The 57,671-nt window shown below is 58.3% G+C and carries 28 protein-coding genes and 2 pseudogenes (2 of these 30 running past the window's edge); 6 read left to right on the top strand and 24 right to left on the bottom strand.

The features are described 5' to 3' along the window. A protein-coding gene (locus AB8B29_RS35415; protein ID WP_439007201.1) for a GNAT family N-acetyltransferase crosses the window boundary here: on the bottom strand, positions 1-548 show its 5' portion. Its footprint begins 382 nt before the window's first position; 548 of the gene's 930 nt are visible here — the first part of the coding sequence; it begins with the start codon at positions 546-548; its stop codon lies off the left edge, out of view. Further along, entirely contained in the window at positions 538-684 is a 147-nt protein-coding gene (locus AB8B29_RS35420; protein WP_439007202.1) for a hypothetical protein, read from the bottom strand. Before AB8B29_RS35420 ends, AB8B29_RS35415 begins: the two co-directional genes overlap by 11 nt. Between AB8B29_RS35420 and AB8B29_RS35425 the strand changes: the two genes are divergently transcribed. Both AB8B29_RS35425 and AB8B29_RS35430 read left to right on the top strand, forming a co-directional pair. Continuing rightward, positions 634-897, top strand: coding sequence for a hypothetical protein (locus AB8B29_RS35425; protein WP_439007323.1), 264 nt, complete (start codon positions 634-636; stop codon positions 895-897). The two genes, AB8B29_RS35420 and AB8B29_RS35425, sit on opposite strands and share 51 nt — an antisense overlap. After that, positions 801-1,236 (top strand): annotated as a pseudogene (locus AB8B29_RS35430) (IS6 family transposase); the annotation flags it as partial. The gene AB8B29_RS35425 and the pseudogene AB8B29_RS35430, both read left to right, overlap by 97 nt. 188 nt (positions 1,237-1,424) lie before the next feature. Here AB8B29_RS35430 and AB8B29_RS35435 read toward each other — a convergent pair. The 13 genes from AB8B29_RS35435 to AB8B29_RS35495 form a co-directional block, all read right to left on the bottom strand. Continuing rightward, positions 1,425-1,832, bottom strand: coding sequence for a hypothetical protein (locus AB8B29_RS35435; RefSeq protein WP_439007203.1), 408 nt, complete (start codon positions 1,830-1,832; stop codon positions 1,425-1,427). A gap of 8 nt (positions 1,833-1,840) precedes the next feature. After that, positions 1,841-18,472: a two-partner secretion domain-containing protein gene (locus AB8B29_RS35440; protein WP_439007204.1), complete on the bottom strand. Its 16,632-nt coding sequence runs from the start codon at positions 18,470-18,472 to the stop codon at positions 1,841-1,843. Positions 18,473-18,560: 88 nt separating this feature from the next. Then, positions 18,561-19,154, bottom strand: coding sequence for a hypothetical protein (locus AB8B29_RS35445; RefSeq protein WP_439007205.1), 594 nt, complete (start codon positions 19,152-19,154; stop codon positions 18,561-18,563). Between the two features lie 5 nt (positions 19,155-19,159). After that, on the bottom strand, positions 19,160-20,935 hold the full coding sequence (locus AB8B29_RS35450) for a ShlB/FhaC/HecB family hemolysin secretion/activation protein (RefSeq protein ID WP_439007207.1): 1,776 nt from the start codon (positions 20,933-20,935) through the stop codon (positions 19,160-19,162). A 16-nt stretch (positions 20,936-20,951) separates the two neighbouring features. Continuing rightward, a complete protein-coding gene (locus tag AB8B29_RS35455) occupies positions 20,952-21,551 on the bottom strand; it encodes an invasion associated locus B family protein (protein ID WP_439007208.1) in 600 nt (199 codons plus the stop codon). Positions 21,552-22,180: 629 nt separating this feature from the next. Beyond that, a complete protein-coding gene (locus AB8B29_RS35460) occupies positions 22,181-24,124 on the bottom strand; it encodes a DUF3857 domain-containing protein (RefSeq protein WP_439007210.1) in 1,944 nt (647 codons plus the stop codon). Positions 24,125-24,279: 155 nt separating this feature from the next. Next, positions 24,280-24,597 carry a hypothetical protein gene (locus AB8B29_RS35465; protein WP_439007211.1) on the bottom strand — a complete coding sequence of 106 codons (318 nt, stop codon included), beginning with the start codon at positions 24,595-24,597 and terminating at the stop codon, positions 24,280-24,282. 73 nt (positions 24,598-24,670) lie between these two features. Then, positions 24,671-26,404, bottom strand: a complete 1,734-nt coding sequence (locus AB8B29_RS35470; RefSeq protein WP_439007212.1) for a rhomboid family intramembrane serine protease — start codon at positions 26,402-26,404, stop codon at positions 24,671-24,673. Positions 26,405-26,471: 67 nt separating this feature from the next. Continuing rightward, the gene (locus AB8B29_RS35475; RefSeq protein WP_439007213.1) at positions 26,472-27,950 is read right to left on the bottom strand and encodes an HlyD family type I secretion periplasmic adaptor subunit; all 1,479 of its coding nucleotides are present in this window, start codon (positions 27,948-27,950) and stop codon (positions 26,472-26,474) included. Beyond that, positions 27,947-30,133 carry a type I secretion system permease/ATPase gene (locus AB8B29_RS35480; RefSeq protein WP_439007214.1) on the bottom strand — a complete coding sequence of 729 codons (2,187 nt, stop codon included), beginning with the start codon at positions 30,131-30,133 and terminating at the stop codon, positions 27,947-27,949. The genes AB8B29_RS35475 and AB8B29_RS35480 overlap by 4 nt, the downstream gene beginning before the upstream one ends. A gap of 72 nt (positions 30,134-30,205) precedes the next feature. Beyond that, positions 30,206-30,799, bottom strand: a complete 594-nt coding sequence (locus AB8B29_RS35485) for a hypothetical protein (protein WP_439007215.1) — start codon at positions 30,797-30,799, stop codon at positions 30,206-30,208. Positions 30,800-30,870: 71 nt separating this feature from the next. Then, positions 30,871-37,998, bottom strand: a complete 7,128-nt coding sequence (locus AB8B29_RS35490) for a DUF4214 domain-containing protein (RefSeq protein WP_439007216.1) — start codon at positions 37,996-37,998, stop codon at positions 30,871-30,873. A 1,736-nt stretch (positions 37,999-39,734) separates the two neighbouring features. After that, the gene (locus AB8B29_RS35495) at positions 39,735-40,139 is read right to left on the bottom strand and encodes a hypothetical protein (RefSeq protein WP_439007217.1); all 405 of its coding nucleotides are present in this window, start codon (positions 40,137-40,139) and stop codon (positions 39,735-39,737) included. 586 nt (positions 40,140-40,725) lie between these two features. On the opposite strand from AB8B29_RS35495, the gene AB8B29_RS35500 reads away from it, so the two are divergent. Continuing rightward, the gene (locus AB8B29_RS35500; RefSeq protein ID WP_439007218.1) at positions 40,726-41,595 is read left to right on the top strand and encodes a helix-turn-helix domain-containing protein; all 870 of its coding nucleotides are present in this window, start codon (positions 40,726-40,728) and stop codon (positions 41,593-41,595) included. Here the strand turns inward: AB8B29_RS35500 and AB8B29_RS35505 are convergent. Next, the gene (locus tag AB8B29_RS35505) at positions 41,582-43,282 is read right to left on the bottom strand and encodes a hybrid sensor histidine kinase/response regulator (RefSeq protein WP_439007219.1); all 1,701 of its coding nucleotides are present in this window, start codon (positions 43,280-43,282) and stop codon (positions 41,582-41,584) included. The genes AB8B29_RS35500 and AB8B29_RS35505 overlap by 14 nt on opposite strands. Further along, positions 43,279-43,842, bottom strand: a complete 564-nt coding sequence (locus AB8B29_RS35510) for a hypothetical protein (RefSeq protein WP_439007220.1) — start codon at positions 43,840-43,842, stop codon at positions 43,279-43,281. Before AB8B29_RS35510 ends, AB8B29_RS35505 begins: the two co-directional genes overlap by 4 nt. A 362-nt stretch (positions 43,843-44,204) precedes the next feature. Between AB8B29_RS35510 and AB8B29_RS35515 the strand changes: the two genes are divergently transcribed. Continuing rightward, a complete protein-coding gene (locus AB8B29_RS35515; RefSeq protein ID WP_439007222.1) occupies positions 44,205-44,750 on the top strand; it encodes a hypothetical protein in 546 nt (181 codons plus the stop codon). Positions 44,751-44,911: 161 nt separating this feature from the next. Here the strand turns inward: AB8B29_RS35515 and AB8B29_RS35520 are convergent. The 3 genes and pseudogenes from AB8B29_RS35520 to rtcR all read right to left on the bottom strand — a co-directional run bounded on the left by AB8B29_RS35520 (position 44,912) and on the right by rtcR (position 47,735). Beyond that, positions 44,912-45,693 (bottom strand): annotated as a pseudogene (locus AB8B29_RS35520) (IS5 family transposase). 53 nt (positions 45,694-45,746) lie between these two features. Next, the gene (locus AB8B29_RS35525) at positions 45,747-46,025 is read right to left on the bottom strand and encodes a CPCC family cysteine-rich protein (RefSeq protein WP_439007223.1); all 279 of its coding nucleotides are present in this window, start codon (positions 46,023-46,025) and stop codon (positions 45,747-45,749) included. A 105-nt stretch (positions 46,026-46,130) separates the two neighbouring features. Beyond that, complete coding sequence (gene rtcR, locus AB8B29_RS35530; RefSeq protein ID WP_439007224.1) at positions 46,131-47,735, bottom strand: RNA repair transcriptional activator RtcR; 1,605 nt, start codon at positions 47,733-47,735, stop codon at positions 46,131-46,133. 305 nt (positions 47,736-48,040) lie between these two features. Here rtcR and AB8B29_RS35535 point away from each other — a divergent pair, with 305 nt between their 5' ends. After that, positions 48,041-49,447 carry an RtcB family protein gene (locus AB8B29_RS35535; RefSeq protein WP_439007225.1) on the top strand — a complete coding sequence of 469 codons (1,407 nt, stop codon included), beginning with the start codon at positions 48,041-48,043 and terminating at the stop codon, positions 49,445-49,447. 724 nt (positions 49,448-50,171) lie between these two features. Here AB8B29_RS35535 and AB8B29_RS35540 read toward each other — a convergent pair. Genes AB8B29_RS35540 through AB8B29_RS35555 form a run of 4 tightly spaced genes read right to left on the bottom strand, consistent with a single transcriptional unit; the run spans position 50,172 to position 56,865 of the window. After that, entirely contained in the window at positions 50,172-51,401 is a 1,230-nt protein-coding gene (locus AB8B29_RS35540; RefSeq protein ID WP_439007226.1) for a hypothetical protein, read from the bottom strand. A 1-nt stretch (position 51,402) separates the two neighbouring features. Next, complete coding sequence (locus tag AB8B29_RS35545) at positions 51,403-54,669, bottom strand: error-prone DNA polymerase (protein ID WP_439007227.1); 3,267 nt, start codon at positions 54,667-54,669, stop codon at positions 51,403-51,405. Further along, positions 54,666-56,189: a Y-family DNA polymerase gene (locus tag AB8B29_RS35550; RefSeq protein ID WP_439007228.1), complete on the bottom strand. Its 1,524-nt coding sequence runs from the start codon at positions 56,187-56,189 to the stop codon at positions 54,666-54,668. Before AB8B29_RS35550 ends, AB8B29_RS35545 begins: the two co-directional genes overlap by 4 nt. After that, positions 56,104-56,865, bottom strand: a complete 762-nt coding sequence (locus tag AB8B29_RS35555) for an ImuA family protein (RefSeq protein WP_439007230.1) — start codon at positions 56,863-56,865, stop codon at positions 56,104-56,106. The genes AB8B29_RS35550 and AB8B29_RS35555 overlap by 86 nt, the downstream gene beginning before the upstream one ends. A gap of 244 nt (positions 56,866-57,109) precedes the next feature. On the opposite strand from AB8B29_RS35555, the gene istA reads away from it, so the two are divergent. After that, a protein-coding gene (gene istA, locus AB8B29_RS35560) for an IS21 family transposase (protein ID WP_439006679.1) crosses the window boundary here: on the top strand, positions 57,110-57,671 show its start. The gene runs 959 nt beyond the window's last position; the window shows 562 of its 1,521 coding nt (coding positions 1-562); it begins with the start codon at positions 57,110-57,112; the stop codon falls past the right edge of the window.

Below are 57,671 nucleotides of genomic sequence, written 5' to 3' on the forward strand. Positions count from 1 at the left end.
CAATCCCCTGAAGAGGTGACCGGGATCACTCGCAAGGTCAGCTCCGAAGTATCAGCCCACGTGTAGGCGATTTGTTCGGCGACGACTGGGCCAAGTTTGATTGTCCCGCCGTCCGTTTCGATACCGCCGAGCCGAGCGTAGAAATGTCGATACGGATTGAGAGCCAGCGCCATCGTGACCAGGCCTCGGCGGTCTGACTTCTGCAAATCCGTGACGATGCGCCGAAACAGGATTGAACCAATATTCCGCCGTTGCGCGGTCGGCAGCACATAAATTGCGTAAACCTCATTGGCATCCGGACAGCGATCATGCCGGGATGGCCCGCCACTCGCAAACCCTACCATCACTTCGTCATCGACGGCGACATGATAGATCGCATCGGGTTGCCCAAACATTCGCCGATGTCGCTTTTCCTGGTGAGCATAGGAAAGACCGTCGAGATATTCGGAAGGAAGACGGTCAGCAAAGGTCGCTCGCCAGGTATCGACGAGGACCTTCGCGATACCCGAAATATCTTCTTCTCTGCCACACCGGATTTCAAGAACCATCGCTATCCCTGCGTGATACAGTTTCCATCACCAACGACACCGCCTCCCACAATTTATCAGCCTGCTCCGGCGATCTCTCGATGGAATGGGCGAGATTGGCGATCACCACCTGCTTGGCGGGCATGACCGCAATCATCTGGCCAAAGGCTCCATGCGCAAAAAAGCGAAATGGTGGCAGATGGGCGCGATACTTCGCTACTCTCTCATTTTGGGCCTCTCCACGGTGCCCGGGGGTCACTTCTCAGTGGAAATCAACAACACTGGCTCTGGCGCGCCGTGGATCAGGATGGCTTCGTCCTCGATGTTCTGGTCCAAAGTCGCCGCGATGCCAGGGCTGCAAAGCGGTTGATGCGCAAGCTTCTGAAAGGGCAAGGATCTGCCCCGCGCGTCATGATCACCGACAAGCTTCGATCCTATGGTGCGGCGAAGCGGGAGATCCTACCCGGCGTCGAGCACCGTTCTCACAAGGGCTTGAACAATCGGGCGGAGAATTCTCATCAACCTATCCGGCGGCGTGAGCGGATCATGAAACGCTTCAAATCATCACGACAGCTTCAACGCTTCGTTTCCATCCACGACCCGATCGCCAACCTGTTTCATGGTCCGCGTCACGACATTCCATCTCACCATTATCGCGAGCTGCGAGCGGCTCGCTATGCAGATGTGGAGCGAGATCGCCCATCTGTAGGTCGCTTGATCATAGACCTCATGCCGAACTTTAACCCGAGGCCGATAACTTTACAGTGCCCCAGCGGATGATGCCAATCAAATTGGCCAATCTCCACACAAAGTGAGGCAGATCCCCTTTAAGAGCAAAGCGACATCAAGCTTCCGGCATCAAGAGGTGATGGCGAAAATACCGCTCGTCACAGCCCCCTATTTGGACAAAACTACAGACATAGTCAGATCATTTTCGGTGTATTCACCCGGATTTCGAGATACGGCACCTGCAAAGCTGATAACTCTTTTCTTTTTTTCTCGATCAAGTTCCGAAAATTCTACCGTGACCCTAATTGCCTCCAAGCATTCCTCAATTGTGTCTCCGTTATTGCGATAAAGGATATAGAATAAAAAATCCAATGCAGGTGCGGTTCCGAAGGCGCTCAGCGCCTCAATACATAAGGCTCTCCATTTTCTCCCGGCAAGAGGAGCATATGATCTCAACTTGTCCCAATCCGACGCCTCGAATTGTTCCAGAACTTGTGCTGCGGAGAAGATTCCTACTTCGCTCCAATTCACATCTGGTGCGCTATTTCCCAATATTTTGTCGAATTCTGTAAACATATGATGCCCTAAAATCCGCCTGGAGGAGTCGTGTTGCCACCAGTAGGATACCCTGCCGTGACCGCATTGCCATTTTTGATAACCGTAATCGCTACTCCATCTACCGATCCTTGATGCAATGTAGCTCCATCGGTCTGTCTTGTTGAAATTGTTGGTCCATCGCCCACTTGCTTGATCGCCGTGAGAATTTGATCATAATCCCATGCGGGTGGAAATAGCGTGCTGTTCTTGGCGGCGGATAAAGTACCGGACGCGTCATACATTTGCACTGCGGCGTTTATTGTTCCGTCCGCGTTGGTGGAACCTACTTTCACAACGTAATTGCCATCCGATACTACATCGCCAGAGTGTGCACCTATTAGGCGGCCTCGTTGGTTTATCTCACCAAATAAGATCTTCTCCTCCATAGTATTTGGAATGACAGTGCATGTAACATTGTGCACCCAAACGGGCTTGGCGTCATAGTTCGCGGCTTGCTTTACGAAGTAGGTGTGGAAGTCCGCGACCGTAAGATTATAGGCATCGAGCGGCTTTGCTTCGACCCGCACCGAGACAACCTTGGACCATGAGCCATCGTCATCCAGCATCTTGTCGCCAGGTTTGAGATCTTTAACCGCAATCCAGACACCATTGTGAATTGGACCGGAATAGAACTTTCCGTCGACCGCAATTTGGGCAGCCTTCGACGCGCCATTCGGCAGGACGGCGAAAACACGGTGCAGCAGTGTCGTTGTAATCGTCTGGGTAACCTGCCCATTAGCGGATTCCAGCGCCAAATAGACTGTCTCCGGATGCCGATCGAGGAATTGCCTTAGAACGAGCTTGTAGCCTTGACGCCCCTGCTCGTCGCGCGACCAAACCAACGTCTTGCCAGGCCGGATTTCGCTGATGGCGGTAAAACCGTCGACGGTTCTTACAAGCGTGGAACCATCGAATGAGCATCCGCCAGCGACAGCTTCGTCAGTTGCGGTTCCGCCCGTGGCAACAGTCCTGTTCTGCCCGAACCCTTCGGTTGCGGCATAGGTTAGGACTGCAGCAACAGCATTGATGATCGATTGGTTGACATGACCGTTAAGCGCCGCCTGAACTGAATCCTGATATTGGCTGAGCAAAGCGATGGTCTGCAGTCGCTCAGCATAGACTGCTGTGGCGAGGTCCTGATCTGGCAGCCCCCCGAAACGGCCATTCACCAGCCGCATTTCCATGTCGGCATAGCCGCCAGGCGCCATCGAGGATGGATTTTCCGGACTCGCCGGATCGCGAAGATATTCAACCGCCTTCAGAGCGTCGGTGACGGCTGCAACGCACGCGGGACTTGTCCGGTTCGCGGTGCAAGCATCTTTCAACGCCGTATCGCGTTGCGTGTCGAGGTTATCCCAATAGGCAACCTGGTTTTTCAGGGATGCGACTTTATCGGCTGCGCAATCGCCACTCGCCTCACATTTAGCGATTTGCTTCTTTGCATTCTCCCGTAGCAGCGCCTCTTGATGATAGAGATAGTTGTAGTTGAAGTTGTCGAGGGTCGCGGCGGCGCCTCCGGTGCCTCCTATCGCGGCACCGACGAAGGCGGCCGCCCATTCGCCGATGGCGGTCTTCTGCATATCGGTGAGATTGGGATTGGCGGCGAGTACTTGCTGCAGTATGCCGTTGGCCAGTTCCTCTGCACCTGCAGCGGCAGCGGCCTGACCGGCGTTGCCACCGGCGAGCTGTGCGATGACGCCTGCCGCTGCGGCATGCAGGGCAATTTTCTCAGGGCTGCCTTCGTCCCATTGCATTCTGTTGGCAAGGGAGCCGATCGCCATATTGGCAAGTTGCGAAAGTGCCGTGGCACTCTGTTGTTGGGCTTTCAGCTTGTCGATATCAAACATATCGACGGTGCTGTTGGCCTTGGAGGCATCGGTATTGAGGCCGGAGAGGTCCTGGGTTTGACTCGTCAGGTTCCAGTTGCCCGGCGTAACGGTCGCCAACGTCTGGCCATGATCGTCCTGCTTGGCCGGTTGGCCGACAACCGGGATCGGGATGCCTGCGCCGATCAAGCTGAAGCCGGAACTCTTCGACGAAGCCGACATCGAATTTTCGATGTTGGAATAGAGGATTTGATTGGCGATAAAATCGTTGTTGGTGGGATCAGCGCTCGAGCCGATGAAGCCGCCCTTAAGATCGATGGTGCCATCCGTGTTGACATGATAACCGCCGGAACCAGCGAAGATGCCGCTCTGCTGGGAAACGTTGGCATAGTCGCCGGTGATCGTGCCCTGATTGTAGCCGCCGCTAATTCCGCCGAAGCTGATGCCCAGCGTAGCGCTCTTCGACTTCTCGTCATAGAATGCCGTGTCTTGGCGACTCTCGATGGTGATGCCATTGGCGGCAACTGCGTTGACCGTCTTGCCGGAAAGAACGCCGCCAGCCAGTGTCAGCGCATCGCCCGCGACGACGGTAACAGTATTGGTGCCGCTGACATTCGAATTGACCTGCGTAACCGAGCTTGCCGCCTGCTTGCCAGAACCGTAGGCGGCGTTCGCGGTCGGACCGGCGTTGAAGATGTTGCCGCTGGCATCGATGCTTGCGGCAACGCCGATGCTGGCGCTGCCCGACTTGCTGCTGCTCTTGCTGTCGCTGGTCGCCTGGACGCTTTCGAGATCGACATTGCCCGCCGCCGAAATCAGCACATTGCCGCTATTTGGATCATCGGAGGTCGTCGATGCCTTGCCATCTTTGCCCATACCCGCGCTGATCTGAACGCCGCGGCCCACAACGTCACCGGATTGGGCGATGATGGTCACCGAGCTCCCGCGAATCTCGGGCGGAACCGGGATCGAGGTCGTCGACTGCTGCGTGCTTTCGCTGAAGCTATAGCCAGCCGTCAGGGAAATTCCTGCGACGGCGGGCTTGAGGCCGGTTTTTGGATCCGGCTCGGCCTTGATGGCCGCCTTGGTTGACGTGATCGCGTTATAGCCGTTGACCCCTGCCAGGACCGCAGGTGCGATTCCATAGATGCTGTTATCCCCGGATAGCAGGCTACCCGCCTGCATCGCCTGCTGGCCCGCTGAGATCAGCGACGACTGGACCGTCAGGCTGACACCGGCAAAGCTCTTCTTCTGCATTTCGGAGGCATTGGTAACGTCATTGCTCGAAAGCATGTTGACGTTGTCGCCTGCAATCAGGCCGATCGCGCCGGAGGCCAGGATTTTTCCAGACTGATCGTTGATGTTGCGATTAGCGGCAATAGTGATGCTGCCATCACTGTCGAGTGTGCTGACGGCATTAATGTTGGCGTCTTTGGAACGCTGCTCTTCGGATTTGGCGACGCCAATGCCGACCGAGAGACTACCGTTGCCAGAGGAAAAGTTGATGCCGAAGCCGGAGCGCTTGGTCTGACTGGAGGAAGACTGCTCTTCCGCGCCTGGCGCGATGTTGACGTCGCGCGCGGACGAGATGACCGTGCCGTCGCCCGAATGCGACGACGAGCCGAAGATGTTGACGTCGCCTTGCGTGGACGTCATCGTGGTCGTGCCGCCGGAGGCGAGTGTCGAGCCGATATTGTCAGTCTGGCTGTTGCTGCTCTTCGTGTCCTTCGATCCGAAGATCGAGATAAACCCGCCGCCGGAACCGACGCCGATGCCGGACTTCTTGGTCTGCTTGTCGCTCTCGTGGTCTTCCTCGGCACCCATGATGGTGACGGTCGAGCCCGAGAGCGCGAGATTACCGCCTGCATCCACGTTGGATCCGGAGACGACGACCTCTCCACCGGCACTGGCGTTGACATTGCCGGAGGCGGAGATGGAGGAGCCGACGGTATCCTCATCATAGGCATGGGTATGGGTCTTCGACGACGACAGGAAGCCGCTCTTCTTGCTGTCGGAAGTGGTCTCGTCCGTGTTCTTGCCGGAGGCGATGACGATGTTGCCGGCGGCCTGAATGTTGGCGTTGGCTGTATGCGTGGCATCTCCGGCCGTGACGTCGGATGCCGAGATCGTGACGCTGCCGCCGGTGGAGGCAATATTGACGCCCGTCTGACCCGCAATCGACGAACCTTCTGCCGTCGTCGTCGCCTCAGTCGCCTTCTTCGAACCGGACTTGCTTGATGACGATGAGCTGTCTGTCGCCTCACCGATGGTGACGTCGCCCTTGGCAACGAGGTTGGCAGCGCCACCGTTTGCAGCGATATCGGAGCCGATGACGCTGATATTGCCAGTATCGGCCTGGACTGTCACATTGCCGTTTTGCGAGGTAATCGAGGTGCCATTGCTGGTTACGGCGGTCGAGGACGACTGGCCGCCCTTGTAACCATTGTATGAGCCTGCCATCGTCTTCGACTGGCTCGTCGTCTGATCCTGAGAAGCTGCGATTGCAATATTGCCGTTGGTCGAGACCATGCCGAGATTGCCGCCGGCCACAAGCGATGAGCCGCCGATCAACACGCCCTGATTACCCGACACCAGCATGGCGCCACCGGCTGTCAGCGATGAGCCTTGCTGCGTCAGGCTGGTGGTCGTCAGAGTCGTGCCGCGGCTAACGTCGACCGTCGTATTCTGAACGCCGGCAGAGATAATGTTGACAGTGCCGCTGGACGAGGCGATGGACAGGTCACCGCCGACTTTGGCGGAACTGGCGATGACGTTGACGCCGTTGGTGCCGGCAATGCTCAGATTGCCGCCTGTCGTCACCGTGGTGCCGGCAAGGGTCTGAACGCCGCCATTGTCCTGTTTGACTGCGCCCAATGTTACTGTCTGACCGGAGAGCTGCGCGCTGCCGCCAGCGGCGACCTTCGTGCCGCTGAGCGTCAGACTGCCTGCGCCCGCATCCATTTTCAGGTTGCCGCCGGCCGTGACCCCGCCATTGGCGGTCACCATGGTCTGCCCGCCGATGTTCATCGTCTGGGCTGCAAGCGTGATGCCGTTTTCGGCATTGAGGTTCATATTGCCGCCGGCAAGGAAGGCTCCGCCGTTGGCCTTGATGCTGCTGGCGTTGACGGTCATGCCGTCGGCCGCAGCAATAGCGCCGGAGTTGTCGACGCTTGCCGCATCGATGCTGACCGTGTTGCCTGACATGGTCGCCGCGGACGTGGTTTTGGCGCGATCGGCGGCCGAGAGATAAACGACCGGCACGAGCACTTGCGCGCCGTCGACGATCTCGGTCTGGTAGATAATCATTGACTGGGTCAGCGATGCAGCCTGTTGCGGGCTGAGCGCCTGCCCCAGAGCAAGACCATTCGCCGCGGCATAATCAACGCCATTGTCAAGCAGGGTCTTCATCTGGTCGGTGGCGTTATCGCCGGGAACGAAGGAGCCGGCGCCAAGACCGTTGCCGACCAGCTGCCGCATCTGCTCGTCGATCAGCTGGTTGTCGAAATAGGCATCGCCCAGAAAGGGAACCTTGGTCTCCGGCGTATAGCCGACCCGGTCGATGAAATAAGCCGAGCCGTAAAACTTCGAGACATCGAGGAAGGCGGCGCGTGTCTCGAACAGGAACACCTGGCCCGGAACCGTGCCACCGACGCCGCCTGATTGCGGCTTGGCTACCGCTGCGAGCTCGGCACCGCTCGTCTGCAGGATCTGGGTAAGATTGCCACTGTTGCCGATCGCGGCAGTAAGCTTGCCCATGAGGCTGTTCGGACTAACCAAAGCACCACCGGCTGTCAGCGTATTGCCGTTGATCGCTGGACCGGCTGCTGCTGTAACGCCGCTGTTGCTGATCGAACTACCAGCCGCAGCGGTCACACCGCCACCGTTGATCACAGAACCTGCAGCTGCCGTTGGGCCGCTAGCGCTAACCCAGGCGCCGCCGACGGCCGTCAGGCCGTTACCGCTGACATTGGCATTGCCAGCGGCCGTCAGGCTGTTGCTGTTGATCAAGGGACCGGCCGCAGCGGTTACGCCATTGTGGCTCAGCGTGGCGCCATTACTTGCCGTCAAACTGCCGCTACTGACCGAAGCGCCGCCGCTGGCTTGCAGATTGCCGCTGCTGATCGCCGGTCCCGAACTGATCGTCGGACCGCTCCCTGCAAGCGACGGGCCGCTGCTCGCGCTGGCTCCACCATTAGCCGCAACACCTGAAAGCGCCGCGCTGACATTGAACAGGGCGCCGCCAGCCGTCATGCTGTTGAGGGCGCCGAGCGGATTGTTGGCGGTCGCGGCAGCGTCAATTGCGACCTGACCTGCGATGGAACCGTTGGAGGCGACATTGTTGACCGCGCCGCCGCCATTGATGGTAAGGCCTCCGCGTGCCTGGATAACGCCGGAGATCGCACCAATCGCTGCAACGCCGGTAACGGTCGTGCCAGGGTTCAAGTCCCTCGAGGGATCGCGCGTGCCGTTGGGGTTGGGCACATAGGTTGTCGTGGTGTTTTCGATGCAGGGACGGTTGGGTCCGCTGCAGTTCAGCGTCGTCGTCTCAACCGCTTTGTCGGGATAATATTGGCACGGAGTCGAGCTGCTACAGGTTACCTGCGTGATGCGATTGAGCGTGGCTCCGTCATTGGTCAGCGTGCCGGCGACGGTGAGCAGCATGTTGCTGTCGGACTTGATCGAGCTGTAGGCATTCGTCAAGTTGGTGGCATTGATAGTTAGCGCTCCGCCGGCGCGAATCTGCGCGGAGGCTCCGGCACCGCTAATCAACTGATCCTGCGAGATGAGTTGGTGGACAAGACTGGTGGCGCTGCCGGACTGAGCGATGAGATCATAAGCGTGCAGGATGTCGTCCGAGATCTGCACATTGCGCTGGATTGACGGGCCAGACGTCGTGGTGTTGGTCAGACCATTGGTCAGGATCGACATGTTGCCGCTGGACTGAATGAGGCCCGCGATATTGACAACCGCGCCATTGCGCTGACCGCCGCCAGGTCCTGCAACCGTAAGACCGTTGCGGGCAAGGATGGCGCCCTGGTTGTTGGTCAGCGTACCGCCGACGAAGAGATTGGCATTGTTGCCGGCAAAGACGAGGCCGCTCGGCGTGTTGGCAAAATCGTCTGCAATGTTGAAGGTAAGATTATTGCCCGCCGCCAGCTGGCCGGTATTGCCAAGCGACGGCAAGTTCAGCGTCAGGTCGTGTGCGGCTAGCAGCGCGGTATTGGCGTTTGTCGTGAGACCTGCAGCGGAGACAGTGATGTCACCAGAGCCGCCGGCATTGGTAACGGTGCTGACCTGTGCATTCGAAAGATCAGCATTCCCCGACAGATTGAGGGTCAGGCCACCGAAGACAAGATTGCTGCCCGAGAGATTGGCGGAGGAGGCGTTGACGATCAACGTGCCGCCGCCGGCAATCCGGCTGCCCCTGCTGCCGGACAGATCCAGCGTTCCGGTGTTGAGCGTCAGATTACCGCCGACGCGCGTGGTGCTGGTATAGGCAATGGCGCCAGGGCTCGTGAGCGCGACATTCCCCAGGCTCTGCAGGCTGTTATAGCCGATATTTTGGGTGGCGGTGGCGGAAAGATTACCGCCCGAGAGCAATGAGTTCGCGCTGACGCTGCCATTGGAAGCGGCAAGCGTCATCGTGCCGGCGCGCCGCAGCATCAGGCTGCCATTGGATGATGCATTGGTGGCGGCAAAGTCGACGCCGGAGACCAGCGTGTCGATCGTGATAGACCGGGCGTTGAGGTTGACGTTGCCGGTGCCCAGCGATTGGCCACTCAACGTGATCGCGTTACCAGCGCCAATGGTCAGGTCGCCATGGGCAACGGCAGTGGCGCTGACATTGTTTGATGCGTTGGCGGTAATGGTCCCCGCAGCAAGCAGGCTGTTGAAAGAGATGTCGCCGGCCGTGGCGGTGAGCGAGAGGTCGCCAGCCTGGCCAAGGATGACATTACCGGCTCCCGATTGGTCCGTCGCCGCGAAATCGACGCCGGCCGCGATGACATTGCCGCTGATAGCAGAGCCGGTAATCAAGACACCGCTTGCGCCGAGGAGCTGGCCGCTGATCTTGACAGCGCCAGGAGTGGTGGACGAGCCGATCGAGACCGCGCCGTGACTTGTGATGTTGCCGCCCGCAAACGCGCTCGCCGCAACGTTGAGACTGCCTGCGATGATCAGCGTACCCGCGCTAGCGCTTACCGCATTGATGACTAGGTCGCCGCTTGGTCCGAGAGCGATAGCGCCGTTAGCTGAGTGCGCGGTGGCGGCGAAATCGACTCCGGTAACAGCTTGGCCCAGCTGGACGGTCGGGCCGGAAAGAAAAACGTTGCCAGCACCGAGGAGCTGGCCGGTCACATTGACGCTGTTGCTGCCGGCAAGGGTGATGTCGCCATGCCCGGTAATAGCGTTGGCCGCGATGGTGGTACCGCTGACGTCGATTGCGCCGGCAGACAGCATGGTCTGCGTGGTGACGCCAGCAGACGCGGTCAGATTCATATCGCTAGCGCGATTGCCTGCAATCGTTGCGGCAGCTCCGAGCACAATACCGCCGCCCGCGGCATTGGTGGCAGCAAAGTCGATGCCGGAGATCAGGACGGGCGCGTTGATATGACCGCCGCTGACCGTAAGATTGCCAGCGGCAATGATCTGGTTATTGACATCGACATTGCCGACAATGCCAGCATTGCCATGAACCGTGATGCTGCCGGCAATGAGATCAGCCGCATTCGCCGTGATGTCTCCAGCGGAAAGGATGGTCTGGGAGGTAACATTGCCCGTCGCCGTAAGGTCCATGGCGCCAGATTGCGCCAGTACGATATTGCCGCCAGCCGCATTGGTGGCGGCAAAGTCGATACCGGAGATCAGGGTGGGTGCACTGATGCTGCCGCCATTGACGGCGATGTCGCCGGCAGCAAGAACCTGGTTGCTGATATCGAGGCTACCGACAATGCCCACTTTGCCGTGGCTGGTGATGCTGGCTCCCTGCAGATTGGCAGCATTCGCCGTGAAGTCACCCGCCGACAGGATCGTGCCGGCTGCGGCATCGCCGGAAACGGCGAGGTTCATGGCGCCGGATGGGCCGAGGACGATGTTGCCACCGCTCCTATTCGTTGCCGCGAAATCGACACCGGAGATCAGGAGACCCGCGTTGAGGCTGGCGCCGTCGATGCTGAGATTACCGGCCGACAACACCTGGCCGCTCACATTCACGCGGCCGCTGGTCTTCAAGTCGGTCTTACCATGGCTGGTAATGCTGCTGGCTGTCAGGTCAACCGCCTTTGCGGTCAGATTGCTCGCCGTCAACACTGTGCCGATGGTGAGATTACCGGTGGAGGTCAGCGAAACATCGCCGCTCGCCATCTGGACGATGTTGCCGTTGGCGGCGGCCGTTCCGGCGAAGTCGACACCGGAGACGATGGCGCCTGCCACGATGCTTGATCCGGAAATACCGACGTTGCCACCGCTGAGGATCTGCCCGCTGACTTTTGTGGCGCCGGAAAGGATAGTATCGTTGTGACCAGTGACGGTATCGGCCGTCACAGCGGCGGCATTGACGTTGATGGCGCCGGCGGCCTCCATCGTCGATGCGGAGAGCCCGCCGCTGAGCCGAGCCGTCAGATCCCCAGTTTGGCCAAGAACGATATTGCCGCCAGACGCGTTGGTAGCAGCGAAGTCGATACCGGCGACAACCGTCTGGGCTGAAAGGCTCCGGCCTGTGATCAGCATGTTGCCGGCGCTGAGGACCTGGCCGCTTATGGTCGTGGTACCATTGAGCGTGACAGCGCCGTGTGCCGTGACGGCGTCCGCATTCACGGTCGCGCCGCTGGCCGAAAGAGCGCTAGCCGAGAGCAGCGAGCCGGTGTCGATATTTCCGGAAGAGGCAAGCGTCAGATCGCCGCTGCTGGCAAGCAGGATATTGCCGTTGGCGGCGGCAGTTCTGGCGAAATCCACGCCGGAAACAATGGCGCCGGCCTTGATGCCGGAGCCCGAGATGGCAACATTGCCTCCGCCGAGGATTTGATTGGCGACATTCACGCCTCCGACTGCGGTTCCGGAAAGAGTGATATCCTTGCGAGCGGTGATGGCATTGGCGGCAATGGTCGCACCGCTCGCGTCGATGGTACCGGCAGCCTGTCCAGTCGAGGCCGCAATGCCACCACTGACAGTTACCTTCAGATCACCGCTCTGGCCGAGGACGATATTGCCGCCGGCAGCATTGGTGGCGTCGAAATTGATGCCGGAGACGATCGTTTGGGCGGACAGACTCTGGCCCATGATCGATACGTTGCCGGACCCAAGAATCTGGCCGTTGACCATCGTTGCGCCATTGAGCGTAACATCGCCATGCCCCGTCACGCTATCAGCGCTGACGATCGAGCCGGCGCCACTGAGATTACCGGCCGATAGCAGTGTTCCAGCGTGGATATTGCCGGTCGAGGCAAGCGTCAGGTTGCCACTTGTTGTCTGCACAATGTTCCCATTGGCAGCTGCCGTTGCGGCGAAATCGACGCCCGAGACCACAGTACCGGCCTTGATGCTCGTACCAGAGATCGAGACGTCACCGCCGCCGAGCAATTGGTTCGTAATAGCGACGCCACCGGCTGCCGCGCCGGAAAGGGTAATATCCTTGTGACCGGTGATCGAAGCTGCTGCGATGGACCCGCCGCTGAGGTCGATGACGCCGGCAGCCTGTACGGTCGGCGCCGCGACGGCGCCGTTCACCGACACGGTCAAATCGCCAGCGCGATTGCCTGCAACCGTTGCGGCCTGGCCAAGGACGATATTGCCGCCGCCGGCATTGGTGGCGTCGAAATCGATGCCAGCGACCAGGGTCTGCGCTGACAGGCTCTGGCCGGTGATCAATACGTTGCCGGCGCTAAGGATCTGCCCTCTGATGGTGATTGCGCCTTTGAGCGTTGCATTGCCATGCGCAGTAACGGCATCGGCAATGACGGCTGCTCCACTGGCGCTGACGCTGGCGGCCGACAGCAATGTGCCGGCGCTGATGTTGCCGGCCGAGGCAAGTGTCAGGTCGCCGCTAGCCGCCTGAACGATGTTGCCATTGGCGGCTGCGGTTCCGACGAAATCGACGCCGGAAACCACGGTCCCGACCTTGATGCCTGGACCCGAGATGCTGATGTTGCCGCCGCCAAGGACTTGATTGGTGATGGTGGTTGCGCCGGACAAGGTCATGTTCCGGTGGCCGGTAACCGCATTGGCATTGATGGTCGCGCCGCTCACATCGATGGCGCCTGCCGCCTGTATCGTCGGCGCCGCCACGGCGCCACTAACTGAGACCGTCAGGTCCCCGGTCTGACCAAGGACGATGTTACCGTTAGCCCTGTTGGTCGCATCGAAGTCGATACCGGCAATGAGGGTCTGTGCCGACAAACTCTGGCCCGAGATCAGCACGTTGCCGGCGCCAAGAATCTGGCTGGCAACGCTTATGGCGCCGTCGAGCGCGATATTGCCATGCGCGGTAACCGCATCGACCGTGATGACCGAACCAGTTGTGTTGAGACTACCAGCGGACAACAGTGTACTGACATTGACGACACCGGGCGAGGCAAGCGTGAGATCGCCGCTGCTGGCGAGCACGATATTGCCATTGCCGGCCGCAGTCCTGGCGAAGTCGACACCAGAAACGATGGCGCCGGCCTTGATGCTCGGCCCGGAGATGCTGACGTTACCGCCGCCAAGGACTTGGCTGGTGATACCAACACCACCGGCAGCCGTACCTGCGAGGGTGATACTCCTGTGACCGGAGATCGAATCTGCCGTGAGAGATGTACCGCTGACATCGATCGCGCCGGCTGCCTGTATCGTCGGTGCTGCTACGGCACCACTGGCCGTGACCTTCAGGTCGCCAGACTGGCCAAGGACGATGTTGCCTCCAGCGGCATTGGTGGCGCTAAAGTCGATGCCGGCGACAAGCGTCTGTGCCGACAGGCTCTGCCCGCTGATCAGGACATTGCCGGCGCCCAAGATTTGGCCACTGACGCTGATCGCTCCCGCAAGCGTCATGTCGCCATGAGCGGTCACAGCACTGGCATCGACGGCGATTCCTGCAGCACTGAGACCGCCAGCCGAGAGCAAGGTGCCGGCATTGATGTTGCCGGACGAGACAAGGCTGAGATCACCGCCGTTAGCGAGCACGATGCCGCCACCAGAGGCAGCCGTCGCAGCGAGATCAACGCCGGAGATAACCGCACCGGCCTTGATGCTTGAGCCGGAGATGCCAACGCTACCACCACCAAGCACCTGATTGGTGACATCAACGCCGGCTGCCGTGCCGGAAAGGGTGATATTCTTGTGGCCGGTGATCGAATCTGCCGTAACGGACGTACCGCTGACATTGAGCACGCCGGCTGCTTGTATGGTTGGCGCTGTCACCGCGCCGCTGACCGATACAGTCAGATCACCGCTTGGTCCGAGGACGATGTTGCCGCCGGCGGCATCCGTAGCATTGAAATCGAGGCCGGCAACAACGGTCTGCGCCGACAGGCTTTGCCCGCTAATGAAAACATTGCCAGCGCCAAGGATCTGGCCGCTGACGTTGATCGCGCCTCCGAGCGTCATGTCGTGATGCGCTGTAATCCTGTCGGTGGCAACGGTCGATCCGGAAGCGTTCAGATTGCCGGCCGAGAGCAACGTGCCGGCGCTGATGGCGCCTGGCGACGTCAGGGACATGTCACCGCTTGCCGTCTGAACGATATGGCCGTTGGCCGCAGCCGTGGCGGCGAAATCGACGCCGGAGATAATCGCACTGGCCTTGATGCTCGAGCCGGAGATGCCGACGTTGCCTCCGCCAAGCACCTGATTGGCAACATTAACACCACCGGCTGCCGTGCCGGAAAGGGTGATATTCTTGTGGCCGGTGATCGAATCTGCGGTGAGAGATGTACCACTGACATCGATGGCACCGGCTGCCTGTATCGTTGATGCCGCCACGGCACCACCGGCTGTGACCTTCAGGTCGCCAGACTGGCCAAGGACGATGTTGCCTCCAGCGGCATTGGTGGCGCTAAAGTCGATGCCAGCGACAAGTGTCTGTGCCGACAAGTTCTGGCCGCTGATCCGCACGTTGCCAGAGCTGAGGATCTGGCTGTTGACGTTGATCGCACCACTGAGCGTCATGTCGTTGTGCGCCGTGATCTTGTCGGCAGCGATCGCCGCGCCGGACACATTCAGATTGCCCGCGGAAAGCAAGGTGCCAGTATTGATGTTTCCGGTCGAAGCAAGTGTTAAATCGCCACTGCTGGTGAGCGCAATGCCGCCGGCGGAAGCGGCCGTAGCGGCGAAGTCAACGCCGGAAACGACAGTACCGGCCTTGATGCTAGGCCCAGAGATATTGATGTTGTCTCCGCCGAGAACCTGGTTGGTTACGGTGGTGGCGCCGGAAACGGTAATGTCCTTATGACCAGTAATCGCGTCGGCGGTTATAGAGGTACCACGGACATCGATCACACCGGCGGCCTGTATGGTCGGCGCCGTGACAGTGCCATCGACCGTGACCTTCAAAGCACCAGCGTGATTGCCTGCAATCGTCGCGGCCTGCCCGAGCACGATATTGCCACCGGCGGCATTGGTGGCGTTAAAGTCGATACCAGCGACGAGAGTTTGTGCTGACAAACTTTGGCCGCTGATCAGCACATTGCCGGACCCAAGAATTTGCTGTGTCACGCTGATTGCGCCACCGAGCGTCATGTCACCATGGGCAGTCACACTGTTCGTCGTAACGCTCGAACCGGTCGCACTGAGATCGCCGGCCGACAGAAGCGAGATGGCGTCGAGTGCGCTTGAGGCCGAAAGCGTCAGGTCCCCAGTGCTGGCGAGCGCGATGTTGCCATTGGCGGCAGCAGTCCTGGCAAAATCGACACCGGAGACGACGGCACCAGCCATGATGCTCGGCCCGGAAACGCCGACATTGCCGCCGCCGAGGATCTGGTTGTTGACGGTGGTGGCGCCAGAAAGGCTGATGTTCTTATAGCCGATGATCGAATCTGCGGAGACGGAGGTGCCGCTGACATTCAGCGCGCCGGCTGCCTGTATGGTTGGCGAGGTCACCGCACCATTAACCGATACAGTCAGATCACCGCTTTGGCCGAGGGTGATTTTGCCGTTGCCGGCGTCGGTAGCACCAAAGTCGATTCCGGCGACAACAGCCTGCGCGGAAAGACTCGGGCCAAAGGTCGCTACATTGCCGGCACCGAGGATCTGGCCGCTGACGCTGATTACGCCGCCAAGCGTCATGTCGTGATGGGCAGAGATATTGCCGGCGGTGATCGTTGCACCGCTGGCATCAAGATCGCCCGAAGATAACAGCGTTCCGGCGCTCAGTGCGCCGGCGGTCGTCAATGTCAGATTGCCGGTTCCCGTTATCGTCGGGCCAAGGGTGATGCGCCCGCCCGCCGCATCGGTGGCGGCAATATCGACGCCAGAGACAATGGCGTCGGCCGCAATGCTCGAACCGGTGATGCCGATATTACCGCCGCCGAGAACCTGGCCGGTGATCTTCACGCCACCGCTTGCCGCCGTCGCACTGGTGGCGCCGGAAAGCGTGATGTCCTTTTGGCCGGTGATCGTGTCGGCGCTGATGGTTTGGCCGGCGGCATTGATCGCGCCGGCTGCAAGCACCGTCCCTGCCTGGATGGCGCCGGCGCTGTCGTTGATCGTCAGATCACCGCCACTCGCCAGCACGATATTCCCGCCGGCCGCCTTGGTCGCGGCGAAGTCGACGCCGGAGGCAAGAAGACCGACACCAACGCCGCCGGTGTTGCTAGTGATTGTGGTATTGCCAGCACTGAGCAATTGATTGGCGACGCTGACGCCGCCGCCAATACCGGCGTTACCACCTGCGGTAATCGCAACATTGCCGTGGCTGATGAGATTGTTTGCCTGCAACAGGGCGGCCTGAACGGTCAGGTCACCGGCCGACAGCAATTTGTCGGCAACGATATTGCCCGTCGTGGCGGTCAAACCGAGCGTGCCCGACGATCCGAGGACAATGCTGCCGCCGTTTACATCAGTGGCCGCAAAGTCGACGCCAGAGGCGATGGCGCCGGCCTGAAGGGCAAAACCCGAGATCAGGACGTTGCTCGCAGCAAGAGCCTGGCCGCTGATGTTAACACCACCGCCTGCCGTATTGACCGTAAGCGCTCCACGCGAGGTGATGCCGCTTGATGTCAGCGAAGCTGCAGTGACCGTGAGGTCGTTGCTCGACTGGATGCTACTGGCCGTCACATTGCTTGTCGCCGTCGCATTGAGGCTCCCAGCCGACAGCAAATTACCGGTCGCGATGTTGCCGCCGGTTGCCGTCAGGCTGAGGTTGCCTGCGGCGCCGAGCACTACATTGCCATTCGGATCGGCGCCGGTGGCCACCAGATTGATACCGGCGATGACTTTGCCGGCTGAGATCGACTGGCCGGTAACATCGACATTACCCTGCCCCTGCACATTGCCGGCAACAGCAATCCCAAGAGCGGCATTCAAGGCGATATTCTGGCTACTCTGCAACAACGCGGCGGAGATCGAGCCGGCCGTCGCAGTCAAATTGAGGTTGCCGGTGCTATTGGCCGCGCCGGCGATCGCGATATCACCAGAGGTCGCGACAAGCGTTGCCACACCATTGCCAGCCGTCACGCTTCCGACCGCAATCCCGCCGTCCGAGCTCATTTGAACGGTTGTACGGCCGTTGACATCGCCCGACACGCTCAAGAGACCAGCGCCACTCGCCAGAACAATGTCGCTATCGGCTGCGACCGTCTGCAGTGTGACCCCCTGGTCAGCCCTGATAGCAAGTTTCTGTTGCGAGGTAACTTTGGCTGCCGTGACCTTCTGTTTTGAAGTGATGGAGACACCATCCCGTCCAGAAACAGTGCCGATCGAGATCTTGCCATCCGCAGACAGCGACAGCTCGCCAGCATTGGCGGCCATGTCGGCGCTCATTTTGACGCCGGCGCCCTTCTCGGTGACGACGACCTTGATGCGGTCGGCCTGCATGGCGCCAAGCGCCGTACCATCAATGGCATATTCTGGTGTGCCAGAGGTGGCAGTCAGTGCTGTGGCTTCGCCAGTGGCATAGTTGTATTGGCTGGCGCCGCCCGTCAGCCGGATGGCCTTGCCGTAAAGGGGCGCATTGATGTGGATATTGCGGGAGACGACATCGAACAGATCCACGGAACCGGGAGCAGCTGCAAAATTGCCCCCTGCCCCCTCGAAGGTGACGTCGCCACCATTGACGGTGAATCCGGTCAGGCTGCCATCGCCACCGATATTGGGAACGCCGGTCGTCAGCGTCGCATGCGGCGTGTTGATGAAGCCGCAGCCCGAGCAGGTGATGCCGTTCGGGTTCGCTATGATGACGTCGGCTCGACCGCCGAAGACTTCCGTCGGACCATTGAGCGCCGACCGATTGCCTGAGGTAACCTCGTTGAGAATGACGGAAGCGGGATTGGAGGTGTTCAGATTGGGATTGCCTGGTGTGACGCCGCCGAGGCTCGAGGTGCCGACCTCGCCCTTGAAATTGTTGAGAATCAGACCCTGTGTGCCGACATTGAAATTGTCGTATTTGTTGTGCGACAGGCCGCTCGCATTCGGCGTCACGATATCGATCAGCGGCACGCCGTTCGGGGCAGCACCGACGCCAGGCTGATTGGCTGCAGGCGCCGATCCAGCAGCGGAGACAGATTGCGCATTCGCCAGCATCGGCTGGAAGACGAGCAACGCACTCAGCACCGTCGCAAGCGATTGCCGGGTGAGTCGACCCAGTTGATCAATCTTTTTCGACAATCCGTATCTTCCGTTGCTCATCTTCCCGTCCACTTCCTGGCACTGTGGTCTTGCCGTTATCGGCTGTCCCTTGCGACGACAGAATTTGTTATTTCTGCATGAGCCACGTCTTTACGTTGCGGACGAACTGGTCGGAGAGTTCATGGGCGAGAGCATCCTTCCTCTGGGAAACCTGTGCAGCGTTAACTGCCATGGCGACGAAGACGCCGATGTTCCCTCCACCGCGCATGCCCTTCTCCGAAACAGAGACAGTCGTTTCGGCTATCAGACGCCCAGTCTTTGCGTCCTGAAGGCGGACTGATCCCGACATACTGCTGGCGTTGTCCAGGATGATACGGCCGGCGTTGCTGGCGAGATCCACCATGCCCAGTGTCACGATAAGCTTTGCGGGTGTTTTCCCACCGGGCAGACCTTTAAGTTCACGATTTAGCGAAGTCTCGAGGGTCTGTACCACCTTCGACAGCTGCGGATCGGGCTTCTTCCTGTCAAAGAAACCGCCCATGTTGACATCCGGAGCCGTCTCGAGCTGAATCTGCGTGACGGACGAACTCCGCAATGCCGTCACCAGTCGTGGGTCCACCGTCTGGCAGGCGCTGACAATCGCCGCCACCGCGAAAACCGCAAGCATCTTCACGCTGTGCACAAACCGCTTAGGTGTATTTTTGAATACAATTGTCGACACGTTACTCACCATCTCACTGAGGTACTGACAAACAGAAGCCCGGAGCCGCGGCGGTTGACCGTGCCGCCAAAGACATCCGAATAACCCATATCGAAATTGACATTGCCGCCGGCGAACTTGGCGCCGACCGTCCAGCCGAGCATGTCGCCACCCGCGATCTGGTAGCGGGCCTGGCGTGCAATCCTGCCGTAATCGAGCCCGACATACGGCCTGAACTCTCCGAGGATCTTCGCAAGCTCGGCATTCTCGGCAAAAGGCTGTGTCCGCCAGACGAGATCGTTGCGGACGAAGAAACCGTTATTGCCAAAAAGCATCGTCTCACGCGTGCCACGCACGGAGGAATAACCACCAGCCGAGATCTGCTCGGCCCCGAATAGATTGTCGGGGGAATATTGCCCGGTCACGATCGAATTGATCTCGAAGTGCTGCTCCGCCACCTCGAAGGGCCGCGTCATGGTGATCGTGCCAGTGAACTTCGAAAAGCGGGGATCGGCATCCCCTGCCCCGGCATCACCGGGAGCGACGGCGTCAAAGAGGTTGAGCCCCTGGCTGTAGGAGAGATCGAAGACCCAGAGGCCGCCGAGCATGCGACGCGAATGCGAGATGCCGAGATCGCCGACGGTATATTTGCGGCTGCCGACCTCTATTTTGTTGCCGAGCAGGAAATTGTTGGTTTCCTTGTAGGTCAGGCCGCTATTGAATGTCGTGATCGAATCCTTGTCACGCAGGATCACGCGATCGGCGCCAATTCCGATCTGCTTGCTGTCGCCGGATGTGCGCAGTGTGCCGAAATTGCCCGGAACGGAACTGTCATACTCGTACCAGGAGCCATTGGCGGAAAAGGTCCAATAGCCATAGGGCACACTGACATTGCCGGAATAGCTGTTGCTCTTACCATGGCCATCATCGCGCCACGGATAATCGGGGCCGGTATGCTCGTAGCCGAAATTCCACTGATCGTTGATGCCGAAAAGATTGTCGTATCCGGCATTGAGCGACGACTTGGAATATCCCGTCTGCTCCTGGCCGAGATTGCTGTTGCCTAAAGACAGATGCCAGGGATGGCTGGGCTTGTTCTCGATGTTGAGGATCGAGGTGCCGTCCGTTTTCCCCGGCAACATCGCCGTCTTGGCGTTGTTGGAGGTGAGACGATTGATCTGGTCGAGGCCCTGCTCGATATCGCGCAGATTGGTGATCTCACCCTTCATGCCGGGAAAGGCCGTGGCAAGCACGCCCGAACTGGGCTGCGGCTTGCCGTTGATGTAGATATCGGCAAGCGTGCCTTCGACGGCGACGAGGCGCAGCACCTTCGTCTTGGCGATATCCTGCGCCGGCACATAGACGCGCGAGCTCACAAAACCCTTGTCGAGATAGAGATGCGTCAGGTCGCGCAGCAGCGCATTGATCTCACCGACGCCGACACAGCGGTTTGCATAAGGAACGGTGACCTTGTCGATCGCGCCGGCCGAAAACTGCTTGACGCCTTCGACCTCGATATGGGTGATGGCAAAGCACGGACCGGTCTTGCTGCTGCCGTCCGCCGGCTGCTGCGCCTTGGCTGGAAACGGCTTCGGCGTCATCTGGCCCAAGCTCTTCAGCCGCTGCTGTTCCGCTTCCTGCGCCTGACGCCGCGCGAAATCATCGCTCGGCGATTGCTGCGCAACAACCTGATGCGGGACCAGGATTGCCGGCAACAATGCGACCGCAAGCGGCGCGACGAGACGCAACTTAGAGAAGCCTTGGCCGAACCGCAGAGCAGCCAGCCTCAAAGCCAGGATCATGAGCTGTTCCTACCGCCTATTGCTTGGAGGCAGGTTTCTGCAGGGCATCGAGAGCGGTGGAGAGACCCTTGAGTGAGAATTTGATGTTGACCTTCTGGCCATTCATCATCTGCACATGGCCGATACCGTCGGTCGCTTTAGCAAGGGCGGCAACCATCTTTGCATCCAGCTTCTGCTGTGCCCAGCAGCCCGTCTGATTGCAGTTGCGATAGCCCAGCTGTACGACCGGCTTGTCACCCGCATCGATGCTGATGCCAGCGGGCAGATACATGTTGAGCGGCACGAGCGTCGTCAGAACCAGCTCGTTTGCAGGCTGCTTCGTTGCCTTCTTGTCTGTTGCTGTGGGAGTCGGCGCCTTTGCGACGGCTAGCGTCAGGATGTTGACGTCCTGGTCGCCCTGCTTGACTGTCGCAATCTGCGCGACCTCGCAGCTCGTCGTTGACGAGCCGTCCGCGGCTTTCGCATCGATGCAGCGATAGTACCAGTCGTCAAATTTCTGAACCCGAGCCTGCGGCGCTGGCTTTTGTTCTTCTGTTTGAGGGGCCGCGCTCTGAGCAGAACCGACGCTGGACGGCGTGTTGGCAGCCGCCGCAGCGGGCTGTTCCTGCGCCATCATTGGGAAAGCAAACAACGTCGAAGAAAGAAAAACTGCTGAAGTCAGAGTCTTGAGGAAAAGGGTCTTATTGGCGGGGGACATACAAATTACCCAAAGTCAAAGCCATTCGCTTGCGCAAGGCGTTCCTTGCTCAATCGGCATGTCGGTCAAAATTCAGGAAGATTCACCACAGGGTGGCGCAGCCGATCATGGGCCTGATCTGCTCAATAGCAGATTTCTAAAAAAGTACAGCGAAAAGTAGCGAGCACATGGGCGATTCACACGCTCGTTTTTAGATATGCGTGTAAAATCTGCAACACCCACGTTCAGCAATTAAATAAAATTGTCTCGTCTTGAAGGGATGCGAACCTACGGCCCCGTTATTTCAATTTCCGCTCGTAAGGGATTATGTAGGCAACATAAGGACTTGGCCTGATCGACCTCCCGGTTGGAGGTCGACAGCCGGCAAATGGCCTTCGGGTGTGGAGTTTCACGACGTTCCTACCCGTATTTTCATTTGACGTTGAACCATCCAGTCATCGTGAACCTATTGACGAATTTGCTATATCGATATCGTTAGAGGGTCACGGCGAAATGCAAAACTGGGTGAAATCGCGACACAAATGAACCGCCAGCGGCATAGGTTGATGTCACGAATGGCTTTTGCCGATATCGACATCCACTTCTTTGGGTTGGGCTTTGGTTTGTGTAGCGCTCATCATGACAATTGCGGTAAAGTCGTTCTGCGCCGCGTAAATCAGCCGTTCAAGGTCTGAGTAGGATCCGGCTGTCAATTCTTTGAGTTGCAGGACCAGTCGTCGATGAACGACAAGGCGCTCCTCCTCTTTCTCGTATATCGCTGTGTAAGAGCCGACTTCATTGCGAACGTCGACATCTTTAGGAGCGGCCGCAATCGTGAGTTCCGAGGGGAGCGCTACACTATAGTTCCAATTGAGATCACGGACGGGCAGCGCTAGCGGCGTATGCCGCCGGCCATCTCTGCTTAGAAATGCCCTCAGCGCATCCATCGAATCGAAATTGGGTGGCGAGGGCAAAACGAAGGCCCCAGCTTCTGGATTGATTCCATATGGGCTATGCCAATCCATAGTCAGTTTGAACGGATGATCTGTGTCGTAAGCGTCGCTCGTATCCAATCGGCCGAAGCCACCTTCAGGCGTCTCGCGAAGCTTCCGATCCATGCGCCGATTGCTTTCGTCTGGATCCTGCAGTCCGGATCGAAGACTTTCCTCGATACTCGGTGACATCGTCGCCGTCGCCTCGCCACTCACGGTTCCGTCTGCAGTGATGTGGATAGCACCTTCCGTGACGAATTGTGCCGTTGCCGGCGTGAGTTCAGGTGTATGACGGACCTCAGAGTGCTCTCCGGCCATGATGGCCAGTTTACCGCTCAGCCCCTGGTCGAGCACACCGAACGGTGTGAAGGGGCTTGTCGGATTGGCGAAGGTGTCGAAATCTGGAAGATAGATGATCGCATGGTTGATCTCATAGGGTGACCAGAGCGGGAGCGCCCTAGCCCGATCACTCCAGTCAATCAAGGCGGGCTCAGAGCGAATATCCTCAGCGGCAAGTAGCGCTTGCATCAAGGTTACATGGTCTTTGCAGTCACCATAGCCATTCTTCAAAACCGTTGCCGCAGAGTGTGACTCCCAGCCGTCGTCATCGCTCACGGAGACTGCGAGGTAGCGGATGTTCCGGGCGGTCCAGTCGTAGATTGCGCGCGCCGCATCAATTCCTTTGCGGTCCCCGACGACATGCTTGGCAAGCACGTCAATTTCCGGCGTAACGGCGGACTTATCCTTGTTCAGACGATAGTAGATTGAGCCGAGTTCCTCGTAATTGTGCAACGATGTGGCAAGAAACAGCGGCTCGAACTCTACAAGCGAGGCCATATGCGGTTCCTTGTCTCGTGCCGAGACGTCTTGTAAGTGCGCATCCGCAACGATATGGCGCATGCCGTTCGTCGTTGTGTCGGAAACGACAAAGCCGCCTTGGCTCGCGACGGCAAGGGGAAGAGCGGCAGGGATGTCGATCACGACATGCTCACTGGCGTTTTGGAACGGATTGAGCCAGGCAGACGCATTGAAGCCCGTCAGCGGCTTCTTCGATGCTGCCTCCTCGATCTCATAGTGAACATGACTGCCGATCGTGACCTTGGGCATGACGATCGTCGTGGTCACCGACGACACAAATCCCGGCGCATTGCGCGCGGCGGCACTCGGGCGAGTAAAAATGGCATCACCAGTCGGCTTTTGACGAACACCATCGGCGCCTTCGACCCAGCCGTTCACGAAGTGGAAGGAAATGCCGCCAGGATCGTAAGTCATCGCCAATTGCGATGCATCCTTCACCTGCGCCTGCTTTTGCACGAAAGCGTCAATCACCATCGTCAACTTGTAAGAGTAGTCCTTCGAGACTTCGTAATGGAGACTTTCGACCCGCTCCGGGAACTGGCCGGCGCATACCACATTGCTCAGCATCAGCAGATTTGTTGCGGCGCAGAGCGCGCGAAGAACGGGTCTAACCATCCACTTGCCATGCACGCAATTATATAGCTGGAACAAACTGCCATTCATTGAAATAGCCCTCGTGTTTGAAAGCGATAGCCGCACCGTTTGGAGTGCAATAAGATCATAGGCACTTCATTTTTCGTAGCCCAACGAATGACCGTCATTGCCATTCCAGAACGCAAGCTGCACCAAGCGTTGACATCAGACTTTCACAGACATCCCTATCGGCAAATGGCCGAGACCTGAGATCCAAAGCTGGACTCTTGTGCCCTGAGCATATCGACAAATTGCGCCTTGAGACCGCACTGGTTCTGGTGCCGGGCAATCTCCCCTAACATTGCCGCCCGCGTCGCTTGCGCGACCTTCGAAAGCTGACATCTGTCATTCTTGTATTTGATTTTTTCCGCATCAAATATGTTCTCGATGACCGTTATCTTTTTAATGCAATCCTTGTCCGCATCGTCTGCTCGCGCTCCCCGCACAGGCAAGGTGCCGACGAGCAAGACCATTGCGACTAAATATACTGCGAACTTCATCATGACCAATCCCGTCAGAATTTGAGCGTTTTAGCCTTGGTGCGCGAGTCGTGAAACGTTTATGCAATCCTCAGATCTACTTGCGATTAAGCCGAGCTAACTCGCCGCCGGCGCCGTCATACTCCATGAAACTACGCGGGCAGGATAGGAAGGCGGCTTTGAATTTTTGAGCTGCGTCAACGGTCTCCCCACGTAGTAAATGCCACTCACCGACATAGAATATAGCCTCACAAAGACTGTCGCTACTGGTGGCCTTCGCGGAGACGTCCTCAGGACTCAGCTCTCCGAGAAAGAGCTGATAGACTGGATAAGGCCATTTACTTTGATCCAGCTTGCCAGCCTCGACACGAAGATCAGTTGCTGCACGACTATCATTACCCCGTATCTGCGCGAGGAAGCGCCAGAGATGATAATAGGGTGCGGCTTCCGGGTTCAGCGCTACCCTTGCTGCGAAGTCATCAGCCGCCAGCTGATACTGCCCCTGAAAATATTGCACAAATGGGTCGGCGAGATAGCCAGCACGGAGCTGGCTGACGGGCCAAAGCGACCCCAGTGCGACGACTGCGAATGCAATGCTGCCGACGAGTGCCGCCGTGCCGAAACGAGGATGAAACCGCTGGCGTGGCCAAGCCTTAAGCAGGGCCAGCGAAACCGCTCCGCCGGCAAGCGCTCCGCCCAGATGAGCGGCATAATCAATCTGCATGCCACCGGCGGTCTGGGCAAAGAACGGCAGCAATGACGGTACAAGGATTTGGATTGCTCCTGTTCGCAGGATCGATGGCAGCGGGCCGGACGGAAAGTGAAAGCTTGCAACGATCACCGCGGCAAACAGTCCGACGATGCCTCCGGAGGCGCCCACGCCAACAATGTTAGGAGGGTTGATCAAAAGGGACGCCACGGAGCCACCAATGGCACTGACGCAAAAGAGCCCGGCGAACCAACGCCAGCCAATGAGACGTTCCAGCAGGATACCAGCCCGCCACAGCGCAAAGCAATTGAAGATAAGGTGCATTACACTGCCATGGAGCAAGGCAGCCGTCACCAACCTCCACCACTCACCATAGAGCAGGATCCTTTGACGGAACGTCCCACCGAGCACTAACAGCGTCTGGGTGCTTGGCGCGCCATCCTTTGGCAGAACAACGCCGAATTTAAGCTCCGCGGCATAGATAACGATCAGAATGACGATGAGAGCGTAGGTGAAGACCGGGTGACCCTTTAAGCTGAAAACGGGCTCCGCATGCTGTTCGGCCTCAGAAGCTACAGCGTTGTCGCCGCCCGCCAACGATTGCTGCTCACGATCCTTCGCAAGAAAATCCGTGCATTCATCGTATGTCCAGTTCGGATTGCCCAATAGCAGTCTCAGCGAAACGACCGCTGTGGCTTCCGACACTCGCAAGGCTTTCGGGACCCAACGCGCAAGGCCACGCCTTGTCAACGTTCGCGCCACCGCCGGATCCAGATCGACATACATTTGATCGATCCGTCTACGTTGAGATCGTCGGATACCCCGAACTGCGCGCCAGGGTATCGTTTCATCAGCGTAACTTTCGATGAAAATCCCAGCGCTCGATATGGCAAGGCCCGGTTCTGCTTTCACAATCTTGAGCAGCATCGCAATCATGAGGAGACCGGCGAGAGCGGCAATAGGCAAGAATACAACCGCGCTCGGGTGAGATTGCCCCGGCCTTTCGGGAAGGAAAGGTGCAGCGGCGAGCCCCGCCGTAAAGATTAGCAGTATGAGAGAGAAACGCAGGACCCTACCCTTGTAATAGGCAAACTCCGTTCTTTGAGGAACCTGTGTATCCATTGTGAAGCTCTCAAATTGAAATTCTGTCTTAAGCAGGGACCAAGTTCGCCGATCGGAGCAGGCGGCCTCATCGCTCCTGCATGGCCTGCGACGTGACCTCAACAATTGGGGAGAACAGATATTCTAGGATCCGGCGCTTGCCGGTCTTGATCTCGGCGGTGGCCGCCATGCCAGCAGACAGCGTGACCGCATGGCCGTCAACGTTCATGGTGCTGGTATCGAGCTTGATGGTAACGGGGAAGACGAGGTTCTGAACCCGCTGGACGTTCGTCGTTGGGACGGTCGCCTGCAGCTGCTTGGTTGGATCGCCCTCGAGCTGATTGGCGTCCGGCTCAGGGATGGCGTCAGTCGCGACCGCCGTCACACGGCCATGGACCACGCCGTAACGCGTGAATGGAAACGCCTCGACCTTGACCACGGCCGGCTGTCCGATCGATACGAAGCCTATATCGCTGTTCGGGAGATAGGCTTCGACCTCCAGCACGGAATTGTCCGGCACGATGCGCATGAGCTCGACGCCAGTCGTCACCACCTGCCCGACGGTATTGATCGAGGACGACTGAATTGTACCGTCGATCGGCGAGATGATGGTCATCGATTCCAGCCGATTGCGTGCCTTGACCAGTTGCCGGTCGAGTTCGTCGGCCTGACGCGATGCATCGCCTGCTTTCTGAACGTTGTCTGCCACGAAGGTTTGGACCGTCTTCTCGCCATCGCTTGTCGTCACCGAAAGCGATGCCCTGGCCTCTTCGAGCTGACCGGTCTCCTCGGCAAGCGTCGCCTCTTCCTTCTGGCTCGTCTCCTGCGCGTCAATCACACCGGACTTTGATCCGGCGGCCTGATCAACCAGGGAAGAACGAATGGCAACACGCTGATTAAGCGTGTCGACCAGCCGCTGTTGCGCCACCATGGTCCGCTCCAGTCTGGCAACGGTTGCCTGTTGCTGGGTGTTCTGTGCAGCGAGGTTGGTGAGGCTGGAGGCAAGCTGCGACAGGTCGGCTCGGTAGATCGCTTGCTCCCGATCGCGGATGCTGGCTGGCGTGTCATCTGCAAAGGCCAGCAGAGCGTCAGGAATTGTCTTCGCGGCTGTCCATATGCCTTGGTCTCTCCACTGCTCGACCGTTGCCAGAACTGCCTTGCGACGGATCATCTCGCCCCGATAAGCCTGCAGATTGACCGCGATCGCCTCCTCATCCGATTTGAGCTCGGTATCGTCGAGCTGAACGACGATGTCGCCAGCCTTGACGTGCGAGCCATTGGTGACCGGAATGGACCTGGTCTTGCCAACCTCGATCGACTGGATGACCTTGACGCGTCCGGTCGGTTGGATCTTACCCTGCGCCGTCGAGACGATGTCGAAGGTGCCGAAATAGCTCCATAATAGCGTGCTGGCGACGATCACGGCGATGAACCAGATGAAGGCGGTACGAACAGGCGAGGCCGGCGTCTCGAGGATCTCAAGCGCTGCCGGCAGAAACTCGTTCTCGGTTCGGCTGCGTCGCTGCGGCCGGCTCGGGCGTTTCGGAGGCTTGACCACCTGGTTCATGGCTGGTTCAGCCCCGTCTGCAATTGCCAGAGATGGGCATAGAGGCCATTCGGCCGGGCAAGCAATGTGTCGTGCGTGCCCTCCTCGACGATGCGGCCATCCTTCATGCCGATGATGCGGTCGCAATGGCGGACGGTTGCCAGACGATGGGCGATGATGATGACCGTCCTGCCTTTGACGATCTCGCGCATATTGGCAAGGATGATACGCTCGCTCTCATAGTCGAGCGCACTGGTGGCCTCATCGAGGATCAGCATCGGCGGATTGGTGGCAAGCGCCCGTGCGATGGCAAGACGCTGCCTCTGGCCGCCCGAGAGGTTGGCGCCGCGCTCCTCGATCAGCGTATCAAAGCCCTTCGGCAGCTTGGCGATGAACTCGTCGGCGCCCGACAGGCGCGCCATCTGGATGGCGGCAGCACGCGACATCGATGGATTGACCAGGCAGATATTGTCGTGGATCGTCCGGTTGAACAGCATGTTCTCCTGCAGGACGACGCCAATGTTGGCGCGCAGCCAGGCCGGATCGACCTGGGCAATATCCTGACCGTCGACAAACACCTGACCGCGGGTCGGGATATAGAAGCGTTGTACCAGCTTGGTGAGCGTCGATTTGCCGGAGCCGGATGGCCCAACGATGCCGATGACCTCACCTGGCCTCACCGACAGGGAGATATCGCGCAGCACTTCCGGGCCATCGGCGGTATAGCGGAAGTTCACACCTTTGAAGGTGATCGAACCGCGCGGCTTTGGCAGGCTGACGGACACTTCCGGCCTTGGCTCCGGTGGAGCATTCAAAATGTCGGCGAGGCGGGCCACCGACACCTGCACCTGCTGGAAATCCTGCCAGAGCTGTGAGAGCCGTAAGATTGGCTGCGACACCTGGCCGGCGATCATGTTGAAGGCGACCAGCGCTCCCACACTCAGCTCGCCATTGATAACGGCCTGGGCGCCGAACAGCAGCAACGCGGCCGATGTGATCTTGTTGACGTACTGGATAGCGTTCTGGCCCTTGGCGGCGAGCATCGTCGTGGCAAAGGAGGACTGCACGTAGCCGGCCAACCGCTCTTCCCATTGCGCCGCCACGACCGGCTCGACGGCTGATGCCTTCAGCGTCTGGACGCCGACCACCGTCTCGACGAGCAGCTGCTGGCTATAGGCGCCGCGCTCGAACTTCTCGTCGATCTTCTCCTTCAGGAACGGCCGCACCAGGAAGCCGATCGCCAGATAGAACGGGATCGAGGCGACGACGATCCAGGCAAGTTTTGAGGAATAGGTAAACAGCACGAAGATGAAGACGATGGTGAAGATCAGATCGAGGCCGGAGAATAGCCCCTGCCCCGTCAGAAAATTGCGGATCGTCTCCAACTCACGCACACGGGCAATGGTCTGGCCGGTCGCCCGCGTCTCGAAATAGGAAAGCGGCAGGTTGAGCATATGCCGGAACAGCCGCCGTCCGAGCTCGACATCGATGCGATTGGTCGTGTGCGACAGCGCATAGGTTCGAAGATATTGCAGCACCACATCGAACAGCCCGACGGCGGCCAGGCCGATGACCAGCACGATCAGCGTCGAATAGCTGCGATGAGCCAAAACCTTGTCGACCACGACCTGGAAGAACAGCGGTGTGACCAGCGCGAAGATCTGCACGATCAGCGAGGCGAGCAGCACATGGCCGAAGGCGTGGCGGTAGCGCCAGATCGACGGCAGGAACCATCGGAACCCGAAATTGCCGCTGGATGCGCCAGGCCCAGCCAGACGCCGCTGCAGCAGCAGAAAATGACCTGATGTCTCGGCGAGCAGGTCGTGCGCACCGAGATTGCGACTGGAGAAATCCGTTGGGTCGATGACGCGCCAGGTCCCCTCGGGAGCAGCGCCACCGAAGATGGCGAACCGGCCGTCCGTCAAACAGGCGATCGCCGGCGTCGGCAAGGTCGCAAGCCGGGCGTCGCTCTGGATCTCCAGATGCCTGGCCTTCAACCCTACGAGCTTTGCGGCGCGCAGCAGGTCGTTGCGGCCGGACGGGTTCGACAGCGCCAGGTCACGGGCGAGAACATCCGGATTGGAGGCAATGCGGAAGTAACCGGCAATCGCCGCAATCGCCGCCAAACCGCTATCGGGGCGCGGAACCGACTCCTCGGAAGGGAGCGGTGCCAGTTCCGGTTCTGCTAGAGTCGTTTCGTCCATCTCACAATCCCATAAGCGGAATGCAGATGGATGAAAGGCCGCCGCCCGCGAACAATCTGTGGCCCGCCCAAATCATTGATTGCCCACCGTTGGCAAGCTGGCATTTGGATCATAGCTAAATGTGAACTTTGCCTTGCGCTGCGACTCCGCCTCGATAGTCATTTCTGTCTGCAAGGGTTCTCCGCTTTCGTCGGCAACCCAAACCCTGACATCTCTCACCGCGCGATCAGGAGTAAGGCGCTTGTATCGATAGATCACCGCAGAGACGCCACTGACGTAATCAGTTCCCACACGCCCGCATTCGTAGACGGAAGGCTTATTGTCAACAATCAATGGAACGGGCTGACGAGGGCTGACCTTCCAAGGTCCGTCATTTTCGCGGGAATACTCTTTGTCATCAGAGACGAGATAATCCAACGAATACGACTTGCCCCCATTGATGTAGGTGATCGTGCCCTTCTGTTGGAATTGACTGGTCGCGTTCAGCTTGCCGATCGCCTCTTTCACTGGTTGGCAAGCGTCAGGGTCAGCACGAGCATTTTCACTCACCAACGATGCCAATGCGATGGCCAACAGACCAACAGTCGTATTCCTCATCCAGGCCCCCGTATTCAGCTCGAACCGAGCCGTCTCGCAATCCGCAACGCCTTCAGCTTCCTGCGTCATCTGCCCCCAAAGAGAGGGTGTTCGGTCGTTGGAATGGAAGGGCGGCAAGACAACCCTCCTATTCCCAATAATTATGCAGCATTCTGCTTCGGGATTGCCGGCTGATACGTGAGAGTGGCATCCCCTACGAGATAGTGCGATGCGCCGTCCGTCGTCTGATACGAGCTAGTGCCGATAATCGCAGACCCGTCCGGGAAGGATTGGCTGCCATCCGTCGTATGAAACAGGTTGATCAGCTTGATGCCGGCCTGTGACATGGTCCGCAATTCGCCATCGTCGACCACACCGTTCTGGTTCGCATCCTGCCAGACGCGGAACTCGCTCCAGCGATCGTCGCTGGCGTCGAGCACGTTGTCGTGGTTGGTGTCGAACACCAAACGCAGCCCATCGAGATCGGAGACCGAGCCACCATTCGCCGCCACCTGTTCCGGTGTCGCCCAGTCGGCGAAGGCGAGCTCCTTCGACTGATCGATGATGCCATCCGGCCCCGCCTGACCATTCTCGCCAAGGTCGATCGCCAGGAAGCCGTCCTGCGGTCCCACCCAGGCGGTTCCATCCCGCGCCCCATCACCGTTCCAGTCGAAGGTGACCGACGAACCGGTCGCGAGGGCATTGATGTCGAGTGGCCGCAAATCGATATGACCGTCGCCGTTGAGGTCTAGCAAGACAGGGCCATGGCCGGAGTGCGCCTGCGGCCAATAGTCCACCTCATGATAACCTGAGCTTCCGCCACCGCCACCATTTCCCTCGGCATATCGTTGCCACGCGGTTAACTGGCCGGAGCCGTCATATTGATAATTCGTGTATCCGGCGTCATCATTGTAGGACGTTGCGGTATTGATGACGTTATTGACAAAATTCTGAACTAAACGCGTCCAAGGCTGATTGTTGTTCACATCGTAAGTCGTGACAGTATATTTGCCATTCGTGTCGGAGTAATTTGTGTCTGAGATCAGAGCGCCACCCGGCGTGTAGGCATCGGCGATCTGTGACCAGTTTTGGGTATTAGCAACGTCATAGGCATAGAGAATCTTGCTGCCGTCGTCGTAGTTCACATTTTGGTTCGTCATCTGACCTGCGGTGTTGAATGACTGATCGATCTCGGACCAGGACTGCGCGTTCGTCGGGTCCCACATCCAGATGCCCTTCGTACCATCGTCGTAGTAGGCGATTTGCGAGACCCTTTGACCACCGGCGTTGTAATACTGCTCAAGCCGGCTCCAATTGTTGGCATTGGTGACATCGTAGCTGGTTTCGACCCTCGTTCCGTCATCATTGTTGACAGTCTGCCCATACAGCCGACCCGCAGCGTCATAGGCCTGGATGACCTGCGACCAAGGCTGCGCATTGGCTGGGTCCCAGAACCAGTTCGTTTTGGTGCCATTATCGTATTGAGCCGATTGCGAGAGGAGTTGACCGTTGGCGTTGAAGCTCTTGTCGACCCGGCTCCAATCGTTGGAGTTCGCGACATCGAAATCGGTCGTGTCCGTTTTCTGGCCTGCAGAATTGAAGAAATCGATATGCTGCTGGGCACCGGTCGGCGTGTAGAAGGTGATCTCCGTCCGCGAACCGTCGTCGTTGAACTGTTTCTCCAGCGTCTTCTTGCCGTATGCATCGAAGGATTGCTCGACCCGTGACCAAGGGTTAGCGTTCAGCGGATCGAAGAGAACGGCCGAGGTTATAATCCCCGCCTTATTGGCATTGACGGTGCTCAGCACCTGTCCGCCGGCGGCATTGTAGGTGGTGGTTACCGAACTTCCATCTCCAGCAATGCTAACCTGAGAGGTCTTTCGACCCTGGCCATCGCTGGTCACGCGCAGTGTCAGGCTACCCATGGCGGAAACGGTATCGACGATGGTCTGCGTCACGGCACTGCTGGCATTGAGATCGACCTTCGTCAGCGTCACCGAACCATCATTATGGGTGACCGAGGTTTCCGTATGATCGATGACGCCGTCATTGTTGGAATCTTTGCTCAGAACGGTGATCAGACCGTCCGTGCTGGTCGTGATCGTGCCCTTGGCGACGACGGCGCCACTGGCGTTGGTCTCTGTGACCGTCGCCACAGTCGAGCCATCAACATGAAGCTGCGACTGCATGACAACCTCGAAGGTGCCATTGCCGTCATAGTCGTATTTGACCGTCTTCGTATGGCCATCGGCGGAGCTATCGGTTTCCACCTTGGCCGCGATCGCCTGTTTCCAATAGACCTTGCCGGCCAAAAGATAATTGGTCTTCTGCGCGGTGGCATTGTTCGTGACGATGGAAACGGTCGCGCCTGTCGTGTCGGCGGTGAGCGTTTCCACCTGGTCGACCGTGCCATCGCCGTCGACATCCTTGGAGGTTGTGCGCACCAGACCGTCCGACGATTGCTGGATCGTCGTCTTCATTGCCAGCTTGTTCGTCGTCAGATCCGTATCGGAGATGACACTCGTCTTGCTGCCATCGGCGTTATTGGTATTGACCGTGGCGCGGCGGCGATCGACCGTGCCATTGCCGTCGAGATCCCAATCGGTCGTGGTCTGCAGGCTGTTGGCCGTCGTGGTGGACGTCGAGCCATCTGCTTTGACCCCGGCCGACTTGTAATCCGTCGCGGTCGACGTCACGACACCCGAATCCGCGGTTACTGTTTGCTGGTGCTGATCGATGACGCCATCTCCATTGGCATCACGGTCAATCGTCACAGTCCGCTTGTCGGCGCTGGTGAGCGTAATTGTCTTGTCGAGCAGGTTGCCGGAGGCATCCGTGGTTGCGACAGTCTCGCGGGTCGCTCCGTCGGCAAGATTCTCGATCGTATCGCTGACGGTCTGGGTCGCCAGGCCTGTGCGCTGTTCATTGGTGCTCAACACCCGTCCGTCGGCTGATGTCGTGGTGGTGATCGTCGAGATCACCGAGCCGTCGGACCTGGTGCTGGCAAGCGTACGCGTCCGGGTGCCATCGGCGTTGATCACCGTAACGTCCTTCAGCATTTCGGCATACACGCCGGTGCCCGCGGGATCAGATAGGGTCGTGATCGAAAGGCCTTCGGCACTGGTCTTGGTCAGGTACCGGCTGGTGAGCGCCGTGCCGGTGAGGTAGCTGACGGTCTCGGTGCGCGAACCGTCGGCGTTCAAAACGGTGACGTCCGTGCGGCTCTTGGTGAAGGTGCCAGAACCGGTCTGGTCCCACTTCGTCGTCACCGTCAGTCCGTCGGCGGAGGTGTCGATCTGTGTGGTAGCACTCTGCACCAGCGCGCCACTGCTGTTGGCGACATAGACTTTCTCCAAAGTCGACTTGCTGCCGTCCGTATTGAGCGTCGTTTGATCGGTCACATATTTATTGGGAGAACCGTTGCCGTCCGTGTCGTAGCTAAAGGTCTGGCCGAGGCCATCGGGGCCCCTAACGAGCGTCTCGCTATGCGCCACCGCACCTGTCGATGTCAGATCGGAAAGCGTCTGTGTGACGCTGCCGTCGGCATTCTTCACCGTGACGGATTTTTGGTCGACCACGCCATTGCCGTCGATGTCGTAGGTCACTGTGACGGTCCTGCCGTCACCGCTGGTCGTGGTCGTCGTCTTGTTGGCAATAACACCGGTATTGGTGACCACCTCGGTCGTTGAACCATCGGCATTGAGCGTGGTGACGTCGGTAGTCGTCCGGACCGGGGAGAGAACGACTGAGGGATTGCCAATCGCCCATGCCTGCGCGCTGGCAGTAGTGTGCGCCTGTCCCTCGGGCGAATCCGCGCATCGTTGGGCAAGTTGCGCGCGAGTGGTCCCAGCCGCGATCTGCGTTACCCAGCCTTGCGCTGCACCTGCTTCCGGAGCCCGCCCCAAGGCATTTTGATACATAAGGGTCGCAAATTGCAGATCTGTGAGCGTGCCGTACTTTTGCGCAAATTCGGGTGAACTGATGAGCTCGGCCATAAGCTGCTCGGCCGACATGCCGGATTGTATTATACTTGTGTAGCCTTGAAAGCCCACCACATCTGGATCGCGGCCCAGAGCAGCGTGGTAGAGACGATAGATCTCGTTGCGCGCCGTCATCCCCGCCACGTCGTCAGACACGACTGTCGTTTTGCTCAGCCCGTTGGCGGAAGTCGTGACGCTTGTCTGCTCGACCGGAACCGTGTTTGTGGACCGGGTAAAGACCTCCGTGCGCGAACCATCGGCATTGAGCACCGTGACGTCGGTGATGACCTGCTCGTAGACACCGTCCCCATCGAGATCAGAAGTGGTAGTCACGGACAGGCCATTGGCCGAGGTGGTGGCTACGGCGCGGCTGGCAAGCGTCGTGGTGCCGGCCTTGTAGGTCTCGACCGTCTTCGTCGTTTGGCCAGTGGCATCAACGACGGTCGTGGTCTTTACATCCAGCTTGCCGTCGCCATCAAGATCGACCTGGCTTATGACGGTCTTGCCGTCGGAAGTCGCGGTGTTTGTCGCCTTCGACAGAAGCGTGCCGCTCGCCGTAGTTACAGCATCGACCTCGGACGTCGAACCATCGGCATTCAGCGTCTTCGTGTCAGTGGCCGTCCGGTCGATCGTGCCATTGCCGTCAAAATCATAGTCGGTCTTCGTCACCAGGCCATTGGCACTCACCGTCACCCTGGTGAGGTCGGAGAGCGAGTTTCCGGCATAATCGGACGTCGTGGTCGTCCTCGAGCCGTCATTGTTGAGCGCCGTCGCCCTGACGGTCTTGGAATCCACGACACCGTCGCCGTTGACGTCCTTTTGAACCGTGGTCGTGAGGCCGTTGCCCGAGGTGACGGTCGTCACCTTGTCGAGCAACGCGCCGGTGTTGCTGTTGTTCGTCACCGTCTCGGTACGGCTGCCGTCGGCATTGACGATAGTTTGATCCACCGTGGTCAGATCGGCCACGCCATCGCCGTTCAGATCATCGGCCGTCGTCGTCGTCAACTTGTCCCCGCTGACCGTAACAACGGTCTTTCGATGAAGTCCACCGTCGGCGCTGGCCTGTATCGTCGTCGTCGCTTGGCTTCCGTCGGCCGCGATAATCTGCGTAGCCGCACTATCGACGTGCCCGTCGCCGTCTACATCTTTCGTGACGGAGGTGGTTTTGCGGTCGGCGCTGACTGTCGTCACTGTTTGGCCCAGCAGCGTGCCGTTTCCGCTTTTGGCTGTCACCGTTTCCGAGCGAGCACCGGCGTTCAGGACAATCACGTCAGTAACGGTCTGATCGAACGTGCCGTCGCCATCTACATCCGTCTGCACCGTCTGTGTTAGGCTGTCAGCCGACGTCGTCGTCACGCTTTTGTTAACGACTGTGCCGTTCGCACTCTTCGACGTCACCGTCTCGACTCGCGCGCCGGCGGCGCCTGCCGTGATCAGATCCGCCGTCACAGCGTCGAATGTGCCGTCGCCATTGGCGTCGGTGCTGACGGTCTTCGACAGGCCGTCGGCAGTGGTCGTGGTCACCGCCTTGCCGATAAGCGTTCCGTTTGGATTGAGGATACTGTCAGTCTCGGTGATTGTTCCGTCGCCTGCGACCGTAATGACGGTCTGCTTGTCCGCAGCGCCGTCGCCGTTGGCGTCGACAGAAATATTCTTGCTCTTGCCGTCGGCGCTTGTTGTCGTGACGCTGCTCGACAGCAGAACGCCGCTGGCGCTCTTATCCTGGATGGTCTCCTTACGCGAGCCATCGGAGGCGACAGTCGTCACATCGGAATTGATGAGATCAGCGACGCCATCGCTGGTTACATCACTCGAGACCGTCGTCGACAAGCCATTCGCAGCGGCGACCGTGGTCACCTTGCTTCTGACCGAATTGTCACCATTCGTGGTGGTCACAACGGTCGTGACGTCGCCATTGGAAGCTACCGTCGTCTGGGTTTGGTCGCGCTCGTCGATCGTGCCATTGCCGTCGAGATCGCTCGTCACGGTCTTGGTATGGCGGTCGGCGCTGGTCGCCGTCGTGACGCTGGACAAGACCGTACCGTTGTTACTGGCATCGGTCACCGTTCGGATGCGCGAGCCGTCGCCGACGACAACCGTGTCATCAGAAACAACATCGTCATAGACGCCGTCACCATTAATGTCGGTCTTCGTCGTCTTCGCCAGACCATCAGCGCTCGATTTCACTAAGGTTGACTTCAGTATTTGGCCCGACAAATTTAAAAATGACGTCTGGGTGAAGGAGGCGCCGTTGGCCTCAATTTGGAAGATCTGATACTGGTCAACATAACTGTCACCATCCGTATCGAACATTATACCGGTAGCATTGGCCTCCGGGTCTGTCTGCGTAGTCGTCCTATTGATGACCGAGCCATCAGCGTTGTAGTTGGTAACGGTCCGCGAACGAACATCGTCATCGTAAACTATTGTGACGTCGGTCTGCGAGCGGTCGTAGGTGCCGTTACCATCATCGTCGAATTTGGTCGTGACGCTGTTGCCATCCGCGCTGGTGGTCACCAGATTCTGGAAAGCCAGACTGCCGTCAGCGTTATAAGCCTGGATGGTGTTCGTCTTCGACTGGTCGGCGTTGGTCACGAAAGTCGATTTGACGATATAACCGTTTGAATCGCTGGTAAGGACGGCATCGCCCACGGCCCCGGTCGAGCCGTCGGACTTCGTATAGGTCGTTGTCCCGGTGATTGCCGATCCGTCGCTAAACGTTTGGCCGCTGCCCTTGGGCGTCAGGTCAATCGACGCAATCCCAAGCGAGGACAACGAAACGAGCTGGCCGTTGACCATGATCTTGAACTTAGACCATTGCGCATCGCCAGCGTCGAGCTTGCCATTGCCATTGGTGTCGAAAACATTCTTGATCGCGTCGAGGTCACCCGTGGCCGTCGGATCCCACTGCGTGAACTCAAATTCCTTCGAGCTGGTGATCTTGTCATCGCCGTCGGCGTCAAAAACCAGGACGCCCGTACCGCTGCCGGCCCAGGCCGTCCGATGTTGGTAGCCGTCGCCGTTCACGTCGACAAACTGCGATGATGTCGAGAGCGTGTTGACGCTCAGACCTTTGCCGGAGAGGTCGAGAAGCACAGGGTTCCCGTCGTCGTCATCGTCAGCTGCGTCTTGCGCCGCATCCTGGGCCGCATCCTGGGCTGCTTGCGAAGCGGCGTTGCCTTCGCTGAACGCGTCCACGAATGCGCCGAGAAATCCAAATACTCCGGAGAAAAACCCAACGGCCGTAGCCGCCATGGTGGGCAAGGCACCTGTAACGAAGGTTCCCAAGGCCGGACCGAATTGGCTCATGGCAATGGAAAAGTCCGGACGAGCCTCCGGCATAGGTCCGGAATACGGCAGCGGGGCGTATTGTGGCTGCACAGGTGTGGGTGCCGTTACTTGAGGCGGAGCTGTTGGGATCTCGGGAAAATAGCCGGCTGCATCGTAGGAAGGAGGATCGACGGTATAGTAATTTGGCAGCGTCTTATAGCTGTTGTCGGGTGTCGGGACGCCGCCTAGATATCCAAAGTTGCTTTGTGGCGTGGTGTAGTCTCCACTGAAGGGCACGCCTCCCAATTCGTTAGGTGGAGTGAGGTCGGCATGCGGCGTTGTATATCCACTAAAGGGACTTTCGCCGTCTGGAGGTGACCCGAAGTAACCAAAGCCTGTTCCATCGTTAGCGTCATGCGCCCCGATTCCAGAATAGTCGCCTATTCCGACGGGCGCGCTCATAAAGTCGGGGGTCGCCGCCGCATTGACCTCAGAAAACGGAGCCAACGGGTCCGTCAAGAGCTCCTCTCGAAGGGACGGAAGGGAATATGCAGCAGGCTGATTTTCTTGGGGGTTGTTGTCAAGCAGAGATGGCGTCAATTGATAAGGCTGCGCGAACGGAACCTGCGTGACAGTAGTTTGAGTATAAGAGAAACCGATCCCTAGGCCAATATCCGCGCTGCCAGTAACGCCGCCGGATCCAAGGGAAAGTCCAACGCCCAAGCCAAGCGCAGCGTCAACACCGAGCCCCCATCCCGCCATCGCTTGGGGAGGGCCCTTGTATTGAACATAGGAGGCACCACCCAAATATCCGAGAGTTGAAACTCCCGATACGGTGACGTTATACACCCGCCCTTGGTAGGTGACTAAACCGCTCCCAGAATTCATTCCCGACCAGTTAATCCATCCCCTTGTATAATCTGTCACAATTCCCCCTCACGCGCACTGCCCCTTGCCTTTAGCGGGACAGGAATTCGCGACTGCCGATAGCACTCATCGTCATCACGCATTCTGCGTCATAGACAGAGATCTATGCCTGCGACTCCGGTAAAGACGCCCGGAACGGAGTCGGAATTCGCGTGACCTCTCTATATATACGCGCAGCTTAGCCATTCACAATACCTAATATCCATAATGCGAGTTAGAATAGCAAACCTTGATATTTTATGAGCGTAATACGCTCAAAGCGTTTTGCTGGGAGACTTGGCTTGCCACATTATGCATCGCGCTACTGCTTACGTGGCATGGGCATTCTAAAGACCGTTCCGCTGACTGTCCCCAAACGCTGGAGCTTTCTTGTTCCGCCGCAGATCAAAGCTCAACAATAAGCGGCTCTTGAGCATCCACAGATGCTGAGGCGTGTCGCCAAGCATTTCAATGTGACTTTGGAAGAGCTCTCTATAATCATAAATCAGATGTCTCGCGCAATACTTCCATTGCCACCAACAACCCGTCAGAATTTATAGTAGATTTACAGCCGGCGTTAAGAAGGTTGCTATCATGTGCTGCGCGTATTAAAACGCGATTGAGGCGATGATCTTAGCTAAGTCGACCAGAAAGTGAAGGTTGCCTACAAATGCAAAACGCGCGCTCTCTCCTCACAAATCCAAATGGTGGTAACGAAAATAAGATCGGAGTTATCCGCCACGGGTTCTCGCAACACCCAAGAGTCAGTTAAATTAGCAAAATATAGCTCTAATCGCTCTTCAGAACGCAGACCCATACCGCCAATGGAATGTCAGTTAGGTCGCAGGATGATGCTGCTAAACAGTCTATCACGGCCAAATCCAATACGTTGCCGGATTCTGGATCTGCCTTGATGCTCCTGCGAGATAAAGGCCTCGAATACATCGGATGACGACCCAAAGAAAAATAACTTTGCCAACATTAAGGGGAATTATCAGCCAAATCTGCTCTCTTGCTTGTTGCAACGGGCTAACATACTGGAAATGAAAGATCATGGCGGCAGAAATAGCCAACAGAATGATGGCAGCGCTCAATGCAAGAGATGTGGTCCGATATTGGAGCCGATAGTGACTCGTGCCCATTCCGCCGGGCTCATTGCGCTTTTTTCGAGCAGTTAGGTGTGCTGCGATCATGAATGGGAAAAACACGCTGCCCACTAAAAGATAAGCGTAGTTGCGTGCGATTGCAGCATTTTCGGGTGACGCAGTGGACATTGTTCCTAATGTGGCGGGTGCCACTCCACGGGTTTGATTGTTAACATACACTTAAATGACGATATCACTAATAACCAACCGTGCGGCCCTCACCGAGGCAGCTATTAAAAACTCCTGCAAACAGCGACAACCGTTCCGACGTGTTGTCCTTGAATATTAGAGCGACCACATTTTCAGAGTAAGGTTCCTCTTTTTTCGATTTTGGTCAGGCCGTAAAACGTATCGCGGAATAACAATAACCCCTACCCCTGTGTAATCTTTCGTACTATCCAAGATTTTAGGCGGCCTCTGCCTTTGTTCGACCTTGGTATCTTTCGCCGCTTTGTCCAATTCTGCGAAACAACCGACATAGGGGTGCGACATATATAGGAGTCGACGAAGCTTATACGGACTATTTCGTCCCCACCGGAGTGTATCACGCGAACCTTCCAGCCTTGCGAATGTCGCTCTGGCTTTCTTGCGATTCTCACTTATACTCGCCGCGAATTTGAACGAAGCAGCAGCAAGGTCGCCAGGAATACTCACAATACGCATACAACTGCCACATATACGCGTATTTTATGCATTTACAATACAGGAGTTCTGGATGACAAGCGAAATAAGTGAAAATCGTGGCGGCGCGAACACCATACACTCTGGTATTGTCGAAGAGGAAGCTGCCCTCGCCGCACAATGCATCACTGCACTGCTGACGCGACATGGCATTCCGAAGTACCGTTTTGCAGTAACAGTCTCCGAAATCCTCGGCCTTTCCTATTCCGCGGGAAACCGTCGCCTGACCACGAATGCCTCCTGGACCCTCGAGGAACTGAAGCGCATCGCTGAGCATTTCAACGAGACGCTTGAGGAACTCATCACACTCAATAGCGCGGATGCGTTGCTTGACGCGTCCATCGTCATCAACAACCACATCGTGCCCTGTCGGATCCGATTGGGAAATGTCGTCGGACAGGTGCCACCGGGAACATTGATTGCCGCCGAGATCGACGGCGCGTGGCGCGTCATGCCCGCCGATGCCAGGTCGATCATACCGGCGCACGCCGTCACCCGTTTGCTGATTGAACCGACGGCCTCTCGTCGTCGGGTTGCCATTCTCGACGACCACGCGGACACCGCGCAGACGATCGTGCATTATATGGAGACTTCCGGCCTCGACGCGGTCGCCTTTAACGACCCTCAAGCCTTGTTCGACCAGACAGACTTCGATGCCTATGTGCTTGACTGGATCATCGAACGAGACGCGCGGCGCCAGACGGCGCTGGAACTGGTCGAGAATATTCGCGCGCGCAACGCGCTGTGCCCCATCATCATCCTGACCGGGCAAATCAGGACTGGTAATGCCGACGAAGAAAACATCGCAGCCGCCCTGGCGCAGCACAATCTGAAATTCTTCACGAAGCCGGCAAGCATGCCGATCCTGCTTGCGGCTTTGAATTCGAGCTTCAAAACTGCATGATGGTCCGCAATTGCTGCTGGCGTATCGGCTTGTTCAAGACCGCGTCGAAGGATGCCAAATCAAGTTTGGCCCCATGATGGGCCGCTGACATCGCCACGAGCTTGGTCTTGTGGCGCAAACCGATCTTGCGAAGGTGCGCCGCCAGCTCCAATCCGGTCATGACAGGCATGTCGAGATCGATGAAGATCACCGAATAAGTGTGGGCGGCGACAAAGTTCAGCGCCGTCATGCCGGAAGGAGCGACGTCAACCGCAAACCCGAGCTCTTCGAACACAGTCGAAAAGCCTTTCAGAAGGTCGATATGGTCGTCAACGACAAGGACCCGCTTCTGAGCGTCTGATATCTCCTGCAAACGTTCCGCCGCTGGGACCGCGGGTATTGCAAGGTCAAATATACTGCCGCCATCGGAGGGGTTCCTGACCGTCATGCGCGCACCGAGCTGCCTCAACAAGGTCTGGACGACGGACAAACCAATGCCTCGCCCGCTGCCAAGGCTAAAGAGCCCCTTCGCATCGATGTTGTTCTCAAGAACCCTTGATGGTAATCCAGGTCCGGTATCCGTCACGCGCAACGACAATTCGCCGGCCTTATCGTCAAAAGGTGAGAGATCCACCTGCACATAGCCTGAAGGTGTATATTTAACTGCGTTTGAAACGAGATTATGGAGCAGTTGCGCGATACGCTCACCATCCGCGACCACGAAAACTGCTTCATCAGGGCCTTTGTGCCTAAGCTCCAAATGCTTGGCTTTCGCCGCGGCCTGATAGTTCTCCACCACATCTCTGACGAGCTCGCCCGCCTCGAACACGCCCGGCTGCAGCTCGATATATCCAGTCTGCGCCCGAGCCAGCGTCAGCATGTCGCGAAGCTGGACAGCTAGGCTGTTGGCCGCCCGACGGATGCGCGCGGTCAATTCGTTCCTGGTCTTTACGTCCTGGGGCCGCTCCAGGACATCCAACGCCGAGACGATGACTTGAAGCGGTGTTCTGAGTTCATGGCTAATCATTGCGAGAAAGTTGATCTTGTCTGCGACAGCGGCCTCTGCAGCGGCAACGGCTCGGGTCCTGGCGACGATCGCCCACCAGTAAAATATCGAAATGATAACAAAGGAAAGAATAGCGCAAATCAACAATCCCGCAGTCACGAGAATGATGACGTGCCCCGCCCGAATGGTCTCAAAAGACCTTTGCTTTACCTCGCTATCCTGATCCGCCGCCGCTTTGGATATCCTATTTATTGCGTCGTATATATCTTCTAGTTTGGGTAATAATGCTTGGGCATCCGCGGCCGAAATATTGGGTTTTATCGCCGGTAGGACGACCGTCGCGAACTCAGCCAGAGCACGCCCGTCATTGGAAAAGCCAGGGAGTTTCTTGTAACCATCATTCAGCTCGGAGGGCTTTACGATAATATTGATGCCTGAAATAAGGACGTCGATGTCAAACGAGAGCGCATCCGGCTCGCCAGTCGATCCGTCGGCAATGGTCTTCAAATCCAACCTGACAGCCTCAAGCTGCCTTACCACTTGCGCGGTCTTCCAGTAGAAATAATAGGAGTTCTCGCTGTTGGTGGAATCCCAAAGAGCATATCCTGCTCTTATGGCACTCCAGTGATACGCCACCACTCCCACGCATATGGCGATAATTGTTGCCGGAACGCAAAACCACGCGAGATGGAATAGCCTCATTCCACTTCTATCCCGCATAGCTGCCAAACGAGGTATGCTGCTGCGGCTGGCGTGTCCAACTCCTCCCTAAAACTGTCGCGGGGATACATGACGAAGATCGGTCCGAAATCCCTGATCGTAAGACGGACTCCATCCTTGCTGGTGGCAAGGATAGTGCCGTACTTCTCCAGATAATCAGCATCAACTTCCACGCTAAAATCATCAAGCGCAATAAGACGGAGCTTTTTTCCCTTTGCGTCGGCCTCGTCCAGAACTTTACTCAACAAGGGTCCCATGAAATCACTCTTTAAGGTCCATTGAGTTGATGTCGTCACCGTCGATGTCGGCAATGCGAGAAATTCGCGTTCGGATATCTCATAGGTATTATTGGCGCCGCTCGTCATCTTACCAATTTTGCCAGAGATCGTCAGGAAGACATCCCGCCTGCATTCCTTTGGAATATGCACCGCCGCGTTCGCCAGGTCCGTACTCAGCCAAATGCCAACCAACAAAAACCCGAGCACGCGTACTAACGTTTTGGACATATTCATCGACCCCACAACCGTTTTGTAGTCTGGCATAATTCGGGCCATTTTCGAAGGGTATTCGCGTCCTCGTTGCGATGGATCGTTTCACGCACTGGCCAAGCTCGGCTCCACGCACCTCAGGTTCGCGGCGAGGAGGGATGAGCAAACCTCGCGCAAAACGCTTCTCTATCAAAGGCCGACATCACCGGGTCCTCTCGTCTGCGGGGCATCAAAAATTCGATGAATCCCGATGACACTTCCATCAATGATCCGTATGTTCCGCTGGTTCACGGATTTTGGTCCGTTGAAGCAGATGCATCATCAAGCGAGGCCGCTGGAACGTGATTTCCGTCTTTTGTGTCCTGCGATCCGGTGGCGAATACAAGCCCGACCATGTTTTGCGCTTGCATAGGCAGGTGCTGAATCATCTGCCTGGGGCGGATTTTCGCTGTCTTCCCGATGTTGAGATTAAGGGCATTCGCACTCTGCCGCTGATCTATGATTGGCCGGGCTGGTGGTCGAAGATGGAGCTTTTTCGGCCGGAGATATCAGGCGATATTCTCTTCATGGATCTGGATACCTCAATTGTCGGAAGCCTCGCCGATATCGCCTCGATCAACCAACTCGCCCTGATGCGCGATATCTATCGCCCGGAAGGTTTGCAATCATCAATCATGTATATACCGGAAGCGGCTCGTGAGGAGATCTGGGCCGAGTGGATCGAGCGGCCGCAGCACTGGATGGAAACCTATCAGAAAGGGGGCGACCAGGCGTTTCTGGAGCGATTTTGGCTCGACCGCGCCAGCCGCTGGCAGGATCTATTACCTGGTCAAATCATTTCCTGGAAATCGCATGTACGGCCGGCGGTTTATGATGATGAAAGCGGGAACGGCTCGATCCCGGCTGATGCCCGAGTGGTCATCTTTCACGGCAAGCCGCGCCCTTGGGATATCGGTTGGTAGCGGTTGGCCAGCTCATGACGGAAAGACAAAGCTTTCACCGGCAGGACAAGTGAAGGCAAAAGCGTCAGCCACAAGTGGTGGCATTGAGGGGTTTGAACGGACGCCCCAGTGTTTCAAACGCCCATGAACCTAAGAAGCCGTCGAGAACATTACATTTTAGACTAGGTCCTGTTGACAAAGTATGCCAGCCATATCTTGGCGGCGGCGAGTGCGAGGAATGCTGAGAAGGATTTTCGGGTCTTGTCGTATCGGGTCGCAACGCGACGGAACTGCTTGAGGCGGTTGAACATCCGTTCGATGCGATTTCGATCCTTATAGACACGGAAGTCGCAGGCTGGCGGGTTTTTCCGGTTTGCTTTCGGCGGGATGACCGGCCTGATCCCGCGAGTGAGGAGTTCCTCCCGCAAGAAATCACCATCATACCCTTTGTCGGCAAGAAAGAGCTTCGGCTTGTTGACCGGCATGACCAGCAGATCAGGAACGGCATTGTAATCCGAAGCTTCGCCACCGGTCAGAACGAAGCCAAGAGGGCGTCCCTGACCGTCTGAGCGGGCATGGATTTTCGTCGTAAAGCCGCCGCGTGATCGACCAAAAGCCTCCTGATAAGTCCCCCTTTAGCGCCCGCCGCCTGTGAGTGGCCGCGAACCGTGGTGCTGTCGATCATGTGTTGCCAGTCATCCGTCAGCCCGAGTTCGACCAAGGTCTCGAGGAGGGCGTCCCAAACGCCTTGTTCCGCCCAACGGCGAAAGCGGACATAGATCGAATTCCACTTCCCGTAGCGCTCATGCATGTCGCGCCAGGGGCATCCGACCCGCAGCACATGCAGCATTCCATTGAAGTAGCGTCGATTATCATGGGAAGGTCGGGCCTTTCGGCCCCGCTCCGCAGGAAGCAACCCTTCAATGATCCGCCATTCCATATTCGTCAGGTCGCCGCGTGCCAAAACCGCCTCCTAAAAAGCAGTCTTGAATCACGCTTCAGCTGATTTGGGAATCGTTAGCGTTCAGCCTCGGTAGGCGGACGTACATTCTTGTGATAGCGGAAGTTACAAGCGCCCGATTCTGCGAAATTCAGTCGCGCTTGGACCAGCGACAGCGGGCCGTTCGGACCACCTCGAACTAGCTCAGCATCATGATCGTCTTGCCCATCATCTTCCCAAAAACACACAGGGCAAATCTCGTAGCCGCCTCGCTCTGAAAGGGTCGCGAAATGGCAGCACGGGCACCGGTATGCTTGCCCCTCAATATGAGGCTGAATGATGTTGCGAAACTGCATTGCGAGAGGTTCACCTCAGTCACAGACTTTGTCAACAGGACCTAGGCTGACCTATGAAACTCGTTTTCGGCGTTTTGGAGAGAAGCATTACCGAGCCCGCCATCGTCATCGTTGTTTGACATCCTCAAATCTGAGATCGAAGCGCGCGAGATACTTTGCCAGCCGATCTGCATCATTGCTGCTCTTTTTCTCCAATCGCGAGACTGCAAATAAGGCTCGGCCGGCAGAGCTCGCAGTCGCATGCTCGCGGCAGGTATGGAGAACAGTGGCAAGCTGCATCGCGTCGAAGTGATCGAGCCGAGCGGCAGCTTCTGCGCCCAGTACTTCATCAATGATCAGGTCCGGTCTGCCGTGGTCACTTGAACTGCGCCAAAACGCATTCAGCCGTCGGACTTCATCGTCTACAACGTCGGTGGTGATGCGCCCATGAGGTGCGAGTGTCGCCATACGCGTCACCGAGGCCGACAGGTCGCGAAAGTTGGCGCTCCAGACGGCTTGCGGGCCAGTCGCGAACGCAAGATAGCGATCGCGCGCCTCCTTGTTGAAGGTAATGTTTTCACCTTCACGTTCCAGATAGCGCTTTAGCTCGAAGTCGAGATTGGGCTCGATGTCCTCCTTGCGTTCGCGCAGGGCCGGCAACTGGAAGGTCCAGAGATTGAGCCGGGCATAGAGATCTTCGCGGAACCTTCCCTTGCGGACATCCTCGCCGAGATCGCGATTGGTGCCGGCCAGCAGCTGAAAGTCCGCAGATGTCTCCCGGTCAGCGCCCACGGGCAGGAACCTCTTTTCCTCGATCGCCCGCAAGCACATAGCCTGTTCGTCTAAGCCGAGTTCGCCGATCTCGTCGAGGAACAGCACGCCCTTGTCAGCGGATTTGAGCAGGCCGGGCCGCTCGCTTGCTGCACCGGTGAATGCGCCCTTCACATGGCCGAACAGGGTGGACATGGCTTGGTCGCCGCGCAAGGTCGCACAGTTGACCTCGACGAACGGGCCACTGACCTTGCGCTGGCTCTTTTTCAGCTCATAGATTCGGCGGGCGAGCTGCGACTTGCCGGCCCCGGTCGGTCCGGTCAGCAGAACGGGCGCCGTGGAGCGGATCACCACCCTTTCGATCTCGTCGATCATCCTGTTGAAGGCGGCGTTGCGGGTGGAGATCCCCGATTTCAGGAAAGAGGCGGCATCTTCGCGCTCGGAAGCGAAACGCTTGGCGATCTCGTCATAGCGGGAAAGGTCGAGGTCGATGATCCGGTGCGTGCCGGCGAAGTCCTGCTCCGGCTCTCGGTGACGGGGCGGCGAGAGCTGTAGCAGCTGGCCGGGAATAATGCGGGCTTCAGTCAGTAGGAACCAACAGATCTGCGCCACATGGGTGCCGGTGGTGATGTTGACGAGATAGTCTTCCGTTTCGGGGTCGAAGCTGTAACCGCGGGCGAAGTCCCTGAGGTTCGTGTAGACCTCCGAAAAATCCCAGGGATCCCGGAAGTTGATGACGTTGCTGCGCACCTCGGTCGCCGGCGCCACGGTTTCGATGTCGCCGACGATGCGGTGAAAAAGCGCTTGCGAGTGATTGTCGTGAATCAGTTCGAGCCGGTCGATGAACAGGCCCGGTTGCTGGCAGAGCGCGACATTGGGCCGCCAGCGGCTCCAGCGATTCTCCCATTTCCCCGCATCCAGGGTGGTACCCAATATGCTGATGGCAACACGGCGCTTCATGATTTATCCAAAATTATAATTCTATATATTCTGAGATAATATAATCGGGACGTGAGTTTTCGCAATTGACGACTCCCGTTGACGGATCGAAAAATTTTCACATTTAAAAACAGACGGATGAAAGGAAACTTCATGCATATCGCATTGTTTTTCCGGAAACTGGCACGCGTCTTGAAATGTATCTGGCACGAACCGATCGCGAGCTACCGTCATGGTCTCAGGCACAGTTCGTCACCCAAGCGGTGTGTAGAGGGAAGTAACTTAATAGAAGGACTGCAGACGCAGAAAAGACAATGACAACGGTAATGAGCGGACAGGATTTGATCGACGCCGGCATGAGCCAGGGGAAGTGGTTTCGCCCGGCTCTCGACGCGGCCAACGCGGTTTTGAGCAAGGGGGGCTCGGTAACAGACGCCCTGGAGGCGGCAAAGGCATTTGAGCCAGGGCCAACGCTTGCCTTGAAGGCCGATAACGATATCGAGATCTATTCCAACATCCGCGCCGAGAACGCCTTTGAGCAGGATAATGTCGAGAAGGTCAATGCGACGATGCGCGCGCTGGTGCGCACTCCTATCGTTCGGGCCGCGGCGATCATGCCGGACGCCTGCCCGGCTGGTCCGGTCGGAACGATCCCGGTCGGCGGCGTAGTGGCATCCGAAGCAATCCATCCCGGCATGCATTCGGCCGATATCTGCTGCTCGATGGCGATCTCGATCTTTCCGGGAGTGGATCCGAAATCACTGCTGGACGCCATTCATGCTGTGACGCACTTTGGTCCGGGTGGCCGTCCGCGCGGTGCGCAACTGAAGCCTTCCGAGGCGACGCTTTCGGCTTTCGAGCAGAACCCATATCTGCGCGACGGCGCCCTGAGCGTTGGCATTGAGCATTTCGCGACGCAGGGTGACGGCAATCATTTCGCCTATGTCGGAACGATGAAGTCGACCGGCGAAACCGCGCTTGCCACCCATCATGGATCGCGGGCGCCGGGCGCCCGGCTCTACGACAAGGGCATGAAAGTGGCCAACCGGTTTCGTGAGCGTATCTCGCCCGAGACGCATCGGGAAAATGCCTGGATTCCGGCAGATACCGAGGAAGGGGACGCGTATTGGTTGGCGCTGCAGACCATTCGCCAATGGACGAAGGAGAACCACTATGCCCTTCACGACATGGCGGCGGAAAAGCTTTCGGCCAAGGTCGCCGATCGATTCTGGAACGAACACAACTTCGTTTTCCGGAAGTCGGACGGACTGTTCTACCATGGAAAGGGTGCGACGCCCGCCTTCGACAACTGGGCTGACGATGCGACCGATCTGACCATCATTCCGCTTAACATGGCGGAACCGATCCTGATCGTTCGCGGTTCGAATGCCCCACATGGTCTCGGCTTCTCACCACATGGTGCCGGCCGAAACTTTTCGCGCAGCGCGCATATGAGGCAGTTGTCAGCCGAATATGGAGCGGACACTCGCGGGCTCAGCCCGAACAACATCGCGGCTATCCTAGAGAAGGAAACAAGCGGTCTCGACGCGCGGTTCTTCTCCGGTTTCGCCGATGTGTCGGAACTGCCGAGTGCCTACAAGAGTGCTGCGAACGTGCGGGCGCAGATCGAACATTACGGTCTCGCCGAGGTGGTCGATGAGGTGATCCCATACGGGAGCATCATGGCCGGCGACTGGCAAAAGAATGCGCCGTGGCGCAAGAAACGCCAGTAACCATCGGGGAAGGCGGCAAGCTCGCCTTCCCTCGATATGCAGCATTATGATCAGGAGCCAGAGCTTGACCCCGCTGGTATCTGCGATAACGATCTGAAAATGCAGAGGATAATGAAAAAGTACTGGGGTCAAGACTTACGCCGCTCGTGGCCTCACCCCTACATAGATTTATGCATGACAATCAATAGGTTGCGCCCCGCCTAAAAGGGGTCAAACTTCGGCTCCGTTCTACACAACGGCGCGCTAAAAAATCAGACAATATAGAAAATAGATTTTTTCAAGAATATCCGCCAAAAGCGGCCATTGGGATGCCGACGATGGGTGGTCCTATAGAGGACGACGTGCCTTAGTTCAGACGGGGTCTTTGATATCAGGGCCGTACGTGTAGGTACCGTCCCACTCGATAACGGCTTTCGGCCGAACCCGCTTATAATGGGATTTCACCGGCAACCCCGTATCAAGGGATATCCACATCTTCCAGTAATCAACCTGTTGGTACGATAGGTGAAATTCGTGTCGGAGCAAGAGTTCATGACGCTCAGAAAAACGTAGTCGTCGGGAGCTCATTTGCAATCGACGTGACCTCTGAAGTCCGCCGGAGGTGACGGGATGTGCAAGTCGACGATGCCAACAACAAATAGCTTCGCTGGCCGATTTTCCAGGCGAGTTGGTCACGCCGATGGTCCTGACGGTCGGGCGCCGGCAACCCGGCAGCCCTTAGACGTCAGCAGTCCGGAATTTGTGCGACAATTCGGCCTTCGGGACCATGGTTCTTGTTCACGTATAGGAAACGTTTTCTGTCCAAATCGCACCACTCGATCTGGTCGCGGCTATACCACATCATCGCCTCATAGCGGTTAAGCGCTTCAGCGGACTCAAGATCGACCAGCTTGATTTTGTTCCCGAAATGTCTTTCCACGACTTCCTCGATACGGCTAAGCGCTTGATCGTCCGTCGTATCATTCGCGCGGATAGCACCCGAAATTCTGCCCTCATAAGTCGGCCAGAGAATACCGTATTCTGCCATGATTGCGGACATTGCTTCGGGCGAGTATTTTCGCCGCTCTATAAAGTCAGTCTCACCGGTTTTCATGTTATGCATGAGGTAGGTTGTACCGCGATCTTTCGATGGAAGATTGAGGTGAACCACATCGCCGCATGCGATCCCGTAGTCGCCATCATAATGAGGAAGGCCGCCATCCAGCATTCCTCTAACCGGCCTGCTCAACCCGACGAAGTACTCCCCGAGCAGCCCGATATCCTCCGTTAAATCACGAACAACCCGGTGATAAGCACGTGTCTGCTCGGTGCGCTCAAGGTTGACGCAGAGACCAGGAAACTCTCGACCGAAATCGGCCAGAAATGCCTTTTTGCCTGCCAATGTGTATTGCAGATGAAACGACCAGTGCACATATTTTCCCGACCAGTCAGGCACTCCTTCTTCCCGCATCGGCTGCTCATCAATCGCAGGTCTTTTGCCGTTTATGGTGATACCGGTGAGGTCGCAGATTTGCTCAAGCATAATCGTGCCATCATAGCGATCGCCGAACTGCACTTCGAGCAACGTTTCCACAGGGTCCTGAAACTCAACCGTCAACCAGCCCCCTCTATAACGAATATAGATTTGGCGGCCGTCATGGGTCTCTCCATACCCTTGCGTTGGGCAGGAGCCGACGCATCTCAACTTGGCGAGATCGAGATTGAGCGGTTTGATAGATGGACGGGAAAAACGCATAGAAACGAGGTGCGATAAGGGATTGATCTTGTCGTCACCATCACACTTACGTCCTTCGAAATCAATGAACCTTGCAATTGCTAGGTTTCCAAACTTGCATTTTTCAATGCAGCCGGGGTTAAATTTCAGCCCGTCATCCGATGAGCCGCAATGCCACTCGTATAAAAGCGCAAATGAAGTTTGCGAACGGATCGAAACCCGCAAGCACTCCGCCACCATTCTACCTAAAATCCCGCGTCTTCACCTTAATCGCATCGAGATGCAGATAGGGATCGACGATATCCCGCGCCCGCGGCACCTTCGGAAACCCACGCGGATCCGGCACCGGCGACCCATGATGAAACTCATCCCCGCGCCCATGCGGCAGCGGAAACGCCGCATCGCGATCCCCAACGCTCGCCAGCTCCGCCGACAGATCGGTGAGCCGATGTGCCACAAGATGCACAACCTCCCCTTCCCGCTGGATACGGCCATAAACACCGATCATGCCGGCACCGAGCACGACACGGCGGTATTTCTCGAAGGTCTTTAGCCAGACGACGAGGTTGGCAATGCCGCTCTCATCCTCGATGGTGATGAACATCACCCCCTTGGCGGACCCCGGCCGCTGGCGAACGAGAACGAGGCAGGCTGCCTCAAGCCATGTACCATCACTGGCCTGCATCGCGTCGCGGCAGGTGACGATACGGCGCTTGGTTAGATCAGCGCGCAGAAACGAGAGGGGATGGCTGCGCAGGGTCAATCCGACATGGCCGTAATCCTCGACCACCTCACCGCCTGATGTCATGGGTTTCAATGCCACCGTCGGTTCATCAAGCTCCGGAACGGTCTGGTTTTCGCGGGAGGATGCGGCCGCGAATAGCGGTAGCGGTTCGTCGCGCAATGCCTTGATCGCCCAGAGCGCCTCGCGCCGGGCAAGTTTTAGCGACGGCTGGAAGGCATCGGCTTCGGCGAGCTCGACCAGCGAGGCGGCCGGTACACCGGCGCGGCGCCAGAGATCGTCAACCGAGGCGAATGGCTGGTCAGCACGTGCCGCGACGATTGCTGCGGCATCGGCATTGGCAAGCCCCTTGACCATGCGCAGGCCAAGCCGCACGGCAAACCGCTCTTCGTCACCCGTCGGCTCGAGTGTGCAGTCCCAGCGGCTGGAATTGACGCAGACCGGGCGCACCTCGACGCCGTGATCGCGCGCATCGCGAACGATCTGGGCCGGTGCATAAAAGCCCATCGGCTGGGCATTAAGCAATGCGCCGCAGAAGACGTCGGGATGCCAGCATTTCAGCCAGGAGGAGGCATAGGCGATCAGCGCGAAGGAGGCGGCATGGCTTTCCGGAAATCCATAGCTGCCAAACCCTTCGAGCTGCTTGAAGGTCTTTTCGGCAAACTCCTGCTGGTAGCCGTTCGCCACCATGCCGGAGATGAGCTTCTGGCCAAACTTCGAAACGCCACCGGTATGCTTGAACGTTGCCATGGCCCGGCGCAACTGATCGGCCTCGCCCGGCGTGAAGCCGGCGCATTCGATCGCCACCCGCATGGCCTGTTCCTGGAACAGCGGCACGCCAAGCGTCTTGCCGAGCACCTTCTCCAGCTCGGGCTTGGGATAGACGACCTTCTCCTTTCCTTCCCGGCGCCGGAGATAGGGATGCACCATGTCGCCCTGGATTGGGCCGGGGCGGACGATCGCCACCTCGATGACGAGATCATAGAAGGTGCGCGGCTTGATGCGCGGCAGCATCGACATCTGCGCCCGGCTCTCGATCTGGAAGGTGCCGAGCGTGTCGGCTTTGCGGATCATCGCATAGGTGCGCGAATCCTCCGGCGGGATGGTGGCAAGATCGAGAGTCATGCCCTTGTGCTCGGCGAGCAGATTAAACCCCCGCTTCATGCAGGAGAGCATGCCGAGCGCCAGGCAATCGACCTTCATGAACTTCAGGATGTCGATATCATCCTTGTCCCACTCGATCACCTGCCGCTCAGTCATGGCCGCCGGCTCGATCGGCACAAGCTCGTCGAGCCGGTCACGGGTGAGCACAAAGCCGCCCGGGTGTTGAGAGAGATGACGCGGGGCGCCCATCAGCTGTCGGGCGAGCTCCAGCGTCAGGCGCAGGCTTCGATCGCCAAGATTGAGATTGAGCTCCTTGGCGTGCTGTTCGCCAACGTCTTCGCCCCAGCCCCAGACATTCGAGGAGAGCATTTTTGTCATGTCCTCCGGCAGGCCGAGTGCCTTGCCGACATCGCGCACTGCTCCCTTCGAGCGATAGCGAATGACGGTCGAGCATAACGCGGCATGATCGCGGCCATAGGTCTCGAACACCCATTGCATGACGATCTCGCGGCGCTCGTGCTCGAAATCGACATCGATATCCGGCGGCTCGCGACGCTCCTCTGAGACGAAGCGCTCGAAGAGGAGGTCGTTGATATCAGGGTCGATCGAGGTAATGCCGAGCACATAGCAGACGGAGGAGTTGGCGGCGGAGCCCCTGCCCTGACAGAGAATGTCTTTTGAGCGGGCAAAGCGGACGATCGAGTTCACCGTCAGGAAGTATGGCGCATATTGCAGTCTCTCGATCAGCCGCAACTCATGCTCGAGGTTCTTGCGCACCTTATCCGGCAATCCCTCCGGATAACGCCAGGCAGCACCCTCCCACGTCAGTTGCTCCAATGTCTGCTGCGGCGTCAGGTTGGGATGGGCGCGCTCCTCCGGATATTGATAGGCGAGCTCGTCGAGCGAGAAGCGACAACGCTCCGCAATCTCGATGGTGCGGGCAAGCGCTTCCGGGTAGCGGGAAAACAGCCGCGCCATTTCTTCCGGCGGTTTTAGATAGCGGTCGGCATGCCGCTCCCGCCGAAACCCGGCATCATCGATGGTGACGGTGTGGCGAATGCAGGTGACGACATCCTGCAGGATGCGCCGCTCCGGAATGTGAAACAGCACGTCATTGGTGACGACAGTCGCAACGCACATGACTGTCGCCATGTTCGACAGTTCGTGCAGGCGCATCTGGTCGTTCGGCCGGCGGCGCAGCGTCAGCGCCAGATAGGCGCGGTCACCAAAAGCCTCGCGCAGGCGACGCAGGTTGAGCGCACAGGTCTCATCAGCCTGGTCGGGCAGGAAGACAGCAATCAGGCCCTCGCCATAGGCGACGAGGTCAGCCCAATCCAGCCGGCATTTCGCCTTGCCGCCGCGTTTCTTGCCAAGCGACAGCAGCCGGCAAAGCCTGGCATAGGCCGGTCGGTCCGTGGGATAGACGAGCACCGACAGGCCATCCTCGAGATCGACACGGCAGCCAACGATCAACCGGACGCCAGTGTCCTTGGCCGCCTGATGGGCACGGACAATGCCGGCGAGGCTGTTGCGATCGACGATCGCCAGAGCTTCGATGCCAAGGTCTGCTGCTTGCGCGAATAGTTCCTCACAGGAGGAGGCACCGCGCAGGAAGGAAAAATGCGACGTCACCTGCAGTTCGGTATATCTCAGGCTTGTCATCCGAATATCCCGTGCAGGAACCATTGATGACTGCCGGTCTCGCCATGCTCGCCGTCGCCAGACCGGAAAATCCAGTAGCGCTCGCCGGCATCGTCCTCGACCTGGAAATAATCACGCACGGCTGCAAGCTCCGCATCGCGCTTCCACCATTCACCGAAGACGCGCTCCGGCCCATCCGCGCGTTTGACCCGTCGGCGGATACCGCGCCAGGTAAAACTGACCGGTGGGTGATCAGGCAAGAGGGCCATGGTCTCGATCCGTTCGGGATGCGGCAGCAGGCGTGTCGGCCGCGGCCAATGATCGGGCCAGGTCTCGCCGTTGTCCGGCGTCATCGGCGCCACGCGGGCAACGGAGCGCTCGGGCACGTCGCTGGCAACAGGCGCGAGGCGGTAGAGCCGTCGCTCGCCGATGCGATTGCCGAGAATGTCGATCAGCCCGGATACGTCGGCTTGCGGTTCTTCGACCAGCGAGGAGATCACCTGGCGTTCGATCAGCTGCTCGGCATGGGTTGCCGTCAGCGACATGATCTCGATACCGAAGCCGGGGTCGATGGTGTCGATCCGGTCGGTGAGCAATCGCGTCAGCCGCTTAACGTCACGAACAGGTGTCGCGGTCCCGGCGCGGATCGCCTGGTAGGAGCTGTCGACCCGGTGAAACAGTAGATCGACGCGGCGGGCGCCGAGGCCTTTTTGCTCGAGCGCACGACAGAGCTGGTCGACCAGCTTGGCGGTATAGCGCGCAATCGTCTCAGGTGCGGCGATCGGCTCGCCGAAGGCACGGCGGACTTCGACCAGTTCCGGCGTGCGCACCGGATCGATCGGCTCGGCGATGCGCCCCATCACTTGGTCGAGGCGACGACCGAGCTCCGGCCCGAAACGAAGGGCGAGTGGCGCACGCGGCTGGCTTGCCAGCTCGCCGATCGTGTTGAACCCGAGAACACGAAGACCGGCGACGATGGCAGGATCGAGACGAAGGGCTGCGATCGGCAGATTTTCGACAGCGTCGGCCTGAGCACCCGATGGAATGACAAGCGTCGGGTCGCCCAAAAACCGGGCGCAGGCATGGGCCGCACCCCAGCTGTCGGCGACGGCAGCGCGTGCGAAAATGCCGGAGGCGAAGAAGCGGTTGACCATGCCCGACAGCATCAGCGCCTCGCCGCCATGCAGATGATCGGCGCCGGTGGTGTCGATCACCAGACCATCCGGTGGATCGGCGGCAACGATCGGCGCATAGCGCTGCAAGGCCCAGAGCGCCAGGCGATCGAGTGCCACGGCGTCGGCGACCGGATCCGCATCCATCACGACGAGTTCCGCAACGAGTGCCTGCGCCTTGGTCGCCGGCATGCCAATGCGCAAGCCGGCTGCAATCGCAGCCGCGTTCGCTGCCAGGACGACGCGCCGGCGCTGCTCGCGGCCGATCAGGACGAGCGGCGTCTCAGGCGGAGGCGCTGCGTCGCCCAGTTTCCGTCTGAGGCGATCCGTGGACCAGCTCGGAAGGAAGAGCGATACGACCCGTGGCATCGGGGGCCTCCACTTCAAAATCGGCACTGTCTCCGGCGCGACATCGGATGAGTTCCAGCAGCCAGCGCGGCCGACCAACGCCTGGAACCGGCAAGGGCGAGGATGGCAAGACGGATACCCGCCAGCGGGTGACCGACGCCGTCGGCTGTCCGAAGTCGGATGCCTCGGTCTGTCGGCGCCAGCGGCGGATGGCAATGCCGATGGTGCCGGAACGTTCGGCGGCGAGCTGCAGCCGGCGCGAGGCGGTCATCGACAGTCGCGCCAGCTCGCCGACGACGACACCCAGCCCTCCGTGTCGCAGGCCCTCTTCCATGCAGGAAAGCAATGATTTCTCGTCACCGGCCTCGACATAGATGACGCGGCCCGGCAGCAGACCCACCTGGGCCAGCGCTGGCGCGAACAGGTCCGGCCGTGTGACGCACCAGAGCACCTGGCCCTTCGAGCGGGCGGCGATTGCCGCGGCAAACAGGGCTGCTGCAGCGCCGTCGATGGCGCCGTTGCCACCGCCGGCAACTTCATGAAGGGCTGCCAGCGCCAGACCTCCCCCGGGCAATCGGCTGTCGATCTCCGTTACGCCGAATGGCAAAACCTCTCGCACACGGCCGCTTGGACCTTCGAGCCGCTGGATGCGGTCGCGAAGCTCGGCGACGACGGAACTGACGACAGGTTCGGGCATTTTGGACAGATGGGCTCCTCGGGGGTTTGCAATATTGCGCTTGGCTGATATGTTCTCTATTTGTTCCTTCTTGGGTCATGAGTCAATCGGGCTCGTAAAAGAGTGGTCGGTGGCAGCGATCTGGGAGCGGGTGTTGGTTTCCACGCAGAACTGAGCCGGTTAGGCGCATAATTTCCATTGAGAATTGAGCCATGTGAACCTTCCCCCCAAAGCGGTGAGCGACGGGGGCAACGGAGTGATCCACATGGGACTTTTAAACATCATCCGTCGGATGGCGCTTCGCGAGAAGCAGTCAATCCGCGAGATCAGTCGGCGCACTGGGCTGTCACGCAACACGATTGCGAAGTATTTGAGTGCCGGTACGATCGAGCCGACGTTCACGGTACCGGAACGACCGAGCAAGCTTGATCCTTTTGCCGACAAACTTTCTGGCTGGCTGAAGACCGAGGCCGGGAGGTCGCGCAAGCAGCGCCGAACGTTGAAGCAGCTTCATGCCGATCTGATGGCTCTCGGATTTACCGGCTCCTATGGTCGGGTCGCCGCGTTCGCCCGTAATTGGCGGGTTGAGCAGCAGACAGCGGGCCGCGGCATATTCGTTCCTCTGTCTTTCCGCCCAGGCGAAGCGTTCCAATTCGATTGGAGTGAAGATTATGCCGTGATAGGCGGCGAGCGCACGAAGCTTCAGGTCGCCCATATCAAACTATCACACAGCCGGGCGTTTCTGGTCAGGGCCTACCTACTGCAAACGCACGAGATGCTCTTCGACGCCCACTGGCACGGGTTCCGCGTGTTTGGCGGAGTACCTG

Origin of the sequence: Rhizobium sp. 11_C7_N12_5 (assembly GCF_051811145.1) — a bacterium.
Taxonomy (GTDB): domain Bacteria; phylum Pseudomonadota; class Alphaproteobacteria; order Rhizobiales; family Rhizobiaceae; genus Rhizobium; species Rhizobium lusitanum.

Bases quoted from the DNA above. Each gene is read 5' to 3' on its own strand.
- AB8B29_RS35425 (WP_439007323.1), top strand. From the start codon at position 634: ATGGGCGAGATTGGCGATCACCACCTGCTTGGCGGGCATGACCGCAAT.
- AB8B29_RS35420 (WP_439007202.1), bottom strand. From the start codon at position 684: ATGATTGCGGTCATGCCCGCCAAGCAGGTGGTGATCGCCAATCTCGCC.
- AB8B29_RS35435 (WP_439007203.1), bottom strand. From the start codon at position 1,832: ATGTTTACAGAATTCGACAAAATATTGGGAAATAGCGCACCAGATGTG.
- AB8B29_RS35450 (WP_439007207.1), bottom strand. From the start codon at position 20,935: ATGATCCTGGCTTTGAGGCTGGCTGCTCTGCGGTTCGGCCAAGGCTTC.
- AB8B29_RS35455 (WP_439007208.1), bottom strand. From the start codon at position 21,551: ATGATGGCGCAGGAACAGCCCGCTGCGGCGGCTGCCAACACGCCGTCC.
- AB8B29_RS35460 (WP_439007210.1), bottom strand. From the start codon at position 24,124: ATGAATGGCAGTTTGTTCCAGCTATATAATTGCGTGCATGGCAAGTGG.
- AB8B29_RS35465 (WP_439007211.1), bottom strand. From the start codon at position 24,597: ATGATGAAGTTCGCAGTATATTTAGTCGCAATGGTCTTGCTCGTCGGC.
- AB8B29_RS35470 (WP_439007212.1), bottom strand. From the start codon at position 26,404: ATGGATACACAGGTTCCTCAAAGAACGGAGTTTGCCTATTACAAGGGT.
- AB8B29_RS35475 (WP_439007213.1), bottom strand. From the start codon at position 27,950: ATGAACCAGGTGGTCAAGCCTCCGAAACGCCCGAGCCGGCCGCAGCGA.
- AB8B29_RS35480 (WP_439007214.1), bottom strand. From the start codon at position 30,133: ATGGACGAAACGACTCTAGCAGAACCGGAACTGGCACCGCTCCCTTCC.
- AB8B29_RS35485 (WP_439007215.1), bottom strand. From the start codon at position 30,799: ATGACGCAGGAAGCTGAAGGCGTTGCGGATTGCGAGACGGCTCGGTTC.
- AB8B29_RS35490 (WP_439007216.1), bottom strand. From the start codon at position 37,998: ATGAGCCAATTCGGTCCGGCCTTGGGAACCTTCGTTACAGGTGCCTTG.
- AB8B29_RS35495 (WP_439007217.1), bottom strand. From the start codon at position 40,139: ATGTCCACTGCGTCACCCGAAAATGCTGCAATCGCACGCAACTACGCT.
- AB8B29_RS35500 (WP_439007218.1), top strand. From the start codon at position 40,726: ATGACAAGCGAAATAAGTGAAAATCGTGGCGGCGCGAACACCATACAC.
- AB8B29_RS35505 (WP_439007219.1), bottom strand. From the start codon at position 43,282: ATGAGGCTATTCCATCTCGCGTGGTTTTGCGTTCCGGCAACAATTATC.
- AB8B29_RS35510 (WP_439007220.1), bottom strand. From the start codon at position 43,842: ATGCCAGACTACAAAACGGTTGTGGGGTCGATGAATATGTCCAAAACG.
- AB8B29_RS35525 (WP_439007223.1), bottom strand. From the start codon at position 46,025: ATGCAGTTTCGCAACATCATTCAGCCTCATATTGAGGGGCAAGCATAC.
- rtcR (WP_439007224.1), bottom strand. From the start codon at position 47,735: ATGAAGCGCCGTGTTGCCATCAGCATATTGGGTACCACCCTGGATGCG.
- AB8B29_RS35535 (WP_439007225.1), top strand. From the start codon at position 48,041: ATGAGCGGACAGGATTTGATCGACGCCGGCATGAGCCAGGGGAAGTGG.
- AB8B29_RS35540 (WP_439007226.1), bottom strand. From the start codon at position 51,401: ATGGTGGCGGAGTGCTTGCGGGTTTCGATCCGTTCGCAAACTTCATTT.
- AB8B29_RS35545 (WP_439007227.1), bottom strand. From the start codon at position 54,669: ATGACAAGCCTGAGATATACCGAACTGCAGGTGACGTCGCATTTTTCC.
- AB8B29_RS35550 (WP_439007228.1), bottom strand. From the start codon at position 56,189: ATGCCACGGGTCGTATCGCTCTTCCTTCCGAGCTGGTCCACGGATCGC.
- AB8B29_RS35555 (WP_439007230.1), bottom strand. From the start codon at position 56,865: ATGCCCGAACCTGTCGTCAGTTCCGTCGTCGCCGAGCTTCGCGACCGC.